The organism is Telluria antibiotica (genome assembly GCF_011682055.1).
In the GTDB taxonomy this organism is placed as follows: domain Bacteria; phylum Pseudomonadota; class Gammaproteobacteria; order Burkholderiales; family Burkholderiaceae_D; genus Telluria; species Telluria antibiotica.
The window spans coordinates 114,022-171,692 of sequence record NZ_JAAQOM010000016.1; the positions used below are offsets into that span (position 1 = coordinate 114,022).

Annotated in this window: 49 protein-coding genes and 4 pseudogenes (2 of these 53 only partly in view); 20 read left to right on the top strand and 33 right to left on the bottom strand. The window is 61.9% G+C overall.

Annotated features, from left to right (window positions below; translation table 11 throughout):
* Both HAV22_RS23920 and HAV22_RS23925 read left to right on the top strand, forming a co-directional pair.
* Nucleotides 1-33, top strand: the final stretch of a protein-coding gene (locus tag HAV22_RS23920; RefSeq protein ID WP_166862515.1) for a glutathione S-transferase family protein. The gene continues 618 nt to the left of window position 1, outside the view; 33 of the gene's 651 nt are visible here — the last part of the coding sequence; its start codon lies off the left edge, out of view; its stop codon occupies nt 31-33.
* Between the two features lie 100 nt (nt 34-133).
* Nucleotides 134-2,068: an SPFH domain-containing protein gene (locus HAV22_RS23925; RefSeq protein ID WP_166862517.1), complete on the top strand. Its 1,935-nt coding sequence runs from the start codon at nt 134-136 to the stop codon at nt 2,066-2,068.
* On the opposite strand, the gene HAV22_RS23930 is transcribed toward HAV22_RS23925, so the two are convergent.
* From HAV22_RS23930 to HAV22_RS23965, 7 genes and pseudogenes are all read right to left on the bottom strand, one after another.
* Complete coding sequence (locus tag HAV22_RS23930; protein WP_166862519.1) at nt 2,031-3,518, bottom strand: radical SAM protein; 1,488 nt, start codon at nt 3,516-3,518, stop codon at nt 2,031-2,033. The genes HAV22_RS23925 and HAV22_RS23930 overlap by 38 nt on opposite strands.
* Entirely contained in the window at nt 3,515-4,297 is a 783-nt protein-coding gene (locus HAV22_RS23935; protein ID WP_166862521.1) for a hypothetical protein, read from the bottom strand. The genes HAV22_RS23930 and HAV22_RS23935 overlap by 4 nt, the downstream gene beginning before the upstream one ends.
* Nucleotides 4,294-5,046 carry a prolipoprotein diacylglyceryl transferase gene (locus HAV22_RS23940; RefSeq protein ID WP_166862522.1) on the bottom strand — a complete coding sequence of 251 codons (753 nt, stop codon included), beginning with the start codon at nt 5,044-5,046 and terminating at the stop codon, nt 4,294-4,296. Before HAV22_RS23940 ends, HAV22_RS23935 begins: the two co-directional genes overlap by 4 nt.
* Nucleotides 5,043-5,276, bottom strand: coding sequence for a hypothetical protein (locus HAV22_RS23945; protein ID WP_166862525.1), 234 nt, complete (start codon nt 5,274-5,276; stop codon nt 5,043-5,045). The genes HAV22_RS23940 and HAV22_RS23945 overlap by 4 nt, the downstream gene beginning before the upstream one ends.
* Nucleotides 5,277-5,321: 45 nt before the next feature.
* Nucleotides 5,322-5,978 (bottom strand): orotate phosphoribosyltransferase, encoded by a 657-nt coding sequence (gene pyrE / locus HAV22_RS31360; RefSeq protein WP_166862627.1) that lies wholly within the window; start codon nt 5,976-5,978, stop codon nt 5,322-5,324.
* Between the two features lie 261 nt (nt 5,979-6,239).
* Nucleotides 6,240-7,349 (bottom strand): annotated as a pseudogene (locus tag HAV22_RS31365) (MEDS domain-containing protein); the annotation flags it as partial.
* Nucleotides 7,350-7,475: 126 nt separating this feature from the next.
* On the bottom strand, nt 7,476-10,022 hold the full coding sequence (locus HAV22_RS23965; RefSeq protein ID WP_371869723.1) for an ATP-binding protein: 2,547 nt from the start codon (nt 10,020-10,022) through the stop codon (nt 7,476-7,478).
* Between the two features lie 200 nt (nt 10,023-10,222).
* Between HAV22_RS23965 and HAV22_RS23970 the strand changes: the two genes are divergently transcribed.
* Nucleotides 10,223-10,990, top strand: a complete 768-nt coding sequence (locus HAV22_RS23970) for an exodeoxyribonuclease III (protein ID WP_166862529.1) — start codon at nt 10,223-10,225, stop codon at nt 10,988-10,990.
* 96 nt (nt 10,991-11,086) lie between these two features.
* Here HAV22_RS23970 and HAV22_RS23975 read toward each other — a convergent pair whose 3' ends face one another.
* The 8 genes from HAV22_RS23975 to gshB form a co-directional block, all read right to left on the bottom strand.
* The gene (locus HAV22_RS23975) at nt 11,087-12,028 is read right to left on the bottom strand and encodes an RluA family pseudouridine synthase (RefSeq protein ID WP_166862531.1); all 942 of its coding nucleotides are present in this window, start codon (nt 12,026-12,028) and stop codon (nt 11,087-11,089) included.
* A 10-nt stretch (nt 12,029-12,038) separates the two neighbouring features.
* Nucleotides 12,039-12,986, bottom strand: a complete 948-nt coding sequence (locus HAV22_RS23980; protein WP_166862533.1) for a M48 family metallopeptidase — start codon at nt 12,984-12,986, stop codon at nt 12,039-12,041.
* 120 nt (nt 12,987-13,106) lie between these two features.
* On the bottom strand, nt 13,107-13,727 hold the full coding sequence (gene metW, locus HAV22_RS23985) for a methionine biosynthesis protein MetW (RefSeq protein WP_166862535.1): 621 nt from the start codon (nt 13,725-13,727) through the stop codon (nt 13,107-13,109).
* Entirely contained in the window at nt 13,724-14,839 is a 1,116-nt protein-coding gene (gene metX, locus HAV22_RS23990) for a homoserine O-succinyltransferase MetX (RefSeq protein ID WP_229421397.1), read from the bottom strand. Before metX ends, metW begins: the two co-directional genes overlap by 4 nt.
* A 67-nt stretch (nt 14,840-14,906) precedes the next feature.
* Nucleotides 14,907-16,658, bottom strand: coding sequence for a phosphoenolpyruvate--protein phosphotransferase (ptsP, locus tag HAV22_RS23995; RefSeq protein ID WP_166862539.1), 1,752 nt, complete (start codon nt 16,656-16,658; stop codon nt 14,907-14,909).
* 38 nt (nt 16,659-16,696) lie between these two features.
* Entirely contained in the window at nt 16,697-16,966 is a 270-nt protein-coding gene (locus HAV22_RS24000; protein WP_166862541.1) for an HPr family phosphocarrier protein, read from the bottom strand.
* 34 nt (nt 16,967-17,000) lie between these two features.
* Nucleotides 17,001-17,405, bottom strand: coding sequence for a PTS sugar transporter subunit IIA (locus tag HAV22_RS24005; RefSeq protein WP_166862543.1), 405 nt, complete (start codon nt 17,403-17,405; stop codon nt 17,001-17,003).
* Between the two features lie 3 nt (nt 17,406-17,408).
* Complete coding sequence (gene gshB / locus HAV22_RS24010; RefSeq protein WP_166862545.1) at nt 17,409-18,356, bottom strand: glutathione synthase; 948 nt, start codon at nt 18,354-18,356, stop codon at nt 17,409-17,411.
* 191 nt (nt 18,357-18,547) lie between these two features.
* Here gshB and HAV22_RS24015 point away from each other — a divergent pair, with 191 nt between their 5' ends.
* Complete coding sequence (locus HAV22_RS24015) at nt 18,548-19,273, top strand: class I SAM-dependent methyltransferase (protein WP_229421391.1); 726 nt, start codon at nt 18,548-18,550, stop codon at nt 19,271-19,273.
* 98 nt (nt 19,274-19,371) lie between these two features.
* Here the strand turns inward: HAV22_RS24015 and gshA are convergent, their stop codons facing one another.
* From gshA to HAV22_RS24035, 4 genes are all read right to left on the bottom strand, one after another.
* Nucleotides 19,372-20,673 (bottom strand): glutamate--cysteine ligase, encoded by a 1,302-nt coding sequence (gshA, locus tag HAV22_RS24020; protein WP_025511598.1) that lies wholly within the window; start codon nt 20,671-20,673, stop codon nt 19,372-19,374.
* 192 nt (nt 20,674-20,865) lie between these two features.
* Entirely contained in the window at nt 20,866-22,419 is a 1,554-nt protein-coding gene (locus HAV22_RS24025; RefSeq protein ID WP_166862549.1) for an ammonium transporter, read from the bottom strand.
* 10 nt (nt 22,420-22,429) lie between these two features.
* The gene (locus HAV22_RS24030) at nt 22,430-22,768 is read right to left on the bottom strand and encodes a P-II family nitrogen regulator (protein ID WP_166862551.1); all 339 of its coding nucleotides are present in this window, start codon (nt 22,766-22,768) and stop codon (nt 22,430-22,432) included.
* Nucleotides 22,769-22,780: 12 nt separating this feature from the next.
* On the bottom strand, nt 22,781-23,527 hold the full coding sequence (locus HAV22_RS24035) for a TorF family putative porin (protein WP_166862553.1): 747 nt from the start codon (nt 23,525-23,527) through the stop codon (nt 22,781-22,783).
* A gap of 268 nt (nt 23,528-23,795) precedes the next feature.
* On the opposite strand from HAV22_RS24035, the gene HAV22_RS24040 reads away from it, so the two are divergent.
* Nucleotides 23,796-24,044, top strand: a complete 249-nt coding sequence (locus tag HAV22_RS24040) for an accessory factor UbiK family protein (protein WP_166862555.1) — start codon at nt 23,796-23,798, stop codon at nt 24,042-24,044.
* Nucleotides 24,045-24,163: 119 nt separating this feature from the next.
* Here the strand turns inward: HAV22_RS24040 and HAV22_RS31570 are convergent, their stop codons facing one another.
* Both HAV22_RS31570 and HAV22_RS24050 read right to left on the bottom strand, forming a co-directional pair.
* Nucleotides 24,164-24,289: a cupredoxin domain-containing protein gene (locus HAV22_RS31570; protein WP_267874845.1), complete on the bottom strand. Its 126-nt coding sequence runs from the start codon at nt 24,287-24,289 to the stop codon at nt 24,164-24,166.
* A gap of 140 nt (nt 24,290-24,429) precedes the next feature.
* Nucleotides 24,430-24,726 carry a hypothetical protein gene (locus HAV22_RS24050; RefSeq protein WP_166862557.1) on the bottom strand — a complete coding sequence of 99 codons (297 nt, stop codon included), beginning with the start codon at nt 24,724-24,726 and terminating at the stop codon, nt 24,430-24,432.
* 157 nt (nt 24,727-24,883) lie between these two features.
* Between HAV22_RS24050 and HAV22_RS24055 the strand changes: the two are divergent.
* The 5 genes and pseudogenes from HAV22_RS24055 to fliD form a co-directional block, all read left to right on the top strand.
* A pseudogene (locus HAV22_RS24055) lies at nt 24,884-25,756 on the top strand (YifB family Mg chelatase-like AAA ATPase); the annotation flags it as partial.
* A gap of 258 nt (nt 25,757-26,014) precedes the next feature.
* On the top strand, nt 26,015-26,350 hold the full coding sequence (gene tnpA, locus HAV22_RS24060) for an IS66 family insertion sequence element accessory protein TnpA (protein WP_166862561.1): 336 nt from the start codon (nt 26,015-26,017) through the stop codon (nt 26,348-26,350).
* The gene (gene tnpB, locus HAV22_RS24065) at nt 26,350-26,733 is read left to right on the top strand and encodes an IS66 family insertion sequence element accessory protein TnpB (protein WP_166862563.1); all 384 of its coding nucleotides are present in this window, start codon (nt 26,350-26,352) and stop codon (nt 26,731-26,733) included. The genes tnpA and tnpB overlap by 1 nt, the downstream gene beginning before the upstream one ends.
* A gap of 7 nt (nt 26,734-26,740) precedes the next feature.
* Nucleotides 26,741-28,360: an IS66 family transposase gene (gene tnpC, locus HAV22_RS24070; RefSeq protein WP_208296348.1), complete on the top strand. Its 1,620-nt coding sequence runs from the start codon at nt 26,741-26,743 to the stop codon at nt 28,358-28,360.
* Between the two features lie 261 nt (nt 28,361-28,621).
* Nucleotides 28,622-30,022: a flagellar filament capping protein FliD gene (fliD, locus tag HAV22_RS24075; protein WP_208296349.1), complete on the top strand. Its 1,401-nt coding sequence runs from the start codon at nt 28,622-28,624 to the stop codon at nt 30,020-30,022.
* A 1,197-nt stretch (nt 30,023-31,219) separates the two neighbouring features.
* Here fliD and HAV22_RS31855 read toward each other — a convergent pair.
* Complete coding sequence (locus HAV22_RS31855) at nt 31,220-31,678, bottom strand: response regulator (RefSeq protein WP_371869724.1); 459 nt, start codon at nt 31,676-31,678, stop codon at nt 31,220-31,222.
* A gap of 635 nt (nt 31,679-32,313) precedes the next feature.
* The gene (locus tag HAV22_RS24085) at nt 32,314-33,918 is read right to left on the bottom strand and encodes a response regulator (RefSeq protein WP_166862567.1); all 1,605 of its coding nucleotides are present in this window, start codon (nt 33,916-33,918) and stop codon (nt 32,314-32,316) included.
* 317 nt (nt 33,919-34,235) lie between these two features.
* Between HAV22_RS24085 and HAV22_RS24090 the strand changes: the two genes are divergently transcribed.
* On the top strand, nt 34,236-36,440 hold the full coding sequence (locus HAV22_RS24090) for a hybrid sensor histidine kinase/response regulator (protein WP_166862569.1): 2,205 nt from the start codon (nt 34,236-34,238) through the stop codon (nt 36,438-36,440).
* 163 nt (nt 36,441-36,603) lie between these two features.
* On the opposite strand, the gene HAV22_RS24095 is transcribed toward HAV22_RS24090, so the two are convergent.
* Nucleotides 36,604-36,843 (bottom strand): hypothetical protein, encoded by a 240-nt coding sequence (locus tag HAV22_RS24095; protein ID WP_166862571.1) that lies wholly within the window; start codon nt 36,841-36,843, stop codon nt 36,604-36,606.
* A 38-nt stretch (nt 36,844-36,881) separates the two neighbouring features.
* Here HAV22_RS24095 and HAV22_RS24100 point away from each other — a divergent pair, with 38 nt between their 5' ends.
* From HAV22_RS24100 to tcmP, 5 genes are all read left to right on the top strand, one after another.
* On the top strand, nt 36,882-37,103 hold the full coding sequence (locus HAV22_RS24100; RefSeq protein WP_166862573.1) for a hypothetical protein: 222 nt from the start codon (nt 36,882-36,884) through the stop codon (nt 37,101-37,103).
* A 746-nt stretch (nt 37,104-37,849) separates the two neighbouring features.
* Complete coding sequence (locus tag HAV22_RS24105) at nt 37,850-38,197, top strand: hypothetical protein (protein ID WP_166862574.1); 348 nt, start codon at nt 37,850-37,852, stop codon at nt 38,195-38,197.
* Between the two features lie 8 nt (nt 38,198-38,205).
* Nucleotides 38,206-41,271 (top strand): hybrid sensor histidine kinase/response regulator, encoded by a 3,066-nt coding sequence (locus HAV22_RS24110; protein WP_166862576.1) that lies wholly within the window; start codon nt 38,206-38,208, stop codon nt 41,269-41,271.
* A 508-nt stretch (nt 41,272-41,779) separates the two neighbouring features.
* Nucleotides 41,780-43,696 (top strand): hypothetical protein, encoded by a 1,917-nt coding sequence (locus HAV22_RS24115; protein ID WP_166862578.1) that lies wholly within the window; start codon nt 41,780-41,782, stop codon nt 43,694-43,696.
* Nucleotides 43,697-43,724: 28 nt separating this feature from the next.
* Complete coding sequence (gene tcmP / locus HAV22_RS24120; RefSeq protein ID WP_166862580.1) at nt 43,725-44,645, top strand: three-Cys-motif partner protein TcmP; 921 nt, start codon at nt 43,725-43,727, stop codon at nt 44,643-44,645.
* On the opposite strand, the gene HAV22_RS24125 is transcribed toward tcmP, so the two are convergent.
* The 8 genes and pseudogenes from HAV22_RS24125 to HAV22_RS24155 all read right to left on the bottom strand — a co-directional run bounded on the left by HAV22_RS24125 (nt 44,642) and on the right by HAV22_RS24155 (nt 52,860).
* A complete protein-coding gene (locus HAV22_RS24125; protein WP_166862582.1) occupies nt 44,642-45,904 on the bottom strand; it encodes a three-Cys-motif partner protein TcmP in 1,263 nt (420 codons plus the stop codon). The two genes, tcmP and HAV22_RS24125, sit on opposite strands and share 4 nt — an antisense overlap.
* Before the next feature lie 7 nt (nt 45,905-45,911).
* Nucleotides 45,912-46,649: a DUF5131 family protein gene (locus HAV22_RS24130; protein WP_166862584.1), complete on the bottom strand. Its 738-nt coding sequence runs from the start codon at nt 46,647-46,649 to the stop codon at nt 45,912-45,914.
* 186 nt (nt 46,650-46,835) lie between these two features.
* On the bottom strand, nt 46,836-47,570 hold the full coding sequence (locus tag HAV22_RS24135; protein WP_166862586.1) for a hypothetical protein: 735 nt from the start codon (nt 47,568-47,570) through the stop codon (nt 46,836-46,838).
* A gap of 737 nt (nt 47,571-48,307) precedes the next feature.
* On the bottom strand, nt 48,308-48,865 hold the full coding sequence (locus HAV22_RS31370; protein WP_229421392.1) for a hypothetical protein: 558 nt from the start codon (nt 48,863-48,865) through the stop codon (nt 48,308-48,310).
* 93 nt (nt 48,866-48,958) lie between these two features.
* Nucleotides 48,959-49,429 (bottom strand): annotated as a pseudogene (locus tag HAV22_RS31860) (TniQ family protein); the annotation flags it as partial.
* Nucleotides 49,384-50,274: a TniB family NTP-binding protein gene (locus HAV22_RS24145; protein ID WP_166862591.1), complete on the bottom strand. Its 891-nt coding sequence runs from the start codon at nt 50,272-50,274 to the stop codon at nt 49,384-49,386. The pseudogene HAV22_RS31860 and the gene HAV22_RS24145, both read right to left, overlap by 46 nt.
* Entirely contained in the window at nt 50,271-52,178 is a 1,908-nt protein-coding gene (locus HAV22_RS24150; RefSeq protein ID WP_166862593.1) for a TnsB C-terminal domain-containing protein, read from the bottom strand. Before HAV22_RS24150 ends, HAV22_RS24145 begins: the two co-directional genes overlap by 4 nt.
* Entirely contained in the window at nt 52,171-52,860 is a 690-nt protein-coding gene (locus tag HAV22_RS24155; RefSeq protein ID WP_208296351.1) for a TnsA endonuclease N-terminal domain-containing protein, read from the bottom strand. The genes HAV22_RS24150 and HAV22_RS24155 overlap by 8 nt, the downstream gene beginning before the upstream one ends.
* Nucleotides 52,861-52,910: 50 nt before the next feature.
* On the opposite strand from HAV22_RS24155, the pseudogene HAV22_RS24160 reads away from it, so the two are divergent.
* A pseudogene (locus tag HAV22_RS24160) lies at nt 52,911-53,627 on the top strand (ATP-binding protein); the annotation flags it as partial.
* Nucleotides 53,628-53,714: 87 nt separating this feature from the next.
* Here the strand turns inward: HAV22_RS24160 and HAV22_RS24165 are convergent.
* On the bottom strand, nt 53,715-54,671 hold the full coding sequence (locus HAV22_RS24165; protein ID WP_166862598.1) for a GlxA family transcriptional regulator: 957 nt from the start codon (nt 54,669-54,671) through the stop codon (nt 53,715-53,717).
* Nucleotides 54,672-54,980: 309 nt separating this feature from the next.
* Here HAV22_RS24165 and HAV22_RS24170 point away from each other — a divergent pair, with 309 nt between their 5' ends.
* The 3 genes in view from HAV22_RS24170 to HAV22_RS24180 are tightly spaced (at most 1 nt apart) and all read left to right on the top strand, a layout consistent with a single transcriptional unit that may run on beyond the window.
* Nucleotides 54,981-55,490 carry a hypothetical protein gene (locus HAV22_RS24170; protein ID WP_166862599.1) on the top strand — a complete coding sequence of 170 codons (510 nt, stop codon included), beginning with the start codon at nt 54,981-54,983 and terminating at the stop codon, nt 55,488-55,490.
* A gap of 1 nt (nt 55,491) precedes the next feature.
* Nucleotides 55,492-56,232, top strand: a complete 741-nt coding sequence (locus HAV22_RS24175) for an ABC transporter ATP-binding protein (protein ID WP_166862601.1) — start codon at nt 55,492-55,494, stop codon at nt 56,230-56,232.
* Nucleotides 56,229-57,671, top strand: the 5' portion of a protein-coding gene (locus HAV22_RS24180) for a hypothetical protein (RefSeq protein ID WP_166862603.1). 93 nt of this gene lie beyond the right edge of the window; only the first 1,443 of its 1,536 coding nucleotides appear in the window; the start codon lies at nt 56,229-56,231; its stop codon lies off the right edge, out of view. Before HAV22_RS24175 ends, HAV22_RS24180 begins: the two co-directional genes overlap by 4 nt.

The window sequence follows — 57,671 nt, forward strand, 5'->3', positions numbered from 1 at the left end:
GCGCAGTACGCGCCCGAAACCGAAGCCGCCTGAGTTTTTACGGGTTCGTTGCACGCGGGCCCGATCTGTATACACCGTTTTTACGCCCGCCCCGCTACGCTGGTCTCGTCATCATTCGTCGAAAGGACGTCATATGTTCGAGATTATTGCCGCCGCGGCCGCGGGCCTGTTCGTCATCGCCGCCCTGGTCCTCGTGCGCAGTTGCGTGGTCTACATCCCCAACGACAAGATCGGGATCGTGGAAAAGAAATGGTCGGGGCGCGGCTCAGTGCAGGCCGGGTTCATCGCGCTGCAGGGCGAAGCGGGCTTCCAGCCGGACGTGCTGCGCGGGGGCTTCCACTTCTTCGCACCGTTCCAGTACCGCGTGCACCGGCAGAACCTCGTCACCATCCAGCAGGGCACCCTCGCCTACGTGTTCGCGCGCGACGGCCTGCCGATGGCGCCGAGCCAGAACCTCGGCTGCAACAAGACAGCGAACGACTTCACCGACGTCGCCGCGTTCCTCGCGCTGGGCGGCCAGAAGGGCCTGCAGCGCAAGATCCTGCGCGAGGGCACGTATGCCATCAACGTCGCGCAATTCGTCGTGCTCGCGGAAGACCGCGTGTATGCACTGCCGCTGCCGGGCGACGCCAACGTCGACGACAAGGGCGGCGTCCTGGGCATCCTGGCCGCCGTCCACGACGACCTCGTGGCGCGCGGCGGCTTCCGCCCGCTCGTGATCCGCGAAGACAAGCTGGCCGTCGTCACGACGCACGAAGGCCAGTCGCTGCCGGAAGGGACGATCGTCGCGCCCATCGTCGGCGCCGACCCGGCCGACGCGGCACGCTACCACCACGATTACCAGAATCCGGAGACGTTCATCGACGCGGGCGGCTACAAGGGCCGCCAGCTGCAGGTGCTCGTCGAGGGCACGTACTACCTGAACGCGCGCTTCGCGTCGTGGGAAATCGTGCCGAAGACGGAGGTGCCCGTCGGCTTCGTCGGCGTCGTCGTGTCGTACACGGGCAAGGCCGGCCTCGACCTGACGGGCGACGATTACCGCCACGGTGAACTCGTGGGCCCCGACGAAAAAGGCGTGCAGGCGACGCCCCTCCTGCCCGGCAAATACGCGCTGAACCCGTACGCGAAACGCGTGATCGAAGTGCCGACGACGAACTTCATCCTGAAATGGCAGGCCGGCGCCATCGGCTCGCACGAACTGGACAAGCACCTGTCCGAAGTGTCGCTGATCACGAAGGACGCGTTCGAGCCGGACCTGCCGCTGTCCGTCGTCGTCAACATCGACTACAAGATGGCGCCGCTCGTGATCCAGCGCTTCGGCGACATCCGCAAGCTCGTCGAACAGACGCTCGATCCGATGGTGGCCGCGTATTTCAAGAACGTCGGCCAGCGCAAGACCTTGATCGAACTGTTGCAGGAACGGTCGGACATCCAGGAACGCGCGATGGCGGAAATGCGCCGCAACTTCGAAGGCTATAACCTGACGTTGAACGAAGTCCTGATCGGCACGCCGCGCGCGAAGCAAGGCGACACGCAGATCGAGACGATCCTGCGCCAGCTGCGCGAGCGCCAAGTGTCGCGCGAGCAGCTGGAGACGTACCGCACAAAGGAAGCGGCCGCGCAGCAGGAACGCGTCCTGCGCGAAGCGGAGGCGCGCGCGAAGCAGCAGACGTCGATCACGGAATCGGAACTCGCCGTGCGCATCGCGGAAAACCAGGGCAGCGCCGCCGTGCAGAAAGCGATCAAGGCGGCCGAGGAAGCGCGCCAGAACGCGGCCGGCGCGGCCGACGCCAAGCGCCGCCTGGCCGAGGCGGAAGCGTTCCAGCTGGAGGCCGTCGGCCAGGCGCAGGCCAGGGCGACGAAGCTGAACGTGGCCGCGTACGGCGGCCCGGAACTGCAGTTCCAGCAGACCGTGCTGCTGCGCTTCGCCGAAGCCATCGAGCGAGGCCAGGTGGCGCTCGTGCCGTCGATCCAGGTGGGCGGCAAGGAAGGCGGCGGCACCGCCGTCGACGCGTTCCTCGCGATGGCCGTCAAACAGATGGCGATGCCGGCACCAGCGGTATCGTAGCCCGCTCGCGCCGGCGCGCGAAGTCGGACGCGATGCCGGCGCGGATCTGTTCCAGTTTGCGGCCGTCGCGGTACAGCAGGTTGTAGCTTTCGAACGGGACGAGGCGGCCGTCCGGCAGCGCGAAGTGGATGCACGATTTCTTCAGCGCGCGCACGTCCAGCGAATACGCATCCATGAACTGCACGATCAGCACGCGGAACACGTTGTCGTAGCGGAGTGCGGACGGCGCGCTGATCAGGGGCAGGCAGCACATCAGCTCCGACAGGCAGTTGGCCTGCGATTCCGGCGAGTGGTTCGTGGAAAGCAGCTTGAATACCTTGTCCTTCACGACGTCGCGCATGCCCGAATCATTCTCAAATAAGCGCTCGAACACGATCGTGTTGCCGCTGCCTTCGACGAGCGTCTGCGGATCGAGCCAGCGCGTCAGCGGCACGGTGCCGTCCGCCGTCTTGATCGCATACGCCATCGCCAGCGTGTCGGGGTTGCAGGGTACCGGCACGACGTCTTCCAGCGTGAACAGGCGGCTCTGCTCGGCGATGCGGCGGCGGATCTCGGACACCGTCAGGCGGTGCAGGCGCGGATCGTAGTCTTCCACGCGGCCCGCGTCCTGGATCGGCTGCAACGTCACGCCGCGCACGCACGGCTGTTGCAGCGCGAAGTCGATGATCTCGCCGATCTCGCCGTCGTTCAAGCCCTTCTTCAACGTGACGACGAGCGTCGTCGACAGCCCCGCCTCGTTCAGGTTGTCGAGGGCCTGGCGGCGGATGCGCGTGAGGTCGGCGCCGCGCAATTCGCGGTGCACGTCCGCGCGCAGCGAATCGAATTGCAAATAGACCTCGATGCCGGGCGCGTAGCCGGCCAGGCGCGCGACGAACGCCTTGTCCTGCGCGAGCACGATGCCGTTCGTGTTGACCATCACGTGCTTGATGGGGCGGGCCTTGGCGGCGTCGAGGATCTCCCAGAACTGCGGGTGCAAGGTGGGCTCGCCGCCGGACAGCTGCATCACGTCGGCCTCGCCTTCGTTGGCGACGATCGCGTCAAGCATGCGGACGACGTCGGCCAGCGGGCGATGGCGCTCGCGGTGCGTGCCGCTCTCCGCATAGCACACGGGGCAGTTCAGGTTGCAGTTGTCCGTGATCTCGACGACGGACAGGCACGAGTGCTGCATGTGGTCCGGACACAGCCCGCAGTCGTACGGGCAGCCGTATTCCATCTTCGTGTTGAACTGCTGCGGCATCTCCGGATGCTTGACGAAGACTTCGCGGCACAGCCGGTAGTACGCGACGTCGTCGCTGACGAGCACGCGCTCGGTGCCGTGCGCGCCGCACCACTTGTCCATGTAGACCTTGTCGTCCTTGAAGACGATCTTCGCTTCCACCGGGTGCAGGCAGGTCGAGCAGACGGACGTCGTCGTGTCGTAGAACAGGTACGGGCGGGATTTGCGGCTCATGGTTGTTCCTTGCGCTGGGGCCCTGGGTAATCTTGCTCGGATGCCGCGATCTGGCGTTGCAGTTCGGTGGCATGGCGTTCGGCGGCGGCGAAGTCTTCCGCCGACATGGCCGCGCGCGCCTTCGCGATCGCGTCGGTATCGCGCGTCAGCAGGAGAATGGCCTGCGCCTCCGCGCGCCGGACCGGCTCGATGTGCGACCCCGTCGCTTCCCACAACAGGTATCCTGGAGACGATGTGCTGCATGCGAGGATGCCGCGTGCATGCCAGATCCGGGCCTCCTCTGACCGCCCAGCCCTGCCCAGGGCCAGGCCCGCGCGCCCTGCGGGATTGCCCACGCCGGGAAGGTCGCACCCGTGGGCAAAAGCGCGCTGCAGCAGGACGATGCCGCGTTCGCGGTCGCGCAGGCCTTGCGGCAGGGTGAAATAGGTGCCGGCCCGTCCTTCCGCGAGGATGCTGCCGAGTCGCCCCATGGCCGGGCCATTGTCTTGCGCGGCCGCCTGTTCCAGCAGGGCCAATGCACGCCGCAGCTCGGCCGGGTCCTGGCCCGAGCCGGCCAACAGCTCATCGGCGAGCGCGAGGCGCGCCTTCGCATCGCCCGCCGCGGCAGCCGGTTCCAGCGCCGCGATGCGCCGCTGGCGCGCCGCTTCCATTTCACGCAGGCTGTTCCGGTACTGGACATTGCTGACGATGGACGCCGTGATGCAGCCCGTGCTGCCGACGCATGCAAGGGCGAGCAGCAGCGCGCCCGCGCGCGGCAATCTCGAACGAAGGAATGTCACGATCGCAGATTCTCCGTGGTTTGCCGCACGACGAACGGCAGGTAGCACACAAGCGCGGCAACGCACACGAGCTGGATGCCGGACAGCCCGAACGCATACGCATACGGCACCGGCTTGATGCCGTCCACGAGCAGGCGCCAGGCCAGGTAAGCCGCGAGATACAGCTTGAATGCGAGGCCGGGCGTGCGCGCGAGCGTTCCGCGCGCGTGCCACAGCATGCTGCCCGCTGCCAGCGCGAACACCATGTCGTAGACCTGCGTGGGATGGCGCGGGATGCCGTCGCCGAAGTCGACGCCCCACGGCATGCTGGTGGCCACGCCATACGTCCCGTCGTGCAGGCCGGCGAGGAAGCAGCCGATGCGGCCGACGACGGTGCCGACGACGAGCGGCAGGAGGAACTGGTCGCCCGTCGACCCGCGGATGCCGGCCAGCTTCTTGGCGATCTCCACGCCGAGCAGGCCGCCCAACAGCCCGCCGACGATCGACTGGCCCGACGCGATCAGGCGCCAGTCCGGAACGACGCCTTGCCACAGGTGCGGCATTTCGATCCAGAACACGACCTTGTTGCCGATGGCGGCGCCGAGGATGCAGCCGACGACGACGGCGAACGACCCTGGCTGCAGCAGCGCGGGTTGGCGGGCACGCCGGCGCTGCCAGCGGTACAGTTGCACGCCGCCGGCCAGTGCCAGCCATTCGAACACGAGGTGGACCGTCTGCGCCGTCGCGGCGGGAAGGATGGGACCCTTCATTCGCCGGCGGATGGGCGCCTGCGCCACAGCCTGACAATGGCGAATCCGCACACGGAGGCGATGCCGAGCCCGATCAGGCCGAAGACGAGCGCGATCGACGAGAAATTCTCGGGCCCGGGTGAGGACAGGCCGCCTAGCCCGCTGACGGTGCCGGCGATGCCGCACACGCCAAAGCCCACGAGCACCACGCACAGGAAGGCCGTCAAGATACCGCGAGCGATGTTGTTCATGGCAGCTCCAAAAAAATTGCCGCCATTACATCACATTCCGCGGGCTCAGGCTACGCCGTATTGCTGGCGATACGCGGCCACGGCGTCCTTGTACCGGGCCAGCTCGGGATTGGATTCCAGGTAGCCGAACAAATCGGCCAGGCTGGCGATCGAGATCACGGGAATGCCATAGGTCTGGCTGACTTCCTGCACCGCGGACAGCGGCGACAGCACGCCATCCTTGCCGCCCCGTTCCATGCGGTCGAGCGCGATCAGCACGGCGGCCGGTTCGGCGCCGGCGGCGCGGATCATCGCGACGGATTCGCGCACGGACGTCCCGGCCGAGATCACGTCGTCGATGATGACGACCTTGCCCGCCAGCTTGGCGCCGACGATGGTGCCGCCCTCGCCATGGTCCTTGGCTTCCTTGCGGTTGTAGGCGAACGACGTGTTGCGGCCTTTCGCCGCCAGCGCCACGGCCGTCGCGGAGGCCAGGGTAATGCCCTTGTAGGCGGGGCCGAACAGCATGTCGAATTCGAGGCCGGAATCGAGCAGGGTCTGCGCGTAGAAGTCGGCCAGCTTGCCGAGCGTCGCGCCGTCGTGGAACAGGCCCGCATTGAAGAAGTACGGCGACTGGCGGCCGGCCTTGGTGATGAACTGGCCGAACTTCAAGACTTCGGCTTCGACTGAAAACGCAATGAACTGTTGGCGCAGATTGTCCACGACACGACCCTCGAACTGTGAAAACCGGTATTGTAATCCGCCCTGCGCGCGCCCGCGCAGCCGGACGTCCACCAGCCGCGCGATGCGCCGCAGCCGGCGGTGCGCGCGTTCGGTGGCCCTGGCGTCCAGCGCGGTGCGCAGCGTGCGGCCCACCATCGCGAGGAATTCGTCCTCGGCGCGCCCGGCGGCCTCCAATGCCGTCACCAGTTCGACGTTGCGGGCATGGGCACGCGCGATTTCCGTGAGATGGCGCACGTGCTCCGTGGCGTCGCGCGTGAAGCAGCGCGAGTAGCGCAGGCGGCCATCCTCGAAACAGGCGTTCGAGCGAATCACGACCTGCCGGATCCTGCCGTCCTTGCAGCGCAAGCGGGCCGGCTGGTCGTGCACCGGCTCGCCCGCGGCCAGCCGTGCCAGCATGCCATCGACGACGGCCGGGTCGGCGTGGAAGCGGGCCACGTGGTGCCCGACATATTCTTCCCATCGGTAGCCGAGCATTTGCAGCTCGGCCTTGTTGGCCCACAGGATCGTGCCGTCGGCGCCCATCTGGTGCACGCCGATGGCCGCGTTCTCGACGATGTCGGCGAACTCGCGCTCGCGCCTGAGCAGGTCCTTTTCCGCCTGGCGGCGGCGCGCCGCCTCGGCCTGCAGCGCGTGCACTTTCTGCTCCAGCCGGACGAGGCCGATGTCGACGGGCTCCCCGGACGGCAGCGGCGCGGCGGCGTCCGCGCACGCGTGGTCGTGCTCGGCGCACACCTGGCGGAACACGTGCGCCGCATTGGCCGACGGGAACAGGGCCCACGGGTAGGCACAGAACAGCGAGAAATCGAGCTTCTTCGCCAGTTCGTTCCACAGCCGCTCGAGGTGCAGCGCCGCGTCGTAGCGGCCGCGCGCGCACAGCAGCGCCACCATTTCGCCGAACGCATGCACGGGTGCGCCGCCCGCGCACGCTTCCGCGACGACGCGGCCGACGGCGTACTCGAAGCGCGCCCGGTCGGGCCAGCCGTCGACCATGAAGCGCGCCAGCATCGCTTCCGCATCGAGCCACGTGACGTCCCACGACGGCGGCACGGCCCGCCCTTCCGCGCGCGCCAGCTCGTCCAGGCGCCGGCGCAGCGCATCGAGGTGCGCACCGGTGGCGATCACGATGCCCCGCCCCCGCGCGCGCAATGCGCGCTCGACGAAGGAGGCGACCTCGTCGAGCAACGTTTCGCTGTCATCGTAAAAACGGACGAAATGCCCCATCTTGCCGTGCTTACCGGACAACAAATCGTCAATCTTGATCAGCACGTCGATCCCTGGTGGATGAAAGGAAGCGCATCGGAACGTTATCTGGCAACACGTTGACGACTCGCATAGCAATAAATGAAACATGTCATTTTAACTATCCGTGTGACAACATCGACGGAGGTCGAGGTGGGTTTGATGTGGATCAAATAGACCACGCCGTGGCGATCGCGGACCGGTCGACGAACCGGTCCTCGGGCACGCAGCCGCCCCTCAGCCGACGTCAGCCACCAGCCGCACCACGAGATCGGGATTGACGGGCTTGACGAGGTGCCGGTCGAATCCGGCCTCGGCACTGCGCTCGCGGTCCGCGTCCAGGCCGTAACCGGTCAAGGCGACGAGCCGGCAAGGGTGGCCATCCAGCAGCACGCGCAGGCGGCGCGCCATCTCGTAGCCGTCGAGGACGGGCAGGCCGATGTCGAGCACGGCCATATCGGGCAGGAAGGCCGGCACGGCGGCCAGCGCGGCCACCGGCTCGTGGAACACACGTACCTCGTGGCCGTGCGCGGCCAGCAGGCGCGCCAGCGTGTCGGCGCCATCGACGTTGTCGTCCACCAGCAGCACGCGACGTCGTTCCGCGGCGGACGCGGGCCGCGCCGGGGCCACGTCCGGCGCCAGGCACGCGGCCGGGGCGCGCCGCGGCAGCAGCACGACGAATTCGCTGCCCGCGCCGGGTCCGTCGCTGTGCGCTTCCACGCGGCCGCCGTGCAGCTCGACGATGTTCTTCACGAGGGCCAGCCCGATGCCCAGGCCGCCCTCGGCGCGGTCGATGTTGCGCTGCCCCTGGAAGAACAGGTCGAACACGTGGGCGCGCAGTTCCGGCGTCATGCCGATGCCGGTGTCCGTGACGCTCAGGCGCACCGACGCATCATCCTCGCCGCGGGCGCGCAGCCGGACCCTGCCGCCGGGCGGCGTATAACGCGCCGCGTTGGTGAGCAGGTTCGACACGACCTGGGCCAGGCGCATCGGATCGCCCTCCCAGACCAGCCCCGGCTCGATCTCGACGTCGAGGTGGTGGCGGTGCTGCGCCAGCAACGGCCGGGCCATCTCGACGGCCTTGCCCAAAGGCTGGGCGAGCTCGATGCGCTCGCACTTCAACTCCACCTTCCCGCGCGTGACGCGCGACACGTCCAGCAAGTCGTCGACCAGCCGCACCAGGTGCTGCACCTGGCGTTCGATGATGCCGCGCTCGCGCTCGGCCCCGGTCTCGCCACGCAGGCGGATCAGCTCCAGCGCGCTGACGATCGGCGACAGCGGGTTGCGCAGCTCGTGGCCGAGCATGGCCAGGAATTCGTCCTTCGTCCGGTTGGCGGCCGTCAGTTCGGCCAGCAGCTCGGCGCGTTCGGCATGCGCGCGCTCGATTTCCTGACGCGTGCGCACCTGCTCGGTGACATCGACGGCAACGACGATCATGCCGCGCTCCTCGCCCTCCTCGACCGCCAGGGGTTCGACGCTGAACTTGAGGAAGCGTTCGTGTTCGCCGCCGGCCGCATCGCGCCACACCACACGCAGCTCTTCCGCGCGGGCAGCGCGGCCGGTGGCGTGGACCTGTGCCAGCAGATGGTGGATCTCGCCACCGCGCCATTCCGGAAAAGCCTGCAGCAGCGGCTGTCCCTCGATACCGTCGCGGCCGACCAGGTCGCGATAGCAGCGGTTCGCCAGGCGGAAGATGAAGTCGGGTCCCATCAGCAGCGTCGCCGCCACCGGAGCACCCAAGAGCATGCGGTCGCGCTGCCTGAGCGCCAGGTCGCGTTCGCGCCGTTCGGTCGCATCGCGCGTGAAGCAGCGGGTGTAGCGCAACTGGCCCTCCTCGAAACTGCCGTTCGAGTGGATCAGCACGTGCCGGATCGAGCCGTCCTTGCAGCGCAGCCGCGCCGGATGGTCGTACAGGGTGTCGCCGCGGGACAGCCGGGCGACGATGTCGTCGATGACGGGGCGGTCGACATGGAACTCGGCGATGTTGTGGCCGACGTACTCTTCCCAGCCGTAGCCCAGCATCTGCAACTCCGCGCGGTTCGCCCACAGGATCGTGCCGTCGGCGCCGACCCGGTGCAGCCCTTCGACCGCGTTCTCGACGAAGTCCGCCAGTTCGCGCTCGCTGCGGCGCAGCGCCTTGTCGCTGTCCCGGTACCGGGCGACCTCGCTGCGCAGCGCCCGCACTTCCTGCTCGAGCCGGACCCGGTCGATGTCGACGTCGCCCGCGGCCGCCAGATCCAGCGCCGTGTCGGCACAGGCATGATCGTGCTCGGCACACACCCGGCGGAAGGCGTGGGCCAGGTCGGGCGTCGGAAACGCATTCCACGGATAGGCACAGAACAGCGAGAACGACTGCCGCTGCGCCAGGTCGTTCCACAGCGCCTCCAATCGCAGCGCCGCATCGTGGGCCCCGCGGGCGCACAGCAACGCCACCATTTCGCCGAATGCATGCACCGTGGCGCCGCCGGCGCAGGCCGCGGCCACGGCGTTACCGACCGTAGCCTCGAACCGTGCCGCGTCCGGCCAGCCATCGACCATGAACCGCGCCAGCATGGCATCGGCATCCATCCAGGCGACGCGCACGGCGGCCGTGCCAAGGCGGCGGCGCAGCACGTCGACGTGGTCCGGCGTGGCGATCACGATACCTTTGCCGCCGGTGCCCGCGGCCTGGATGAGGAAGGCCGCGACTTCGTCCATCACGATGTCGCCGTCGTCGTAAAACCTTACGAAATGTCCGCTCTTGCCGTATTTTCCCGACAGCAGATCCTCGGATCTGATCAGCACACCAACTCCTTGCGCAGGTAGATGCGCCCGCGTATCGGGCACGACGCAGCAGCTTAACATGTTGTGCGTTTCAGTTAACATTTCGATGTATTCAAGCGAATCGCACTGTTAGCCGTAACATCAGGTACGGTCGTGTTGATGCAAGTCAAAACGCGCTACACTGTTGCCCTCATTTCGGCTCATTCCCTTTCGTTTCGATCATGCCAAGAATCATTTCCGCCAACCTGAACGGCATCCGCTCCGCCCACAAGAAGGGTTTCTTCAACTGGATGGCCAACCAGGACGCCGATTTCATCTGCGTCCAGGAGCTGAAGGCCCAGCAGGCCGACATGACGGAGGAATTCCTCGCGCCGCACGGCTACCACGGCCATTTCCACTATGCCGAGAAAAAGGGCTACTCGGGCACGGGCGTGTACAGCCGCACCAAGCCGGACACCGTCAAGACGGGCTTCGGCTGCACCGAATTCGACAACGAAGGCCGCTACACGCGCGCCGACGTGGGCGACCTGACCATCATTTCCGTGTACTGCCCGTCCGGCTCGTCGTCGCCGGAGCGCCAGGAAGCCAAGTTCCGCTTCATGGAAGTGTTCCTGCCCCACTTGCAGGAATTGCGGGCCGAGGGCCGCGAGATCGTCATCTGCGGCGACTGGAACATCGCGCACAAGGAAATCGACCTCAAGAACTGGAAGGGCAACCAGAAGAATTCGGGCTTCCTGCCGGAGGAACGCGCGTGGATGACGCGCATCTTCGACGAGCTGGGTCTCGTCGACGTCCACCGCGGCATCGACCAGCGGCCGGAACAATACACGTGGTGGAGCAACCGCGGCCAGGCCTGGGCAAAGAACGTGGGGTGGCGCATCGACTATCACGTCGCCACGCCGGGCATCGCCGCCCGCGCGCACGCCGTCTCGATCTACAAGGACGAGCGCTTCTCCGATCACGCTCCGCTGATCATCGACTACGTCTAAGTAGGGTGGGCACCCCGTGCCCACGCGTAACGTTTGCGTCATGCCGACGTTCGCGTGGGCACAGGGGTGCCCACCCTACGGATAGGCGCAAATGCCTCAACGCACGGGCCAGTCGAGCTCGCGCGCGCTTTCGAAACTGCGCGCTTCGCCCGTGAGCGGATCGTCGAACGCGATCGAGCGCGCCAGCAATTGCAGCGGCGCGGAAAAATCGTCGCCCTTGCACGGCAGCGCGACGGGATAGAACGCATCGTTCAGGATCGGCACGCCCAGCGACGCCATGTGCAGGCGCAGCTGGTGCTTGCGGCCCGTGTGCGGATGCAGGCGGTAGCGCGCCACCTCGCCGCGCGTTTCCAGCAGCTCGACGAACGTCTCCGAATTCGGCTCGCCCTCCTCTTCCCGCATCACGAAGAACTTGTCGCCGTCGACCATGCGGCTCTTGTACGTGAACGGGAAATCGCGCCCATGTAGCACGGGCGCCAGCGCCTCGTACACCTTGCGGATGCTGCGCTTCTGGAACATCGACTGGTACGTGCCGCGCGTGGCCAGGTTGTGCGAGAAGATGACGACGCCGGCCGTCTCGCGGTCGAGGCGGTGGATCGGCGTCAGGTGCGGCAGATCGAACTGCTGTTTCAGTCGCACGAGCAAGGTCTCGCGCAGGAAGCGTCCCGTCGGGATCATCGGCAGGAAGTGCGGCTTGTCGACGACGAGCAGGTGCTCGTCCTGGAAGATGACGCTCTCGGCAAACGGGATCGGCGTCTCGTGTTCCAGCTCGCGGTAGTACCAGATGCGCATGCCCTGGCGCACATGGCTGTCGGCCGACAGTGGCGTGCCCACGGCGTCGACGACGTCGCCGCGCGCGAGGCGCTCGGCCCACGAGGGCCCGGCCACGTCGCCAAAGCGTTCCTCGAGAAAGGCCAGCATGCCGCCGGTGCGGGTCTCGGTGATCCACAGATAGCTGGGCGCCACGCCATCCTTCACCGGCAGCGGCACGACGGCGTTGGCCGCGGCCTGGTGGCCCTTCCTGACGAAACGAACCATCTGCCCTCGTTTAGCGCTGCGCCACGTTGCTGCGGTACGGCGGCAGCCGGTCGACGGTGGTGCCCTTGCTGCGCGCGTACAGCGGCAGCAGCACGTTCATGTGGCTCTCGATCTGCTCGATGCGTTCGCCGCCGCCCGGGTGCGTGGACAGCAGCTCGATCGGCGCGCCGCTCTGGTTCAACACGGCCATCTTGTTCCACAGGGCAATGCCGGCGCGGGGGTCGTAGCCGGAGCGGGCAGCGATGTCCAGGCCCACGAGGTCGGCCTCGCGTTCCTCGTCGCGCGAGAATTTCAGCACGAGGAGCTGGCCGGCCGCGTTCGTGGCGCCGCGCACGTCCACGCCGAGCCACGCGGACAGCGCTGCGCCGCCCAGCTGGCTGGCGAGGCCCGTGGCCGTCGCCTTGCTCTGGCGGTCGCGCCCATGCTCGCGCAGCGCGTGCGCGATCTCGTGGCCCATGACGGCCGCGATCTCGTCGTCCGTGAGGCGCAGCTTGTCGATGATCCCGGTGTAGAACGCGACGCGGCCACCCGGCATGCAGAACGCATTCACCTCGTCGGACCTGAGCAGGTTGACCTGCCATTTCCACTGCTGCGCATCCGGGTTCCAGCGCACTGTGTTCGGGATGATGCGGCGCGCGATGGCGCGCAGGCGCCGCACCTGCGGATCGGACTCCGGCACGAGGGCGCCTTCCTGCCGGGCCTTGCTCATCAGCGCCAGGTATTGCTGGGCCGATTGCTCGTTGACGACCTGCTCGGGCGCGGCGATGTCGCGCCATACGCTGCCGATCCGGTTGCGGTTGAGCGGCTTGACGGCGATGCCGTCCTGCACGACCTGGTCCTGGTTCGGACGGTCGTCCTGGGCGCGCGCGGCGTGCGTCGGGGCACAGACGGACGCGCACAGCGCCAGCACGGCGGCCGCCCGGCGGGTACGCGCCCGGGTCTTGAAGATTGGGTTCATGGTTTTCTCCTGCAGAGTTCTAACGACATCATGCCCGCAGCGGACGCGTACGTACAACACGTTACGCGAGCGTATGATGACGTGCGCGGCCCGTGCGTGCAAGCGCGGGCCGCCGGACGGTCAGGCCTGGCCGACGAGATCGCGCTTGCGCAGGCGGAACACGGCGAGGCTGCCGCGCAGGTTCGGCAGGAACGACACGGGCTTGCCTTCGGCCAGCGCCACGTATTCCAGCACTTCCAGCCCGCATTTCTCGGCCAGCTCCTTGAAGTCGTAGATCGTCGCGTAGCGCAGGTTCGGCGTGTCGAACCATTGGTACGGCAACGAGCGCGACACGGGCATGCGGCCCTTCAGCAGCGCGGCGCGGTGCGGCCAGTAGGCGAAGTTCGGGAACGACACGATCGCCTCCTTGCCGACGCGGACGATGTCGCGCAGGCGCGCCTCCACGTGCTGCATCATCTGCAGCGACGACAGGCACAGGACCATGTCGAACGCGTCGTCGGCGAACAGGTCGAGACCCTGCTCCATGTCGTGCTGGATCACGCTGATGCCGCGCTGCGTGCTTTCCAGGACCTTGTCGTCGGCGATCTCCACACCATAGCCCGTGCAGTGCTTGGCCTTTTCCAGGTAGCGCAGCATGGCGCCATCGCCGCAGCCGACGTCCAGCACGTGCGCGCGCTCGTTCACCCAGTGCGCGATGAATGCCAGGTCGGGACGGAGGGTGCTCAGGTCTTCGAATTTCATGCGGCCTCCTTCTGCTCGCCCGCGATGCGCTCGAAGTAGGCACGCACGATGTTCATGTAGCGCGCGTCCTCGAGCAGGAAGGCGTCGTGGCCGTGCGGCGCGTCGATCTCGGCATACGTGACCTTGCGGCGGTTGGCCAGCAGGGCCTCGACGATTTCGCGGCTGCGCTCCGGCGAGAAGCGCCAGTCGGTCGAGAACGACGCGACGAGGTATTGGGCGCGCGTGTTTTCCAGCGCCTTCGCCAGGTTGCCGCCGTGCTCGCGCGCCGGGTCGAAATAGTCGAGCGCCTTCGTGATCAGGAGATACGTGTTGGCGTCGAAGTATTCGGAGAACTTGTCGCCCTGGTAGCGCAGGTACGACTCGATCTCGAAGTCGATGCCGAAGTCGAACTTGTACTCGTTGTTCTCGGCCGCGTTGCGCAGCTTGCGTCCGAATTTCTCGGCCATGTCGTCGTTCGACAGGTACGTGATGTGGCCGACCATGCGCGCCACCTTCAGGCCGTTCTTCGGCACGACGCCGTGTTCGTAGAAGTCGCCGCGGCGGTAGTCCGGATCGGTGAGGATCGCCTGGCGCGCCACGTCGTTGAACGCGATGTTCTGCGCCGAGAGCTTGGGCGTCGACGCGATCACGATGCAGTGGCGCAGGCGCTCAGGGAACATGATGCTCCATGCGAGGGCCTGCATGCCGCCCAGCGAGCCGCCCATCACGGCCGCGAAGCGTTCGATGCCGAGACGGTCCGCGAGGAGCGCCTGCGCCGCCACCCAATCCTCCACCGTCACGACGGGGAATGCGGCGCCGTACGGCTTGCCGGTGGCCGGGTTCGTGTGCATGGGGCCCGTGGAACCGAAGCAGGAACCGAGGTTGTTGACGCCGATGACGAAGAAGCGGTCCGTGTCGACAGGCTTGCCCGGGCCGACCATATTGTCCCACCAGCCGGCGCTCTTCGGCTGGTCGGCGTAATGGCCCGCCACGTGGTGCGACGCGTTCAGCGCGTGGCAGATCAGCACCGCGTTCGACTTGTCGGCGTTCAGCGTGCCGTACGTTTCATACATCAGCGTGTAATCGCCGAGGGCCGCGCCGCTGCGCAGGCGTAAAGGTTCGGCGAAGTGCATCGCCTGGGGGGAGACTATTCCGATCGATCCCATGAAGACTCGTTATATTGTTTGTTGCGTGCGATGACTAGACGGACTGCAGCTGCTCCACGGCTTCGGCGATGGCCGTCGGTTCCATCGCGCGCAGGATGCGCCGCGTGCGCGGCACGAGCCGCGTCAGGTCGCTGGCCAGGATTTCCTGCTTGACGGCCAGCAGCTGGGCCGGATGCATCGAGAACTCGCGCAGGCCCATGCCCAGCAACAGGCGCGTGAGCTTGACGTCGCCCGCCATCTCGCCGCACACGGCCACGTCGATGCCGGCCTTGTGCCCGGCCTCGATCGTCATCGCGATCAGGCTCAGTACCGCCGGGTGCAGCGGATTGTACAGGTGCGCCACCTCGTAGTCGACGCGGTCGATCGCCAAGGTGTACTGGATCAGGTCGTTGGTGCCGATGGAGAGGAAGTCGAGGCGCTTGACGAACATCGGCAGCGCCAGGGCGGCGGCCGGGATCTCGATCATGGCGCCGACTTCCACCGCCTCGTCGAACTTGACGTTCTGTTCGCGCAGCTGGGCCTTGGCCTGGGCGATCATGTTCAGCGTCAGGTCGATCTCGAACGCGTGCGCCAGCATCGGGATCAGGATGCGCACTTTGCCGAACGCGGAAGCGCGCAGGATCGCGCGCAGCTGCGTGAGGAACATCTGCGGTTCCGCGAGGCAGTAGCGGATCGCGCGCAGGCCCAGCGCCGGATTCAGCGCCGTGTGCTCGGTCTGGTCGAGCGGCTTGTCGGCGCCCACGTCGAGCGTGCGGATCGTGACGGGCCGTCCCTTCATCGCCAGCACGGCCTTGCGGTACTGCTCGAACTGCTCGTCCTCGTCCGGCACGCGCAGGCCCTGCGCGCCGCGTCCCATGAACAGGAATTCGGAGCGGAACAGGCCCACGCCGACGGCGCCCGCGTCCAGCGCGGGGCCGCAATCGTCGGGCAGCTCGATGTTCGCGAGCAGCGTGATCGGCGTGCCGTCCTTCGTGACGGCCGGCGTCTTCTTCAGCTTGAGCAGGCGCTTCCTGGCCTTCAGCAGCGAGGCCTGGCGCGCGCGGTACTGCTCCATCACGAGCGCGCTCGGGTTGCAGATGACGACGCCGGCATCGCCGTCGACGATCACCCAGTCGTCCTGCTCGATCAGGCGCGACGCCTGGCTCATGCCGACGGCGGCCGGGATGTCGAGGCTGCGTGCGACGATCGCCGTGTGCGAGTTCTGGCCGCCGACGTCCGTGACGAAGCCGACGAACGAGCGGTCGCGGAACGCGAGCATGTCGGCCGGCGAGATGTCGTGCGCGACGACGATCATCTGCGGCTGGAAGTGATCTTCGCCGACCGGCGGCGGGGCCGGCAGCGCGGTCCCCATCAGCACCTTGAGCACGCGCTCGGCCACCTGCTGGATGTCCTGCTTGCGCTCGCGCAGGTACTCGTCCTCGATCTCGTCGAACTGCGCGGACAGCTCGTCGATCTGCGTGACGAGCGCCCATTCCGCGTTGTAGTGGCGACTGCGGATGATGTCGAGCGGCGCCTCCGAGATCATCGGATCGGACAGGATCAGCACGTGCACGTCGATGAACGCGCCCAGCTCCGTCGGTGCTTCCTTCGGCAGCTCGGTCCACAGTTCCTGCAGGTTGCGGTGCACTTCGGCGATCGCGTCCTGAAGGCGTTTCACTTCGGCCTCGACCTGCTCTTCCGGCACGAGGTAGTGCTTGACGTCGAGCGCGGCCGGCGTGAGCAGGTGCGCACGGCCGATCGAGATCCCGCGCGAGACGGGGATGCCGTGCAGTGTGAACGATGCCATGGAGGGTCCCGGGTGACGTCCGCCTCGTGGATCAGGCATTACTCGCCTTCGCCGAACTTGTCGTTGATCAGCGCGGTGAGCGCCGCCATGCATTCCTGTTCGTCGGGACCGTCCGCCTCGAGCGTCACCTTGGCGCCCTTGCCGGCCGCGAGCATCATGACGCCCATGATCGACTTGGCGTTGATGCGGCGCGCGTTGCGGGTGAGCCAGACGTCGCTCTGGAACTTGGCGGCCAGCTGGGTGAATTTGGCGGACGCGCGGGCATGCAGGCCCAGCTTGTTGACGATCTCGAGTTCCTGTTGAATCATGTTGTAGTTGTCGTTTCTCTCGTTGTCGGTCCGCTCAAGTGCCGAGCCGGATCCGGTTGTCTACCCTGACCGCGCCATTCTGGGCGCCGGCCAATGCCATCTCGACCACCACGTCCAGCGTATCGCGCCGGTACGTGATCGCCCGCAGCAGCATCGGCAGGCTGATGCCTGCGATGATTTCCACGCGTCCCGCCTCCGCCAGCGAATTGCAGCAGTTCGACGGCGTGCCGCCCTTGATGTCGGTGATGACCAGCACGCCGTCGCCTTCGTCCAGGCGCTGGATCGCGCTCTTGGCCAGGGCGTTGATCTCGTTCGTGTCCTGGTCCGCCGTCACGTCGATCGCTTCGAAGCGCTCCGTCGGGCCGCGGAACACGTGCGCGACCGCGGCGATGAATGCCTGGCCCAGTGGAGCGTGGGTCATCAGCAGAATACCTACCATGTGTCAGTTTCCTGTTACCCGGGCCTCGACGGCGTCGATGAACATCGCCGCGACGTCGAAACCGGTCTGGTCGGTGATCTCCTGGAAGCAGGTGGGGCTGGTGACGTTCACCTCGGTCAGGAAATCGCCGATCACATCCAATCCTACCAGCAACAGACCACGCGCGGCCAGCACCGGGCCGAGACTTTCCGCGATCTCGCGGTCGCGCTCGGACAGCGGCTGCGCGACACCGGTGCCGCCGGCGGCGAGATTGCCGCGCACTTCGCCCGCCTGCGGGATGCGCGCCAGCGCGAACGGGACCGGCTTGCCGTCGATGACGAGCACGCGCTTGTCGCCCTTGACGATGGCGGGGATGTATTTCTGCGCCATGATCGTGCGCGCACCGTTCTCCGTCAGTGTCTCGATGATGGAGCCCAGGTTCAGGCCGTCGTCGCGGACGCGGAAGATGCCGGCGCCGCCCATGCCGTCCAGCGGCTTGAAGATCACGTCGCCGTGCTCGGCGTGGAAGGCGCGCAGCCGGGTGCCGGACGACGAGACGAGCGTGGGCGACGTGAACTGGCTGAACTGGGCGATCGACAGTTTTTCGTTGTGGTCGCGGATCGCTTGAGGTTTGTTGAAGACGCGCGCGCCCTGGCGCTCGGCCATCTCCAGCAGGTAAGTGCCGTACACGTACTCCATGTCGAACGGCGGGTCCTTGCGCTGGATGACGGCGTCGAAGTCGGACAGCGGCACGGTATCGGTGTCGCCTTCGCGGTACCAGTCGTCGGCGTCGCCGGTCAGCGTGATCTCCGTGGCCTCGGCGGTCACGACGCCCTCTTCCAGCACCATGTGGCGCTGTTCGAAGGCATACAGCCGGTGGCCGCGCCGCGCCGCCTCGCGCATCATCGCGAACGTCGAGTCCTTGTAGATTTTGAAGCCGGACAGCGGATCGGCGAGAAAAGCGATTTTCATGATGGTCCCAGGGAAGGCAATGCCACGATTTTAGCCGGAAACGCGGATGTTCGCGGAAAGGCGGCCACGGCCGGGGGACGGGTTACCGGGGCAGCTTCCTCTTGGCAAAATGTCATCCATTCCTCCGACGTTTGCGTCCCCTCAAACGTGCTCCCTGCCCGATCGGGAAGATGGCATCGCAGGAGGGGAACATGAACGACGGAGCAGAACAGGAGCGGATCAACCGGATCTACCGCGCATGGCATGGGGGCGCCGCGCTGGCGAAGTACGCGTGGTACCGGCCCGACGTCGTCCGCCAGACGGCGGCGCGGTCGCGCGTGCTGGCGGCGCTGCTGCCGCTGACGGTCGGGCGCGACCTGTCCTCCGTGCGCGCGCTCGACGTCGGCTGCGGCAACGGCGGCTTCCTGCGCCAGCTGATCGACTGGGGCGCCCTGCCCGCGCATCTCGCCGGCACGGAACTCCAGCAGGACCGGCTGGACCAGGCCCGCGCCCGCACGGCGCCCGGCGTCCACTGGCACCTGGGCCACCTCGACGCCTTTCCCGACGCGAGCCTCGACCTCGTCTGCGCGCACACCGTGTTTTCCTCGATCCTCGACGACGACATGCGGCGCGGCCTGGCCGCCGACATGTGGCGCGTGCTACGCCCCGGCGGCTGGACGATGATCTTCGATTTCCGCTACAGCAATCCGCGCAATGTCCACGTGCGCAAGGTGACGGACGTCGAGCTGCTGCGCTTCTGGCCCGCGGCCAGCCGTCACTACCGCACCCTCGTGCTGCTGCCGCCGCTGGGCCGGGTGCTGGCGGCGCTGCCGTGGCTGATCCCGGAAACGCTGGCGACCTTGCTGCCGCCGCTGCGCTCGCATTTCATCTACATGGCGCAAAAGCCGGAGACGGAGCGTCAGGCGGATATGCCGTAGGGTGGGCACCCCTGTGCCCACGCGTGACGTTTGCGGTTTGTTGGCGTTCGCGTGGGCACCGGGTGCCCACCCTATGACTCGGTGCGCCAATAACGGCGTCAATAAATTTCCGGATCCGGATCCGTCCGCTCCAGCTCGAGCGACGCCGCCAGCAACGCAAGCCGCGCCACGACGCCGTACACATAAAAGCGGTTCGGCGCCGCCGTCCCCGGCTTGGCCTTCAGGTCGGGCACGGCATGCTGCTGCGCGAACGCGAGCGGCACGTATTGCGAGCCCGGCGCGTTCAGGTTCTGGTCGACGCCCCGCTCCGCGTGCACACGGTAGAAGCCGCCGACGACGTAGCGGTCGATCATGTACACGACCGGCTCCGCCACCGCGTCGTTGATCGACTCGAACGTGGGCACGCCTTCCTGGATCATCACGTCCGTGACGGTGACGCCATCCTTGATCACGGACATCTTGTTGCGCTGCTTGCGGTTCAGGTCCTTGACCTCGCTCGCATCCTTGACGGTCATGATACCCATGCCGTACGTGCCCGCATCCGGCTTGACGATGACGAAGGGTTTTTGGTCCTTCATCCCGTATTCCTTGTACTTCTTCTTGATCTTCGACAGCAGCGCCGACACGTTATCGGCCAGGCACTCCATGCCGACGTCTTCCTGGAAATTGACCTCGCCGCATTTGCTGTGCAGCGGGTTCACGAGCCATGGGTCGATGTCGATCAGCTTGCCGAACTTCTTGGCGACTTCGTCGAACGCCTTGAAGTGATTGCTCTTGCGGCGCACGGCCCAGCCGGCGTGCAGCGGCGGCAGCAGCGACTGCTCGTGCACGTTTTCCAGGATGCTGGGGATGCCGGCGGACAGGTCGTTGTTCAGCAGGATCGTGCACGGGTCGAAGTCGGCCAGGCCCACGCGACGGCCGTTCGGCGAGCGCACCAGGGGTTCCACGACCAGCATGTTCCCGTCCGGGAGGGCGAGCGGCGTCGGCTCCGTCACCTCGGGCGACAGCGAGCCCAGGCGCACGTGCAGGCCCGTCTGGCGGAAGATCTGCATCAGCCGCTGCACGTTCTGCAGATAGTACGGATTGCGCGTATGGCTTTCCGGGATCAGGAGGAGGTTGCGCGCGTCCGGGCAGTATTTGTCGATCGCGGCCATGGCGGCCTGCACCGTCAGCGGCAGCATTTCCGTCGACAGGTTGTTGAAGCCGCCCGGGAACAGGTTCGTATCCACCGGCGCCAGCTTGTAGCCCGCGTTGCGCAGGTCCACGGAGCAGTAGAACGGCGGCGTATGCTCCTGCCACTCGAGGCGGAACCAGCGTTCGATCGCGGGCGTGGCTTCGAGGATTTTCTTTTCCAGGTCCAGCAGGGGACCGGTCACGGCAGTGGCGAGGTGGGGAACCATAAAAATGACGTCCTTCGGGCTTCTTGGCGATATGGTAAGCCGAGATTGGGGTGAACCATCATTTTTTAAAGACCTATATTCGTTCAGGCAACAAAAAAGCGCCAAGAAGGCGCTTTTTTGAAAGCGCCAAGAAGGCGCTTTTTTGAAAGCGCCCAGTGGGCGCTTTTTTGAACCGAATTAACGGATTGACAATCAGGAGTGGTAAGCCTGCTCGCCGTGGCTCGTGATGTCCAGGCCTTCGCGCTCTTCCTCTTCCGGAACACGCAGGCCCACGATGACGTCGACGATCTTGTACGCGACGAACGACACGACGGCCGACCACACGATGGTGGTGCCAATGGCTTCCGCCTGCACCAGCACCTGGTGGCCGATCGAGTACGGATCGGCGGACATCTTGTTGGTGACGTAGTCGAAGATGCCCTGGCCGCCCAGCTGCGGTGCCGCGAACACGCCGGTCAGCAGCGCGCCCAGGATACCGCCCACGCCGTGCACGCCGAACACGTCCAGCGAGTCGTCGGCGCCGATCATGCGCTTCAGGCCGTTCACGCCCCACAGGCAGACGATGCCGGCGACGAGACCGATGATCAGTGCGCCCATCGGACCGACGTAGCCGCAGGCCGGGGTGATGGCGACGAGGCCGGCGACGGCACCCGAGGCACCGCCCAGCATGGACGGCTTGCCCTTGGTGATCCATTCGCCGAAGACCCACGACAAGGTGGCGGCCGCGGTGGCCAGCAGGGTGTTGACGAAGGCCAGTGCAGCCACGTCGCCCGCTTCCAGTGCCGAACCGGCGTTGAAGCCGAACCAGCCCACCCACAGCAGCGACGCGCCGATCATGGTCATCGTCAGCGAGTGCGGGGCCATCGATTCACGGCCGTAGCCGACGCGCTTGCCGATCAGGACCGCACCGACGAGGCCTGCGATGGCGGCGTTGATGTGCACCACGGTGCCGCCCGCGAAGTCGAGGGCGCCCTTCTGGAACAGCCAGCCGGCCTTGGCTGCCTCGGCATCGGCAGTGGCTGCCGTGATGGCATCCGGACCGGTCCAGAACCAGACCATGTGGGCGACCGGCAGGTAGCCGAACGTGAACCACAGCACGATGAACAGCAGCACGGCCGAGAAGCGTGCGCGCTCCGCGAAGGCGCCGATGATCAGGCCGCAGGTGATGGCCGCGAACGTGCCCTGGAACGCCACGTACACGAATTCAGGGATGACGACGCCCTTGCTGAACGTGGCGGCCGTCGAGAACGACGCCTTGACCGGATCCCAGATCCCGTTCAGGAACAAGCGGTCGAAGCCACCGATGAACGCGGTCTTCTCCGTGAACGCCAGCGAGTAGCCGTACAGGCACCACAGGACGATGATGACGGCGAAGATCATGAACACCTGCAGCAGGATCGACAGCATGTTCTTCGAACGGACCAGGCCGCCGTAGAACAGGGCCAGGCCCGGGATCGTCATCATGATCACCAGCAGCGTGGACACCATCATCCAGGCGGTGTCGCCCTTCTGCGGGGTGGGTGCGGCAGCCGGCGCTGCGGCAGGGGCCGGTGCGGCGGCAGCGGCCGCAGCGGCAGGGGCCGGCGCAGCGGCCGGAGCGGCAGCGGCGTCGGCAGCCGGTGCGCTCGCAGCCGGGGCTGCGGCTACTGCCGGTTTTGCAGCGTCCTGGGCCATGGCGGGGGCCGATGCGGCCAGCGCCAGGGCGACGGAGACGCCTGCGATCAGTTTCGTGATGGAGTGGATCATCGGATTCCCCTTACAGCGCTTCGTTGCCGGTTTCACCGGTACGGATACGAACGACTTGCTCCAGATTGGAGACGAAGATTTTGCCGTCACCGATCTTGCCGGTGCGGGCGGCGGTCTGGATGGTGTCGATCACCTGGTCGACGATCGCATCGTCCACCGCTGCCTCGATCTTGGTCTTCGGCAGGAAGTCGACGACGTATTCCGCACCGCGATACAGCTCGGTATGGCCCTTCTGGCGACCGAAACCCTTCACTTCGGTCACCGTGATGCCCTGGACATTGATTTCCGACAGGGCTTCACGCACCTCGTCCAGCTTGAAGGGTTTGATGATGGCGGTAATCATTTTCATACGATTGCCTCTTCAGAAAGTTTTTGAAACGGTGAGCAGTGCCGCGGACTTGCCCAGGTTTTCCGCGGACGGGCTCCGATAGGCACTGGTGTTGGCCTTGATATAGGCCAGGGCAACCGAGCAGCCCCCCAGATCCTTGGTCACGCCGATCTTGTAGTCCGAATAGGACAGCGCATCGTTGTGACGTACGTTCTGGTGGCCGGCGTGCAGGTTCAACGTGAAGCCGTTGGTGAGGTCGACGTTGGCGCCGACGTCCAGATAACCGCTGCCCTTGCTGTCCGCAGTGCCGAACAGGTTGGTCAGCGAATGCGAGTACTTGACGTAGGCAGGGCCGTAGCCGAGCTGGCCGTACAGTTCGAACGTGTTGGCGTTCGGATGCAGGCCATTGCTCGGGTAGAAGTAGTACAGGCCGCCAACGTCGTACGAGATGTCGGAAGTGATGTTGCCGCGCTTGCCGCCGTAGAGATCCCATTCGACGTCGCCGCTGCCGCCCGCGTCCTTGGTCCACTTGATGGTGGACAGCCAGGTGCCCGCGTACAGGCCGGTCGGGTTGTGCGTGTAATCGGCACCGCCCTGGAGCGCAGGGTCGAGACGGGACTGGGAAATGCCGCGGTAACGGTAATCGCTCGTAACGGCCAGGTTGTAGCTCACTTCGTTGTCCGGCTTCTGCTCCTCGGCGCCGGCCAGCCCGATACCGAGGCTCCACAGGCTTGCTGCCAGTACTGCGACGCGGGGCCAATTGCTGTTACGACGCTTCATAGACACTCCCTTGGTAGTTGAACATGTTATTGAGTTGCGGTTTACAATCCGAGGTTGCGACCTCGTTATGGTTGATGGTTGATTAGCAGGATGCGTGCCATCCCCATCCAAGGCGGGTGCCGGCTTGTTTTCCTGGCTAAACACCCCCACTTTTTTGGTTTCAAAAAGTAAACGAGACCAGGACGCGTGCTCCGCAACGGTGCACGCACCAATTCGGGTATGTACGCACCATCCCGGTGCGCAACGACCACTCAGGGACTAGTGTGAAATGAATAACTTTTTTAATGATTTGCAGGACAAGATCAACCAGGCATTCGAAAGCTCGCCCGCCAAGGACATCGAACGCAACGTGAAGGCGATGATGACCCAGGGCTTTTCGAAGCTGGACCTGGTGACGCGCGAGGAATTCGACGTGCAGGCCCAGGTGCTGGCGAAGACGCGCGCCAAGCTCGAGGCACTCGAGCTGCGCGTGGCGGAACTGGAAGCAAAACTGGCAGCGGCCGAGACCAAGGTCTGAGCCGGCGGGCGTCTTGCACGCCCATGTGATGGTTGATGCTGTCCGGCGTCCCAGGCGGGCGCCGTCCGGCTCCCGGACTGCCCGTGCCCCACCGCCGGGCACGCATCCGGGACTGCTCGTCAGCGGTGCGGAGGCGCCACCTCGTCCAGGTCGTCGACCCGGTCCGATATCTCGCCGATGACGTGGAACCCGGACGTGAAGTTCCGCCCGCCCACGCCAAACTCGATGCGCACCGTTTCGCCCATGTTTGCCTCCATACGGTGCGTTTTGGTCACCGCGTTGTGATGACCGTTGAACATCCTGCTCGGGCTGCGCGGCCTGGCGCTGTTCCGCCGAAACTCGTTTTCCCCGTCGAGCCGGTCGGGCCGTCCGGGCAGCCGGAGGTTCAATGCGCGCCCGCGCGCACCACCAGCCGCCAGATGCCGTACAGCGCCGCGCCGCCCAGGCTGACGGCAAACACGCTTGCCACCACATAGCCGATGGGATTGTGCAACCCCAGGCTGTCCGCGGCGAACACGAGGGCGCACGCCAGCGCCACCTGCGTGATCCATACGCCGCGCAACGGCCGGAACGCGCCCAGGTCCCCGCGCCGCCACAGGCGCAGCGCCACATAGGCCACGGGCCCGCACAGCAGGCAGAACAAGACCGCGAGGACGAGCAGGGCAAGAATCAGACGGGGCATGGTCGGTGGGATCGATGCCGGCCGGGCGGCCGGGCCCGCTACATTACCAGAGTGCGCGCCTCGTCGAAAAAGTTCGGTGCACGCGACTGTCCCCTCTCAACGGGCGTTTCTGCCGCCTGCCTAAGATGAGGCCTCGTCCAGCGCCGAAGGAATCCGATTGAGCCTCGCCGTCCTACGAAGCCGCGCCCTCGCGGGCATGGAAGCGCCTGCCGTCAGCGTGGAAGTCCACCTGGCCAACGGCTTGCCGGCCATGAACATCGTCGGCCTCGCCGATGCCGAGGTGCGCGAGTCGAAAGACCGCGTGCGCGCGGCGCTGCAGAATTCCGGCTTCGATGTGCCGAGCCGGCGCATTACCATCAACCTCGCGCCGGCCGAACTGCCGAAGGAATCGGGCCGCTTCGATTTGCCGATCGCGCTGGGCATCCTGGCCGCGTCGGACCAGATTCCCGCCGCCGCGCTGGACGGTTACGAATTCGCCGGCGAGCTGTCGCTGTCGGGCGAGCTGCGCCCGGTCCGTGGCGCGCTGGCGATGAGCTTCGCGATGCTGCGCCAGGGTGCCCACGATGGCGGGGCGGGCCGGGCGTTCGTGCTGCCGTGGGCGAACGCCGACGAAGCGGCGCTCGTGGCGGACGCCGCCATCTACCCGGCGCGCTCGCTGCTGGAGGTGTGCGCGCACTTCGCCGCCAAGGCCGACGATGCGCGGCTCGTGCGCTACCGGCCCGCGCCGTCCAACGCGCCGCCCGTGTATCCGGACTTCGCCGACGTCAAGGGCCAGCCGCAGGTCAAGCGCGCGCTCGAGGTCGCGGCCGCGGGCCTGCATTCCGTGCTGTTGATCGGGCCGCCGGGTGCCGGCAAGAGCATGCTGGCGTCGCGCTTTCCCGGCCTGCTGCCACCCATGCGCGAGCAGGAAGCGCTGGAGACGGCCGCGCTGCAGTCGCTGGCCGGCAGCTTCGCCATCGAGCGCTGGCGCCGGCGGCCGTTCCGCAACCCGCACCATACGAGTTCCGGCGTCGCCCTCGTCGGGGGCGGATGTCAATTCCAGCAATTAACGCGACTACACATTTAAAAAACGACTGGCGAAACGGCCATGATGAGTAGTTTTTATAGCAGGGCAATACCTCGAGTGGACAATCAAACCTCCCGATGCAGCAAGCACGTACGGTTATACCGCACGATACTCAGCTACTTGGTTGGCTTCTTGGGAGTAAGCGGTTCCTGAGCGGCGTTGTATCTTTCGATTCGTCAGGCCGGCACAATTCCTTCCGAGTTCAACAACACGGAGCCGGACATGGACAAGCTTCAATCTTACACCTCGAAGGAATCCGCCTGGCGAAGCCGTTTGCTTCGGCATGCACAAAGCGGAAAGAGCATTGCTGCCTTCTGCCGCGACGAATCGGTGTCGACGGCCAGCTTCCATATTTGGCGCGCCAAGCTGGCCGCCGGCAGTGATCACACGGCCAAGGCAACCCAGCCGGCGGCATTCATCGATCTCGGCGCCATCAAGGATACGGGCGGCGTGACTTCGATGGCGCATTCGCCGCCATCGACGCCGGTGTCGTCTCCCGAGATCGACATTCGGATCGATCTCGGCGGCGGCATTGTCCTAGCGATCACGAGGCGCTGATGTTCTTCCCTGAAGGCCAGGTACGCGTGTTCCTGTACGGGCAGCCGGTCAACATGCGTCTGTCGTTCGACGGTCTCTACGCGCTGGCCAAGCACGTCATGCACCAGGACCCGCTGTCTGGAAACCTGTTCGCGTTCATTAACCGCCGGGCGACCCAGATCCGCGTCCTGTACTTCGATCGCAGCGGCCTGTGCGTGTGGGCCAAACGTCTCGAGCAAGGTCGGTTCGTCAGCAATTGGGCCAATGTCGCAAGCCGTGAAATGGACTGGACGGGTCTGAAACTGCTGCTCGAAGGGATCGAACCGAAGCAGGTGCGCAAGCGCTACAAAAAACCTGTCGTCGGCATCCAAAATGCGCCTGTTCCCGCAGCGAAAACTTTATAATATTGGCATGCCTTCCGATCCCCGTTCCGCTCCCGAAACCGCCAGTCCGGCAGTGGGATTGACCGCGCCGGAGATGAGCGCTCTACTCGACGCGAAGGACCGCGAAATCATCCGGCTGCGCCGTCAGGTAGCGTGGTTCCAGCGGCAGATCTTTGGACAGAAGAGCGAGCGTCGGATGCCTGAACCGGACGGTGTCCAAGGCACGCTGGGCGAGGCGTTCGACGTTGTTCCCGATGACGTGGCGCCAGCCAAGGCGACCAGGATCGCGGCGCACGAGCGCGCACCCAAGAACAAAAGCAAGCATCTTATCGATGGCAACGATGACGCGGCCCTGTTCTTTGACGAGTCCAAGGTGCCGGTCGAGGTCATTGCCGTTGTCAATGACGCGGCAGCAGGACTGGATCCGGCGGACTTCGAGGTGATCGGAGAAAAAGTCAGCTATCGGCTGGCACAGCGTCCCGGCAGCTATGTCATCCTGAAGTACGTCCGTCCTGTCATCAAGCTGCGTGTGGAGCAAACCTTGTCGTGCCCGCCTGCGCCGGTGAGCGTGCTGGACGGTTGCCGCGCCGATGTCAGCTTCATCGCGGGCATGATCATCGACAAGTTCGCCTACCACCAGCCCTTGTACCGGCAGCATGTCAAGCTGCAGGATTCCGGTATCAATGTCAGCCGCGCCTGGCTCACCAAGCTGATGCCGGCCGCGGTATCGCTGCTCGAGCCGATCTTCAACGCCCAACTGGAGTCAGTGCGGCGTTCCCGGGTGATCGCGATGGACGAAACACCGATCAAGGCAGGCCGTGCCGGCCCAGGCAAGATGAAGGCGGCGTATTTCTGGCCGGTCGTGGGCGAGCAGGATGAAATATGCTTCCTGTACTATCCCAGCCGCGCGGCGAAGCACGTCGAGACCGCGCTGGGTCTGCAGCGGCCCAATGGCGCCGTCTTGCAGAGCGACGGCTACAGCGCTTATGAACACTACGCGAAGAAGACCGGGATCACGCATGCGCAGTGCTGGGCACACGCACGCCGTAAAATCTTTGACGCCAGGGACATCGAGCCAGCGCAAGCCGATCAGGCACTCCATGCGATCGCCGCTCTGTACAGGGTCGAGCAGCAGATCCGCGACGATGGTCTGATGGGACAAGCCAAGCTCGCACGCCGGCAAACGCAATCGAGACCTGTGCTCGAACGTTTCTTCGCCTGGATCGACGAGCAGTTCGACAAACAAGGATTCCTGCCGAGCAGCCCCTTTCTTGCTGCGCTGGCGTACATCCGTGAGCGGCGGGTCGGCCTGTCGGTCTACCTGGATGACCCGGAGGTATCGATCGACACGAACCACCTCGAGCGCGCCCTGCGCGTGATCCCGATGGGGAAGAAAAACTGGCTGTTCAACTGGACCGAACTGGGCGCGAAGCACGTGGGCATCGTGCAGAGTCTGCTGGCCACCTGCCGGCTGCACGATATCAATCCGTACGACTACTTCGTGGACGTGCTGCAGCGTGTGGGTCAGCATCCTGCGCCACTGGTGCATCAGCTCACGCCACGGATCTGGACGGAGATGTTCGCCCAGAATCCGCTACGGTCGGACCTGCATGACCTTAGCGGGCAGCATGTTCACACCGCCGCGTGATCGCTTACAGCGATGCATCCATTCCAGTAAAGCCAGCCAAATCCTCCCTTACTCGCAGTTTACCCCGGAGCCCTCTTAACAACTCGGCTTGAACGGTCGCCTTTATAAGAATGAAACCTGGATTGCAAGTTCCTTGAACAATGCTTGGTTCGCATTAGTCACTCCACAGGAATTCAGACAAACGCGGAAACGTAGTGTTACCCAGCTTTCATTAGCCCAGCAGTTTATGGCAGCGTAGTACAAAATCCTCGAGGAGCAATCATGTCGAGCATCACCGCACCAGCCTATGACCCGACCACTACTGCCGCCGCAATGGCCCAGAAATTCGTCGCCGGAACCCAGCAACAGATCAACAGCCAGACCGCCGTGGCAAACGCCACGTCGAGTGGATTGTCGGCACTCAGCTCCGCGATCTCGGCCTTTCAGACGAGCCTGAGCTCGCTGACCGGCCTCAACAGTTCAATGCTGGCTCAGGCCGCCGCTTTCTCCGATACCACGATCGGCAGTGCCACCGCGAAGCCGCTGGCCGCCGCCGGCACCTATAGCCTGTTCGTGCAGCAGCTGGCCACGGCAAGTCAGGTCTCGTACAACGGCCTCTCCGACGGCAGGACGCCGGGGGGGACGCTGACGGTGAAACTGTCCAACGAGACCACCGCGACTGCCACGGCATCGTTCAACGTCGACCTGTCGGCCGCGTCCGCCGATACGAATAAGGACGGCGTGCTGAGCATCAGCGAGGTGGCGGCCGCGATCAACCGTGCTTCCGGCAATAACGGTCTGGTCTCGGCCGGCGTGGTGACCATCGGCACCGACACGCGGCTGGTGCTGACCTCGAAGAACACGGGCGCAGCCAATACGGTTTCGCTTGATCCTTCTCTCGTGACCGACGCGACGTTAAAAGCTGGTCTGGGCACCCGTAACATCATGACCGCGGCCCAGGATGCAATCGTCCTGTTCGGCGGCAAGACCGGCACGCCGATACAGCAGGCGTCTAATACTTTTACGAACATCAACGGCGTGACGGCGACCTTCACCCGCGCACAAAGCTCGACCGAGAATCCGGTCACGCTGACGGTGAGCAGCGATACCGCCGGCACGATCAAGAATGTTCAGTCGTTTGTCGACACGTATAACAAGCTCAAGAGTGCGGTCGACGGCCTGGTCTATGCGGGCAATGCGAGCAGCAACAAGGCAGCGGGCGCTTTCGTCAACGATTCAGGGGTCAAGGCACTGCAAAGGCGCCTGGTCGACCTGGTGCGCCCGACCGGCAGCCTGTCGCTGGCCGCTTATGGCATCACCGCGAACCGCGATGGCAGCCTCGCGCTCGACTCGACGCGCCTGACCAAGCAGCTGGCCGTCAATCCGAACGGTCTGGACCAGTTGATCGGCTCGAGCAACATCGGCAGTCCGAGTGGTATCGCGGGCAATTTGAACACATACCTGAATACGTGGAGCAATAGCGCTACTGGTCAAATCCAGCAGCGCACCAATGCTAACACTAAATTGCAGTCCGACCTGACGAAGCGCCAGGCCGATCTGAGCACGCAATATGACACCGCCTATCAGCGTTACCTGAAGCAATTTACTAATCTGCAAGCCCTGCAGTCGACCATGAACAGCAACCTGTCCATGTTCGATGCCATGTTCGGCAGTAAGTCTTGAAGGGGACGCAGCCTCCTGGAACACCGGATAATGCCGACGCAAGTGGCTTCGCCAGGTGTAAGCGGCTAAGCCAGGTATCTTCCCCGAGGTGTAACGTTCCTGCTTGTCCGTGCCCGACTCCATCTTGTTGACATCGGACGGGATTGTGCAGGCCTGCGAAACCGAAAAATATAACGCCGCTCAGGAACCGGTTACTCTTGGGAGGAACAACCGAGGGATCGACGGACTTTCCTGCACGACGACTACGTGCCTCGGCGATCAACTTTTTGGTGAATTCGCGATGACGTCGTATCGCCTCTTCGAGCTCAACTGACGTCATGTACTGCGGAGATTTCTCTTTGGATACCATGCAAAGAGTTTAAATTAGAGTTGCCACTGTTTTTGCCGAATTCGAAGTGAAAATCTACCAGATCGCTCACTGAGGCCTATGCACTGCCCCGTTTTCGCCACTTGCGCACTTTCGATCAATTACGGTGTCAATACCAATGCTTGTAGAAGGGGTATTGCAAATATGCAACGAGCCCGTACTCAACGTCGTAGCCGCTCGACCGGGGAACTGACCACCTGGTGAATAAGGGACGCTTTAACACCCATCGACATAAGGAATACGCGGGCAGCCTGCTGGCCGAACGATCGGCGTATCGCCAAAGCTTTGTATACGATGCGAGCCGTTCGTTCATCTCTTCTGGAATACGCTAGCGGGATCGTCGGGGTCTCGAAATCAAATCTCGAAGCCCGTGCTCGGATTACTGAGGTATCTATACTCATGAATGGGCTCCATCGTTGCGGTTCGATGTCCGTGCTTGCCAAGTCCGCTCCCGCGACTGTTTGCCGGTAACGGATCAGGTAGCGCAACCAAGCTTTCGAACGTGTTGATGATTTCGGGGCGGTTCCAATGTCCGACGCCAGCCGATCGAGCAGGTACTTGCACGGCATCCCGGACGATGGCACACAATAGCCTACTGTCAGATTTACGGCCGCACCGTGCGACACGTCACACAAGTGATGAGCAACGCATTGGGCTTCGCGTCGATTATCCCCTGCACGTGTCGTCGTATGGTTTCTGACGGTTCGGCAGTCCTGCGCCGGATCGCATCCGCATTTGCCGACATCGGTAGAGATCGGAACTACTCATTTCATCAGCCGAAAGCCAAATTGACGCCACTGGACTGGGACCACGTCGTTGGCACAGATCGGTCAGCACTCTGACGACTCTAGCGTCCGGCCTCGACTCTCTGCTATGGGACCTAGAACATCAAGGATCCGTTCGCACGGCAAAGGCTTCACTAACAAGCGTGCAAAACCGGCTCGCACGGCGTCGGATCGAGTGTTTTCCTTACAGAGGCTGACCAGTGCAATTAGGACGACATGCTCAGTATTGGGAAGCGCCCGTATGTACCTAGCCAGTTCGAAGCCGTTGACGTCACTGAGAGTTAGCTCGGATAGAACGACGTCAGCTGCAAATGCCTTGATGCTCGCCAACGCGTCGGCTCCGTTCGCAGCGGCCCTGACATTGCAGCCGACCAACCGAAGCAAGGTCGACATCACGTAGCGCAGATCGTCGTCAGGCTCAACAAAAAGTACTCGTAACCCATTATGAGGCGGCATCGGAGATTGGCAGCGCAAGGGCATGTGGATCCTCATTCTAGCTTGCATCTTGTGCTCATGCGCGATAGAAACATTACTAAACGCAACAAATTCTCAACCTCGACCTCTGAAATCCAAACAGGCCTTATTGTGCACCTAATCTACCTTTGTCCCGTTCCATCCCGTACTGCCCCTCCGTCGAACAATGCGACATCGCGTGGCCTCATCGCAGCCTTGGTACCCCCGACGAACGCACAAATATACAAGATGCGCTTCCAGAAAAAAAACTGCTGAATCTGGACGGATGTAACAATGCCAACACTGTCCTTCTCGACGAGGGAGGTCTTCTTTGTTGTGACGACGAAAGTGCCTACCGCGAAAAGTGGCTGTTTCACTGATCGTGCCCCAAGTTCATTGATCGAGAAGACCGTAAGACAGTATGCACTTCGTTGAGCGGTAACCGTCAAGCTTCCTTGCCTCTACAGCCCTAGCTCGACGGCTTTCGATTGATGACGTGCGTTCGCCGTACAGGTGTGTCAATCGCGTCAAGTCGAGCTGCAGGCTCGAGCGCACAGCCCGGCATAACGTAGTTGGCGCGGTGCCGACAGCCAACTGCGAGACAATCGCCGATATTCCGCAGTGAGCACGAACTTGCAGCCTGCAATTTGTGCCGCCGCTTCGTGGGCCAGCCGCCGGCAATTCCTCTACGGACAGAACTCGCCGAGTAGGCTGACAAGCTTGTCGATATCGACAGGCTTGACCAGATGGATGTCAAAGCCGGCCTCCATGGCTCGTGCCTGATCCTTGGCCAATCCGTAGCCGGTCAATGCAACGAGCCGCACTCCCCGGGTGGCAGGACTCTGCCGAAGACGCCGCGCGACTTCGTAGCCATCGATATCAGGTAAGCCAATGTCGACAATGGCCACGTCCGGCCGGCAGCTGTTGGCAATGTCAATTCCACTCGCACCACCGGCGGCCTGATAAACGAGGTTTCCGTGCGCGTCCAGGGCCATGGCAAGCATCTCCCGACCGTCGTCGTTATCATCAACCACGAGCACGGTGCCCCGACGTTGAGGAAGGCCGACCTTACGTTGCGGCAGACCTGTTTCGACAGGTTGAACACGGTGCAAACGAACGGTAAACGTACTACCTAGACCGGGCCCAGCACTACGAACGTCAACGGTTCCGCCATGCAGGTCGGCCAGGCGCCGCACCAGCGACAAGCCGATGCCGAGCCCGCCCCGCGCGCGGTCGAGCGAACTAGGTTCCTGTACAAAGAGATCAAAGATCGTTGGCAACAGATCCGCACCAATGCCGATTCCGTTGTCAGATACCGTCAACGCACCTTCGCCCCGCTCACTTGTTACTGCCACGTGGATTTTCCCGCCGGGTGGCGTGTACTTGATCGCGTTATCTATCAGATTCGATGCGATCTGCTCCAGACGAGTCGGATCGCCATCCACCCAGCATGGCGCCAAATCCCGCGTTAGCCGATGGGCTTCCAGGCGCCCAGCAGCCATGAAAGTCTCGATGCAAGTTGCTACCACTTCAGCGAGATCAAGCGGACGTCGCGCCAGCACGATCTTGCCCGACATCGCACGCGTAAGGTCGAGCAGATCGTCGACAATGGAACTCAATTGCCGGGTCTGCCTGTCAATGATGCCCTGGGCACGACGCTTAAGCTCGGCGGTAATGGCGGGCATGCCGAGCAAGGACGCCGCGCTGCCAATTGCCGAGAGAGGGTTGCGCAGCTCATGGCCAAGCATGGCCAGGAACTCATCCTTGGCATGGTTCGCCCGCTCGGCCGCTTGACGCTCCGCGATTTCGCGCTGCAGATGCTCGTTCGTTTCCATGAGCGCGTGGGTGCGCAAGCTAAGCATTGCCGCCTGCTGTTGTAGCTCCTCGTTTTTTCGCCTCAGCGTGATGAACACCGAAACCTTGGCACGCAAGATCTGAGGTATGACGGGCGTGAACAAAAAATCGGCTGCACCCTGCTGATATGCCTTTAGACGATCGATCTCATCGGCTTGGTAGGCCGTGATAAAAATGATGGGCACGTCGGCCGAGCGTGGATGTTGACGGATCGCGTCTGCCGTCTCGAACCCACTCATGCCAGGCATATTTACGTCAAGAAGGATGACAGCAAAGTCGTGCATGAGCACCTGACGCAGGGCTTCGTATCCCGAGGACACACCCACGAGTTCGTAACCCAGTTCTTCGGTCCAAGCGTCGAGCAAACTGGTCAAGGCCAACAGACTTGCAGTGTCATCATTAACGACGAGAACCTTGGCTCGCGCGGATGTTTGCACTCTACCTCCTTGACGTATGCATGAGCGAGCCGGTGAGCATAACAATATCCAGAGTAAATTCTGTTTATATTAAGGAAATTATTTTCTTTTAATCATATTCCGTAACAACTTTTACATCATATGACCTATAAATGTTGTTTCTGCGTCTTTTAAGCCATGACGTTTACAGTGGAAGTCCAAAGCTGGGGAAGGTCCATCGAACCCTTGCATTGATGTTAAGTAATTAACTCCGCGTTTTTGGATCTGCCGGTAGACTTCGTCTGTGCATCAATGACTAATGCAACATGCGAAATTTTGTTGCACATATGAAAACTTTCATGATGACCATTGCAAAAGACGCGAGTTTTCACCGGCTCGGCGTGATCAGCTCACTCATCGTTACGATCTTGCTCATCATTCTTAGCGGTGTGCTCGGCTATATCAATTCGGTCGCGCAAGAACGTACGGCCGGCGTCGTGATACGAACGCACAATGTATTGGACACACTTGTTCAGATCGAAACGACGATGATCGACGCCGAGACGGGGCAGCGCGGGTACTTGTTGAGCGGCGACAAGGAATTCCTGGAGCCATATTATTCGGCCGTTGGCCACGGATCAGTACCATTCATCCGGCGGCCCCCGATCGCCGAGTTGCTCAGGTCGATCCGTATGTCGATTTCGCGTAACAGCACAGAGAAGGTGCTCCTGGACCGCGTGGACGTACTTGTACGGGACAAATTGGACGAGCTACAAAAGACCATCTCGTTACATGATGAAGGCAAGGCCGAGCAGGCATTGGCGATCGTTCGGGAGGGCCGGGGTAAGCGGCTCATGGATGCTCTTCGGATGACGGTTTCGAATTTGCGCGCCGAAGAACGTCGCCAACTCGAACAGAGCGAGATTGCGCGTAACCGCGCCGCACGCCACGCTCACGTTTCCGCTATCGTTGCCTGCGGTGTTTCCCTGTTGGCGATTGGCATCCTTGTTGCCACTGTTCGACGGCGCGACCAGGATCTGACACAGGAGAAAGAGCGTTTTGAAATGCTGGCCGACCACATCAGCCAGCATGCCTGGACGCTCGACGCGAATGGCCATTTTGAGTGGTTCAACTTGCGGTGGAAGGAATATACCGGTCTGACTGGCGACGATCTCGACGGGCAATGGCGCACGGTATCCGATCATCCGGCACATCGCGACCGGATCCAGCAGGGCCTGCGTCATGCTGTCGAGGCCGGCGAGGCCTGGCAAGACATTTTCCCCCTTCGTGCACGGGAGGGCACTTGGCATTGGTTCCTCGTGTGCGCGGTGCCGATCCGGGACAAGGAAGGTAACGTCAAGCGGTGGTTTGGTACCTGTACAAACATCGACGATCGCTGGCAGCTCGAACAAGAGCTGAAGGACGGCAATCGCCGGCGGGACGAATTCATTGCGACCTTGGCGCATGAGCTGCGTAACCCCCTCGCCCCCGTCCAGGCTGGCTTGGAACTCATGCGCATCAATCCTTCGTTTCCAGCACAGCTGAACAACACACGCGAGATCATGGCCCGCCAGCTGAAGCATCTCGTGCGCCTGATCGACGACTTGCTGGATGTTTCGCGAATCACCACCGGCAAGCTGCAGTTGGTACGGCAAACGATCCTGGTGCGCACCGTCGTCGACAACGCTATGGACGTGAGCCGGCTGCATATTGAAGCGTCAGGTCATACGCTTGACGTGTGTATGCCAGCCGAGCCTTTGATGGTGAACGCGGATCCTGTCCGCCTGGCCCAAGTCCTCAGTAATCTCTTGAACAATGCTGCCAAGTACACTCCCGACGGCGGGCTGATTCAATTGGTGGTCCAGCGCGACACGAACGAAGTATCGATATGCGTCATCGATAACGGCATCGGCATCGATCCGGGCGTGCTGCCGGATATCTTTGATCTGTTTTCTCAGGCGCCAGCAGGTAGCGAGCGCCGCCAGGGAGGCATAGGCATCGGTCTGTCGATCGCACGCAAGCTTGTCGAGATGCATGGCGGCGCGCTGATTGCGAAGAGCGCCGGCCTGGGGCATGGCAGCTGCTTTATCGTTCGCTTGCCGCTCGTACATATTGACGTGCCGGTCACGGTTCCTCAGGTATCGGCGCCAAGCCCTGCTTCAGAGGCGTCGGGGCGGCGTATTTTGATCCTTGACGATAACGTCGACGCGGCCGACACATTAGGAGCATTGCTAAGTCTCCTGGGCCATACGGTCGAAATTGCGCATACAGGCCGCGACGCTGTGACGCTCGCACGGCGATTTTTGCCCCAGGTCGCCTTTCTGGACATCGGGCTGCCCGACATCAGCGGCTACGATGTAGCGCGACAACTGCGCAAGGAGCCCGAATTACAAGGCATCCATCTGATCGCCCTCACCGGCTGGGGTGCCGCTGAGGACCGAGCCAATAGTGCCGACGCCGGATTCGATCTCCACCTGACGAAGCCAGTATCGCTGGATGCCCTTAAAGAAGCGTTTCCAGACGTGTTCAGCTCGCCGAACGAAAATACGGAAGCAGATCATTGATCAAGTCTGTGCTGTCGGATAAACCGTCGCCTGGTCATTGCTCTTTGCTACTTCTCTGCCATGGAGGCAAGCTAAGTAAGTACTCACCCAAAATCTACGGTGAATTCCGTGCCGAAACGCTATAGTTGCAGATATTAAATTTAAGAAAACAGGGCCGCAGTCATCACTTATCAAATTCACTTTGAATAACTTCCGGCAAAGGGGCATCGAAGTCGTCAGCGATTTTGATTGTGCCTTTCATTGCACCAGGTTCACGAATCGAATGTTGACCGGCGATGCTTCCAAACTCTCTCCCAACTGGGGGAGCCTCCAGCCAAGCTAGGTCGTCGGCAGTGAGTTTCAAACGAAAAGACATACTGGCACGCTGGGCCTGTAGCTGCTTTTTTCGAGTCCGGTTCTTCATGGTTCTTACCTTCGCGCGAGGGCCGCGAGCACATCGGCATGAGTAGCCATCACGCGGCGGGCAGCGTCAAGCACACGCCGGCGGCCTCCCACGCCGGCCAGGTCGAGTGGCACTGGCCGCACGGGCTTGCGGTTCAGATTAATTTGCATACGGCAGCGGGCTTCGAAGTTCATTTGCTGATGATAGCCCACTCTATCATCCAGCTAGCGTTCACGCCGGAGATAGCAGGAGATGAAGCGATGAAACTGCTGGAACTGTAGAAAGACGGACGACGGACGCCACGGGAGATGGGGATTTTTCACGCACCCGCGTACGCGGATGCGGGAGCAGGGAATATTGCGGTTGAGCCAGGGGCTGACTTTACAGCAGACTTGCGGACGAGTTCATGGTGCATTTGAATAGCGTCGAACAGTGGCGGCAGCGCTGGAACAAGTTCGGGCTGGCCTGACTGTACGAAGGGCGTCACACCGGCTACCAAAGAAATGGACGTTCGAGCAGCGGCAAGCTTTGGGCGAGTTGGCGCAGCCCGAAGGCGGGACGGTGGTCGCGCTACTGCGCCACATCGGGCAACAGAAGGAACGCGCACCGATCAGTGAGAACACATATCGTGCGCTGTGTTTCGATCGCGCAAATTATTATCCAAACACCTAATGTTCCGGAATCGGGTCTATGACGCAGAACGCTTGGTTCGGGGGGGCCAATGCGGCATCGGCAGGTCCAGTTCGTTAGCGTAGAAGTGTGTTGTTGTGCCCTTGAGAACCAAGCTTCAAGGTGGAACACGAAGCGGCAACCAGCAGCGCTGTTACATCATGTTGCACTCATGACGCCATGCAAGGGTTGCAATCCAAGGGCATGCACTCGATTTATCCTGTATATCCATGGCTGGATATGTTTGCCGCCGGGTGCCCTAGGGTGACGGCGGCATTTTTATTGGCGTAGAGGAATTCGACTGTCGTACTTACAGGTGGGTTGAATTCCTGCTTTGAGTACCACATATGCATGTGACATGAACGCAGTTTTGTGCGAACTGCGCCGCAGTTGTAACGACTTCGTGTTTATGAACGCTATCAATCTTGACGTGGCACGGCATCTGGTCGTCTCTGGCGCCGTAAGCGCGGCAGCCATCGAATGTGTGAATGGTCACAAGTGGGCCATCACATTTGTTGGGAAAGTCAAATATATCCTGAAGAGTGAACGGCAGAGTCCGCGGCTGTACGGGACGCTCGAAACAGCGATAGCGGAAATCAAGGAACTTGGCCTCACGCGCTGCGAGATCCACTTCGGGCGTTGGACCGGAAAACGAAACCGCCTCCGGACGGAGGAAATTATGAGCGACGCAGCACCGATACCGTGAGGCCATCAGTGACGATACTGAATCACATCTCGTTTGAAGAGCGGTTGAATCTGGTTGCGCGGCAGGCTAAATCTCTTATCCTGATTACGCTGACGCCCACCGGCACAGTCGTCGACTGGAGTGCCGGCGCGCAGGCGATGTTCGGCTGGGCCGCGCCGGAAATCGTCGGCAAGCCAATTGCCGCCATCTTTTCAAAGGAGGACGTCGCGGATGGAATACCTGCAAAGGAGTTGGAGCAAGCAAAGGTAAATGGGGCGGCGCCCGACACGCGCTGGCTCGTCAGGAAGGACGGGTCGAAGGTTTTTGTCGATGGCGAGGTAACGGCCTTGCGACTTCCGGACGGAACCTTCATCGGTTTCGTCAAGACGTTGCGCGATGCGACAGCGATCCTGCACTTCCAGCAGAGCGACGCAACCCTGCGCGCCATTATCAACGCAACGCCGCACATGGTTTGGTCCGCGGACAGCGAAGGCCGCGGCGATTACTTCAACGAACGGATGCTGGAGTTCACAGGCCTGCCCATCGAGTCGTTGGTCGGCCATGGCTGGACGAGTGCCGTGCATCCCGATGACAGGAGCGCCGTTCGGTACGCATGGGAAAACGCGAAGAGAGCCTGGACCCGGCTATCAGTTGACATGCGCTTTCTCCACCACTCGGGGGAATATCGATGGGTGCTTTGCCGTGGTGAGCCGGTTTTCGACCAGGCGAGCGGCGAGCTCGTCCGTTGGATGGGCACGAACACCGATATCCATGAACAGAAGGTGTCGAACGAAGCCTTGCGCGATGCTCGACATCGTCTGGACGCGGCGCTCAGCGCAGGCAATATCGGAACGTGGAACTGGGACCCCACCGCGAACGTCTTGTACGCTGACGAACACATGCGGCGCTTGTTCGGGATAAAGGCGGAGGAAGAAAACGGCGTATCTCCCAAGCTCTTTTTCGCAGCAATTCATCCTAGTGATGTAGGCTTCGTTCGTGCCAGCGTCAAAGAAGCGCTTGCTACGGGCGGCACGTTTTCCGCGACCTTTCGGATCTTCTTGCCGAGCGGCGCAATTCGCCACGTGCATGCTCGGGGTAAGGTGGAGTTCGCCGATAACGGCACGCCACTCTGCATGCCTGGGGGCGTGATCGACGTGACCGAGCTGAGGACATCCCAGGAAGAGCTGCGCGTGCGTGAGGAACGCTATCGCACCCTGCTCAATTCCATCGATGAGGGGGTTGCAATTGTCGAGGCCGACTTAGATGCGCAGGGCAGAAGCCTAGGACACCGTGTGATGGAAACCAATCCGGCGATGTCGGCCATCACCGGCATGTCCAGCTTCTGCGGAAGATCATTCGCTGACGTCGTTCAGGATAGCCCGTTCGATTGGAATGAAGTGCTCACGCAAGTGTTGCATACCGGAGAGACGGTGCAGCACACGGCCGAGATCGAACAAGGACAGCGCTGGATCGACATTTCGGTGTCCCGGATTGGCGGCGGTGGTGCAACCCAGGCTGCGATCCTCCTGCGAGATATCACCGAACGCACGCGGCGCGAAGCCGAGTTGCGGCTTCGCGATGAGCGATACCGCGCGCTCTTTGACTCGATGGCAGAAGGCTTCGCCGTCATCGAGCTCGAATTCGATGAAGCCGGTCAACCGGTCGATTACCGATTCCTTGAAGTCAACCCGGCGCTCAAACGTCTGACCGGGTTGCGCAACGTGACCGGAAAGACTTTGCGGGAGGTCGTGGATAAGCCAAATCTCGATTGGGTGGGCCAGTATGCCGAAGCGCTTCGCACCGGGGAACCCGTGCGCATTACTGATTATTCATCCGCGCTCGGCGCATGGTTCGATATCTCGGTGGTCCGCCTCGGCGGCGTCGGAAGCCGTCAGCTTGCTCTGCTGTTCGACGACGTTACCGATCGGAGGAAGAATGACGAAGCCTTGCGTCAGCTCGCTGCCGACCTTGCACAGGCAAACCTGAGACAGCACGAATTCCTCGCTACGCTGGCCCATGAGTTGCGCAATCCCCTGGCGCCCATCCGGGCCAGCCTCGACGTCATGCGCATGGCGCCCGCCGGGAGCGCGACAACGACCAGGGCACGCGACATCATGGTTCGACAAGTCGATCACCTTGTGCACCTGGTCGACGATTTGCTGGACCTGGCAAGGGTTACGTCTGGGAAGATCGAATTGAAGAAGGCGCCCGTGCAACTGGACGATATCCTCGCCCTGGCAATCGAGGCAACGGCGCCGATGATCAACGAAAAACATCATCGATTTGTTCGGGAAATTAAAAAAACACCGCTATGTATCGATGCCGACAAAAATCGTATGGTCCAGGTGGTCAGTAACCTGCTGACCAATGCGGTGAAGTACACCCCGGACCATGGGATCATCTCCTTGTCGGCGGGCCGAGACGGCGATAACGCCGTCATCAAGGTAGCGGACAACGGCATCGGTATTCCAGCGTCGGCCCAACCCTACCTGTTCGACATGTTCAGTCAAGTCCATACCGGCAGCGAACTGGCGCACGGCGGTCTCGGAATTGGTCTCAATCTCGTCAAGCGGCTTATGGAGAAGCATGGGGGATCGATCCACGTGTGCAGTGCCGGCGAGGGGAAAGGCTCGGAATTTACGTTGCGCCTCCCTTTGATCGAATGCCCCGCCGGCCAAATTACCCAGAACACTTCTGCCGTCCCCGATGCTGCATGTTGTCAACGCGCGCTACGTATCCTGGTTGTCGACGACAATGTCGATGCCGCTGACATGCTGGGACAAGTGCTGCAGGTCGACGGGCATGAAGTCGATCTGGCTTACGACGCGCAGAACGCATTGGTCAAGGCCAAACAGATCAACCCAGACCTTGCCGTGCTCGACATTGGCATGCACGGGATGGACGGATTGGACCTGGCGCGGGCCATACGCAGCGATGCTGGCCTCGCGCACATCAAGCTCATTGCCGTTACTGGATGGGGAACAGAACAGGACCGGGAAAATACACGCAAAGCCGGGTTTGATGCACACTTGACCAAGCCGGTTGAGATCGATGCATTGAGAGCACGCATTGCCGAGCTATGTACTCGTCCATGATTTTGCGTGACGAGACGGCGAATGCGCTAACCCGCCCTGAGCTCCTACGAGAGCGCTTCTACGCAGGCGTACACGCGTACGCGGTGTCCGTATCCCGGCCACCATGCCCCAGGCGGATGCCCATCTGAGGGCGCGGTCTGTCTCCGCCCCCAATGGCCGGGCCGCTGCTGCTCGTTGAAGCGCTACCGACATACGCTTCATTGCATACAGCCGCTTTCCTATCAATGTAAATCTCGCCATTTCCTGATGGTCGAGGAGTATGCCAAATCTGACTGTGCGCCGGCTAACGCAAGCGTCAGGAGGACAATGGCGACGAGGACGCACCGAGCCAACTCAAAAGTCACTTGATGTACAGCGATTCACTGTGTCGGAATCGACAGCAGCCTAAACATGACAACCAACTTTTATGCGTGTACGTTTGCTCCTCGCGAAGTGCGTTCAAAAAATTCCTACACGTAAACTTGCGACTGAAGTACAGTACGGTTGTTAATGTTGCCATGCGACAATCATGCAGAGTACGCAAGCGAAATTTAGTTTTCCGCAAGACGATCAGTTCTGGGCAGTCAAATACATCGACCAGTTCAACTTGGCTCACGCCAGGACACGCACTGCATCGGTACAGGTCATGTTGCAGCGCCTTCCAATAAGCGCCAAGAATGAACTCTCAAGACTCTCTCCTGACGCCACAAAGCAGCTGCTGGGAACCCGCCCTCGCGGGCCGAAGCCTGAGTTCGATTTCGTCTCGATACTTGCAGGGCAACTGCCGGCAATTCGTATCGGTGACGTTTTTCATAACCGTGAAAAGGTAGGCGAGCTTCCAAGCATAGTGCGCAGGTTGACGCTCGGGACCGGTGAAACAGACTCGACGGAAGTACGGGCAGGTGAAACCATAGAAGCCGTGCCTGGATGGGCGCCAAGCCTTCCATATCGCATTCTTAATGCCTTTGAATACTCAGGCGTGACCGACCATTTCCAACCGAATGTGCGCTTTAGCCGAAGCCGCCTGGTGTTCTTCAAACGGTTTCGCAAGGAAGGAGGAAGTGACACCTACGTCCTGCCGCGCATGACGATCTTCAAAACGTTTTACGCAATGCACAATCTGCTCGCCAATGCTTTCTGTTCCGGCCCGTGGTCAAAAGAGGTTGAGAAGGTCGTTTCCTTCAACGAAACCTACGGTGGCTTACAGACTGGGATTGCCGATGGAGGCCGACAGTGGAACATTGTCCTGCAGACTCTTATACCCGACGAGTACGCGGGCCTAATCGCTGTGCTCCATTTCGATGACTATGCCCGGGCTCGTGCCGAATCCATCTTTGCGAAAGCGCTCCAAGACCGCGGCGCAAATCCAAGAGCACCTTGGTTCGCCAGTGCCGAGATCCCCTTACAGGCAAAAACCGGCAAACTCGACCTCGCCGTCAAATGCTTGGAACTTCGCGGCTGGACCGAAAAAACGGCGGACAACCGCCAGCTGGCGCATCAGAAATTTCTCATCACCGACATATGTGGATCCACTTGGCCATCCCATTACCCCATCATCGGCCATTCCCGTACTAACGCTGGAGACGGTGGAGCACAATCAAACCCTGTTGCATTTCCCAAGCCTTACGGGGGGACTCCCCCATCCAAGGAGGCTAATGAGGATACGGTCGTGCGCTCCGATCTCGATGGCCACTCAGGCAGCTCGACCACAACGGTCAAAGGCAACCAGTGGAGTTGGCTAGACGCGGGCCCCCAATATCGGCGACTGGAAAAGGAGCAAAGCCAGCGGTATCAGGGCGGGTTGCCGGGCATCGACAACGATGGAACCGACGTGTCGGCGGGTGCACACACCTTCGAAAAAGACGCTTTGCCCAAGGCCGAGGTGAAAACCGTCGTGCGGGCGCCAAACGCGTGCTTCGATCACATGTACCAAGCCTTGTGCGCACTCGCACAACGCCAGGTGATCGCGGACCTCACTGTCATCCCGGCGCGGCGGCCAGAACAGCGTTCCGAGCGAAGTGGCTACATGTGTTGGACGTTCATCGACGACGAATCCCTTCGCAGAAAGCTCAAGCCATATGGCGGTTTTAGAACCATCTACGACATTCCCCATGACCGCCGTAGCGCCCATTGGCGTACTGCCTTGGCCTTACGCTTCGAATACCGCGGCCGGCTCCACCATTGGGTCGAAATAGAACGTAATCGTAGCAACTCGTTCAGGTCATTATTGCTGACCATCGACAACCAATTAGACGCCAATGACGTGATCGAGGCCGTACTCAATGTCATCGCAGAGGCGCGAGGTGTTGGAATCGACAAAGCAGCCCGGGCAATATTCCAGCATGTACAGATGGGCATATTTGCTTATACTCATTTCTACAATAATGACGGTACGCTCAGGGAAGATCTACTTGAGAGTTTCCTCAAGCGCAGCGTAACGCTCTGATTCGGCACCTTTCGATGAAAGCGATCTGATGAAGCACAGTTTTGGTGGTCCATGGACTCAAATCAAGCTGGACCTCCTCGGCCGGTACTTGGCTGCGTTCAACCTGGCTCTACAGAACAGCCCTTCCGCGAGCCGCCCCTTCACGCGCGTCTACATCGACGCGTTTGCCGGCACTGGTGAATGCGAGATCAAGACGGATGAACAAACGGTCGAGACAATTGCTGGCTCAGCGAAAATCGCACTCGAAACTGCTCCGGCCTTCGACCAGGTACATTTGATTGACCTGAACCGGGCACACGCTGACGAGTTGACCAAGCTGGCGGCGGGATATGGCGATCGTGTCCGGGTGCACAATGACGATGCGAATGTTGCCATCAACAAGTTACTTGGCACACTCAACTGGAATCGCTGCCGTGGGGTCCTATTCCTTGACCCATATGGCATGACGGTCCCCTGGGCGACCCTTGAGAAAATAGCGGCGACCAAGGCGATCGACGTCTGGTATCTGTTCCCCTTGAGCGGCGTCTATCGACAGGCTGCGCATAACTTCGACAAGATCGACCAATCCAAGTCAGACTCGCTCGACGATGTACTAGGTACTCCAACGTGGCGCGATCACTTCTACAAGTCGGACGGCCAGACAGGCTTGCTCGGTGAGCAGGAAAGCAAGAAGCGGGTTTCGACGCCTGAAGACATCACGACATTTGTGCAAGCGCGATTGGCTGGCGTCTTCACTGGTTGGGTGAGCGAGCCGCTGTACCTGCGGTCGGCTACAGGAGCGCCCTTGTTTGCGCTGTTTTGCTGTATCTCAAACCCGGCGCCGAAGGCGGTTGGCCTTGCCAAGAAAATTGCGTCGCACATCCTTGGGAAATTCGGAACTGTGCCGAAACGAAAACTGGCAAAACCGAGTGCGCCGGACCAAAATTTCTCGCTATTCGACCCGAACTAGAGGGAAAATAACGGCCGCTGTGGCGGCGGAATAATGCGGTCAGTCGGCTTGATCTGTCGGGCGGAGCGTCGATGTTCTCCACCTGGACCCACAACAGCCGCAGCGCCGTGTGCGATCAACTGCGAAAGCGCATCCTGATAGATTTCCGATGTCGCTGGCGACTCGTTGCACGTGGAAACGTAGAGCGACTCGTAAGTCAAGCCATCGTCGTGCGCATAGATGATTTTCGGGATCTGTTCCATAAGCGCGCCGACACTCTTCTCACGAGCCGGCATGTCGAATTCGAACCCCAGCAGGCCTTGTCCCAAGTGATCATGATCGAACCGCGGGTCATAACCGAGCATGTTGAACATGTCGAGGCCTGCGCCAGCGTAGTGAATGAAATGATTGTGGTTCTGCCAGTGAACGGTCGTCATCACATCGCGCGCTTTATGGTGCTGCGACAGGTGGATGAGCCAATAGTCACCATGGCCGTGCTTGTTGCGAATGAAGAACGGGGTGAAATGCTTCGCGCCGCAACTACGGACGAGCGACTGGTACAGAGTCGACTGGATGAAAAGCCTCCAGTCACGGTCGGACTGCTTGATGTCTCGGATCGACTTGCCCGCCAGTAGCGCGGGCATGCCGAGCTTGCTCAGCCCGTTGGCCAGGACAGTTTCATTCGCGAAGTTCAGTAAAGAGTCGACGCCGAACGTAAGGATCACCTCGGCCCCAGGCAGGGTATCCAGAATTTCGCGAATGATCGTCGTCGGTACCGCGTTGTAGCCGAACTGGTCGAGCACAAAGATCGACCGACCGTTGCGCGGGCTTTTCTTTGCAATGAACTGGATGATCGGCCTGGCTTGGTCGAGGAAGTTCGCATGCCTGACGAAGATGTCGTCTTCCAGCCGTCCACTATGACCTTCCTCGTCGAGCACCTTCAGGAGGTGCTGGTATGCTTCTTTTCTCGCTTCGATAAAGAAGTACGACAGGTCAAAGCGTACTGGATGGGTTCGTTCACGATTAACCTGGAACTCCGCCTCCCTCGCGACGTCCAAGAGGATGAGTGGCGAGCCACGCACGGGTACCCGCGTATCCTCATGAAAGTATCTTCCGCCGCCAGCAAACCCGTCCACCAGAGTGAGCTTGAACTCATCCCGGCGCCCACCCATTAGCACCTTGAAGTACTCGGACAGATAGGCTTGCAAAATGCGGTGCTTTGCGATGCTGTGCTGTGCGATCGCCTCAAGTCCATGCTTCCAGGTGTACTGACTGAGCATAGGATTCCTATATCGCTGCGGGCATCTCGTCGTATGTGCGCCCATTGATGAGGCGGCCGTTCGACTTCTTGGCGCGGCGCTTGCCATCGGCGCCCCAGCCACCCCACTGTTTGAAGAAGAACGCCGCGGCCTGCGCTTCACATTGCACCTGAATCGACTCGACCCATTCTTGCTTCATTGGCCGTGCCTTTGGTCCCGACTCGCCACCCACGATAACCCAGTGGATATCGGTCAGGTTTATTTTTCCCAAGTCTTCCAGCAGAGGTTCGATCGACAGGAACCGGACGGTCGCTTTCACAGTACGCAGGTAGTCGATCCGTGGTATGCCGTACTTTCTGTCTTCGACCGACACGCCCAGCCAGGCATTGGTCGGCGCGATACGAGTCCCGAAATACTCGGAGAGTCTGTCGGCACGCTTGGTCAAAATCTGGAAAGTGTGCCAATGCGCTTTTTTGATCACCTCAAAAACGCTGTCGATATAGTCGAAAGGCACGTCTTCGTGGAACAGGTCGGACATCGAATTGACGAAGTAGACCGTAGGCTTCTTTCGACGCAGTGGATCATCAAGCCGATTGGGCAGCAGCGTCAACGTGAAGCCATTTTCATAACCTGGCGTCGACATCGCCATCAAGCGCTCAGCCATTTTCTCGGCGTAGCAATTTTTGCAACCAGGAGAAATCTTCGTACAACCCACCGTCGGGTTCCACGTCATTTCAGTCCATTCGATGTTTGTGCCCGTTGTCATGCGTCCTCCGGTTTCCGACAATGTTTCATCTCTAGTTCTACCAAATCAGTCAGCGTCCGACCTTCTATCAACGCATATTGTCCAACACGGAATCACCGGAGCAAGTGGCCAAATCGTAATGATATCTTACCTAAAACCGCCTAACGGTTGAGGTGTTGAGCAGACTGGCAAAGCGCAACAACGTTGTTATTTGATGGTCATTTCAGCAAAACGCCTTGCGTACGGCTCCAACTCGTTCGGGATAAGGATCTTCTCGCTACCGCGGCAAAATGTAACGGTGTCGGGCGTGACCTGAAAGTCTGCCGTTGATGACATCACGGTCGATTTAGGCAGACCGAGTGATACAGATAAAATCGCACCCAACACGTCCCGTGGCGCATTCTGTAGTCCGGTAGCCTCAACTTTCTGGAGTAGTTCTCGCAACGTCCTGGCCGAGCGAACCGGATCGGGCAGTGGCTGTACGGCGGCCCCTTTGGCAGGCATTTGGACATCCCATCCGCGCGAGCTCTTGCAGAATGAGACAAAGCGCGAAAGATTGTTCTTTGCACCTGGTTTGTCATTGAGGTACCGCTCAAGGGCACCATGACTCCATGCGTTCATACCGACGTCTGCGTGAGCGCAGAACGCCGCAGCGGTGGCAAGATACATCCTGATGCTCCGCGGTGCCAAAGGGCTGTCAAGAAGCACTTGATGGTAGGCGTGAATGAGCTCGTTCCAAGAGCTATGTTTTGCAGCGATCAACGTTTCATTGATGCGATCGATTTCAGACGCGTCGCTCTTAGCCTCGCTATGCACGTGTATGTCAAGCTGCTCAGCGAGGAATTGGACTGGAAGCAAGTGACGACGGAGTGCCGCCGTCCCGAACACACGTAGCAACGCGGAACCTGTCAGATCCAGAGCGGATTCGAAGGCAGCGTCCACACGCTCGAAGAACCCTTGATGAGACCGTACTATATCGAGAACCTTCGGGTTGCCCGGTGACCGGCCGTAGACCCAGTCCGCAAAACGAGACCATAGGACGGCGACCCATTCGTGCTCGAAAATCGTTGTCGTCAGCCTGACTTCCCGATCAACCGCAGCCCGGTTCAGGCACGCGCGACAACGCGATGTGCCTTTGCCAGGCATCTCGACGCTGCAACCTGGACAGGCGTGCGTCACGCCCTCATTGCGAACACAGTCCGTGCAAATGGGTTCCGCGCCTTCGCCGCGACGCCCTACCTTGCGGTATTTGCGACAAAGGCTGCATGTTGCGTGCGTGTGCCTGTTCCTGCACGAATCGCAGATTCTTTCGAAGACGCCGGCAGAAGGCATGGTCGACAGGCGAGGCGTGACCCGATCACATCTTGCGCACTTTTCCGGCTCCTTAAAGTATGGAACGCACGACGGACATACTGCTCGGCCATCAACCAGCAAACCAGCTCGCGGCACGGGCTTCTCGCATCGAAGGCAAGTCCGTGTCGCTGTCGTGCAGGCCGAGCAAACGGGTTCCATGTCGTTCTTGTGAGCGACAGTTTTGCCTGCGCAAAGCACACATGATGCGGCTCTAAAGAATCGCTTGTAGCAGCCGCCGCAATACTCATTGCCAAGGTGGAGCTTGTGCGCAGTCTCCATCAGACGGCCACAACCATCGCAGTAGCGCCCAAATTTTGAATCTACACTCATGACCACTTCCTCGCCGCGGCCATCAGTTCACGTGCGCGCCTCTCCCGACAACGCGCACCTCCATCCTCTTCGATTTGCCGTACTCGTTTGACGAGCGTAGCACCACGATAGGTGTAGCGCGGACGCAGCCTTTCCGGCAGCAGCTTGATCTGATCGGCCAGCCAGGGCGGCGCGCTTCCGTAGTGTGCGAAAGCGGCTTGGGTCATGCATGTTGCAGTTGCTATGCGCAAGAATTCATCGGGCCATCGCTCAATGATATCCAGCGTTCTGGTGAACAGGCGCAGTCGAACGGCAGTGTTGGACAAGCGTAGCGCTTCGTGGCTGTCCAGGACGGCTCGATCCTCGGCATCGAATACGCCCTGACGTGAATGCATTTTTTCTCTCAAAATCGTCAACAACAATCCGACCCCTGCAAAAAAATCAGGCGTATCGACCAAAGTGTCGGCAACCAGGATCTTGTCTCGCTCGCAAAAGCACAAAAATTTATCCTGAACTTTTAACGCGTCATCCACCACTGAACTGGAGCGGCTCTCAGAAGAACCGCCGAGCAGCATGCCACACCGATGACAGATCGACGAGACACTTCGTGCCCGGTGTGGGACGACCGGCGCGCCACACGTGGAGCAGTGATCCTCAAGCATACGATGATGAATACGGCAGGCAAACGTAAAAGTCAGGCGCCAAGGGCGAAGAAAAGCGTTATCAGCTCGTAGGCACGCTGGACAGTAGCGCAGCCCGAATCGCGTACGCGAGCGTCCATGCATGCCGACCGAGGTAACCCACTTCGATTGACCACAGCACGCGTGATGTTCGCCAGATCTTGCCGGGATAAGATCGGCAAGCGTCATCGACCTGAGCGTGCCTAGCGATAGGTTCGCAGCTTGAGCGATCGTTTTCAGCACTGGCGCCTGTACATGGAGATCAATATCGCGGGTCCATACTTGGGCGCCCGGAAAATGCAATGAAGTAAAGCGCATCGGATGCATCCCGTGCGCATGTGCCGAGCGTACGAGATATGAACTCAAGAGCTCGTCTGGCAGCGCACTAAGATGGATTGTCCAAGAGCGTGGTTCTACACGCGCTTGGCAATGTCCTCCCACTCGTCCGGGCGCGTCCATGTCATCTTCGTGAGCACTTGTTCGTCAATTCGTTCCTTACCCGAACTGATCGCAAAGCTCGCCGCTCCCTTCAATAGCTTGACTGTCGAACCGAGGGTCTCGCCGGCCATCGAATACAGCTTAGGCGCCAACTCGCGCGAAGCCAAGTTGGAAGGCTCAGCCAGCGGAAGCAGCCGCTCATAACTTGCCAGGAAACGCAGATATTCGGTGTCGAGCCTCCATCGATCCAACGCCGCAGGCTCGAAGCGAGACTTCATCTGCGGCTCAAGGTTGAGCGCATTGATCGCGGCCTGAGTGCCAGCGGCAATCACTGAAATTTTCAGGTCGTTACTTAGACCTTTGATCGCCGCAAGAAGGTCCCCGGCCTTTTTACCTGCAGTAGTGAGGTTGTTGAACTCGTCGATGACAAGCACCCGAATCCCTGCGTAACTCAAGATCGATTTTGCTTGGCGTTTTTTGGCTGCTGCGGAATCACGGTCGCCGTGGGAAATACCCATCGACCAGAGAATCTCGGACCAGAACTCCGACTCGTCCGGTGTCTCAGGCATCGAGATGAGCAGGACGTGCGCGATGGGACTGCCTGTACTCGTGATCTGCACGGGGTGACGGTGTGCAAAGCGCTCAAGTATCGAACTCTTCCCGTTTCCGCTTCGCCCCACGATAAGTAGGTTGGGCATGCGAAGCGATTTCGGATAGACCAGCAACTGGTCCAGCTGCTGCATGATCTGCACGGCCCGCGTGTATCCAATCCAATGATCAGACTTGCAGTGCTCGATCCTCTCATCCGCAGGTAACTGAAGCAATGGCAGGACATCGCTATTGAGGTGAGAAAGAGCGTCGATCATCGTGATACCGCCACATCGTCAAACGGTTGAATTGGCTGCGCGAATGGATCGTCCTCGATCACCGGTACAGGTCGCACTACGAAATCGGTATCGGTCAACGGCTTTTCCTTGACCATGGCCTTCGGTGGCGTCCGTGTCGCCTGGCGGCGCGCAGCCTTGGTTTTATGGACGGATTGCTCTACGACGCTTCGCATGCGTCCCAAAGCGTCAAAAATCGCGTGCTCATCGATATTGCTACGACCTTCCTCCTTGAGCTTGCGCTGGACTTCCTTCAGCTCCCATGCGCTCATCGCAGGATGGCCCATGTCCCGATATGGAATGGGATAGTAGGACTTGGCGATAGGATCGAAGAAGTACACCTTGCTGATATCCCGGGGATTACGCCTGATGAGGAACGACCGGCGCATTTTTGGATTGTCTGGATCGGTCGAGTTGATGTAGGGGTCGAGCACCGGATCGTAATAGTTGATGCATTCGATCTGGATGCCATACTGCTGGACTGAGCGCTCGTAAAAAGGCATAAAGTCCAGCTGCAAACGCGCAGGGTCGCCGGGGACCGGAGGGATACCAACGCCGGGCTTCGTTGCATCGCCAAGAATGCCGAGCTCCCATTTTTTGCGTGGCGGCATACCGAGCTCGCTATGGTTACGCTGGTGATAAACGTTGACGACAAACTCGACAACCAAGTACTCGAATTCGCGTAACGTAAGCGCGGACTCGGCTTCGGAATCGTAACCCTTGCGCTGGGTGGTGTTTGAAAACGTCGTGCCAGGCCACTTGCGGATCTGGTTAGCCATGGTGCCCATGTAGCGTTCGATGTGACCGCCATAATGCGGACGAAGTGGCGGCCGCCACTGCAGGTCGATCGCATACTCCTTGCAGGCGCGCTCCAGAACAATCCCTCGAAACTCCTTCGCGTTATCACAGTGGATTACGTTCATGGTGCCCCAAACCGGCCACTCGCCGCTGACTCCAAGTTCGGCCAAGTATTCGCGCTTGGGACAGATCGCCTGGGAGATGCACATCGCAACCGACGTGGAGCTTGGCTTCTCGAACGTGATGTGGATGCCTACGATCATGCGGCTATACACGTCGATAGCGAACGTGAGCCACGGCCGTCCAATAGGCTGCCTGTGCACATCGTCGACAAGAATGATGTCCGCCGGCGTATGGTCGATCTGAACGACGGCCAAAGGAAAGTCCGCGCCAGGGAACTCACCTCGAATCGGATCGTATTTGTTTCGCGCCAATTCCCTGTGCCCGCGGCGCCGGAGCGTTTCGGCGGCAGGCAACATCTTGATGCGCTTGCGAATCGTGTTGGGATGGGGCGCTTCGATCTTCGCCAAGCGGGCCCGGCGCATGACTTCGTCAATGACATCCTGAGGCTTCATACGCTGTCTGGTCAGGAACTCGTCATCGATGACGGTAGCAATCAGTTTTTCCTGCTCACCCTGCAGCATCTTGGTGCCTGCCCGACGGCCTCGCTTCGTCGGCACCAGGGCGGAAACATGACCGGCTTCCTGGTATGCCTTCAGCCACTTGTAAAGCGTTGCCGTGTGCACGTCGTATTGCTGCGCAATCTGCTCCGCATCCGCTCGGGTACGCAAGGGATTATCCAGCAACAGCTTGATGGCCTGGAACCGCCTCTGCGCTTCCTGCCAGTCCTTTTCGCTGTAGAGAAGCAGATCGCGGTCCATACCTGACGTCTGGTCAGTCGCCTGCGCTTCCTCATCCACCGGCTCGAGCGAATCAATCCGCAGGCGCGTACTTTCGTTTGTCTGGATATCGACAGCAAACACGCTATCGATCGAAACCAGGTGCGTGATCCGATACACGCGATTTGCCGACCTGACCACTTGGCCCGGCTCCGCCGCGAAAAACGCTTGAGGAAGACGGTTACTCATGCTGGATCCCCAGCCAGATGGTCGAGTGCATGGTAAGAGGCTTATTGAGCTCGGTACTGACTTCGCGTCGCGCCACCATGCGCCAAAGCTCGGGCAAGGCCGCCATACGTTTTTCGACATGAAGGTAAGCCATCGCGAGCAAGGCCTGAGGTGTCGTTGGCCCGAGGGCTCTCAGGCTATACAGTAGTTGCTCCCTATAGAGCTCCTGTGTCGCTAGTCTGCGGTACTTGCGCAGGAACTTTGCATTGTCGAGATAGGGTGTACGAATATCACGCTCGGTGACGATCTTGAAGCGCCAATCGCGCTCGCGGCAGTACCTGATCATCTGCTTAAAGCGCTGGCGATACTTGGCGAAGTCAAGACGAACCTCGTCATAAGGCTTGACCTCGAATACCACAATGGGAATCCGTCCGTCACGTTCCCGGTATTGAGCCAACACATCAGGCGTGTACCGCAGCTCACGCCCATCGAGTTGATAGTTGAGCGAAAAGGGCTGCTCGAGGATCGCCTCAACATCTGGATCGAAGTCCAGACAGATGAGCCAGTCCCGCTCGAGCGAAGACTCAAAGCCGGCTGAATGGCCAGAATTTAGAACGACCTTTCCGGTCAGCGACCGGTAGCTCATCCCGATGGACCGAACTGGCGACATTAAATCCAGTCGCTTTTTTTCGCAGATTTTCATGTTCAGTCGCCAGATCAGATGTTTTCAGTCGCAAGATTAAACGTAATATGCCCGAGTTGCTTCCCCTGTGTCAAGCAATCTCAGTCGCGAATTCTGGAGGAATTGACAGCGGACCGGTGCCGCGGCCGGGCGAGATCTCGCTGGCGCACCACGGCGTGCTGTTCCTCGACGAGTTGCCGGAATTCGACCGCAAGGTACTGGAAGTGCTGCGCGAACCGCTGGAAACAGGAGAAATCACGATCTCACGCGCGGCGCGCCAGGCAGACTTTCCCGCCAATTTCCAGCTGATCGCGGCGATGAACCCATGCCCATGCGGCTGGCTCGGCCACCCGTCCGGCAAATGCCGCTGCACGCCGGAAGCCGTGCAGCGCTACCAGGACCGCATTTCCGGTCCCCTGCTCGACCGCATCGACATCCAGGTCCCGGTGACGGCAATGACGCCGGACGCGATGGCGCAGCTGGCCGACGGCGAGCCGAGCGCCGCCGTGGCGGCCCGCGTCGCGCACGCGCACGCGCACCAGCTGGAACGCCAGGGCAAGGCCAACCGCAAGCTGACGACGCGCGAGATCGACCTGCACTGCCGTCTCGACGGTAGCGCCACGCGGCTGCTGGGCGACGCGATGCAGCACCTGCACTGGTCCGCCCGCGCATACCACCGCGTGCTGAAAGTGGCGCGTACGATCGCCGACCTGGCCGGCGCGGATGGCGTGGGCGCCGGCCACGTGGCCGAAGCGATCCAGTACCGGCGCGGGCTGCGCGATCAATAGGAGGGAGACGTGACAGGCATCACGGCGGCACGACGCGACACACGCCCCCGCCAGCCGCAGGGCCGGGCATCAGGTGTCGCGCAGAAATCAGAGCCCTGTCGACGCCTGCTCGCGCGCCGCGCGCTTGATGGCCTGCGGCGGCTGGCCGAACGCGCGCAGGAAAGCGCGGCGCATGCGCTCCGGGTCGGAAAAGCCCGTCTCGCGCGCCACGACGTCGATCGAATGATTGCTGCCCTCGATCATTGCACGCGCCGCTTCCACTCGCAGCACCTCGATCGCGCGCGCCGGCGACTGTCCCGTCTCGATGCGGAACGTACGGCTGAACTGGCGCGTGCTCAGGTTGGCCGCCTCCGCGAGCTCGTCGACGGACAGCGGCTTGCGCAGGTGACGCTTCGCGTACGACAGCGCCTGCTGGATACGGTCCGATTTCGGCTCGAGTTCGAGCAGCGCCGAGAACTGCGACTGCCCCCCGCTGCGGCGGTGGTAGACGACCAGCTTGCGGGCGATATTGCGCGACAGTTCGATGCCGTGGTCGCTCTCGACGAGCGCCAGGCACAGGTCCGCACATGCGGTCATGCCGGCCGACGTCCAGACGTTGCCTTCGTTGATGAAGATGCGGTCTTCCTCGACGCGGACCTTCGGATACATGCGCTGCAGGTCGCGCGCCACCGACCAGTGCGTCGTAGCACGCTTGCCGTCCAGCAGACCGGCCTCTGCCAGCAGGAAGGCGCCCGTGCAAATGCTGCCCACACGGCGCGATTGCACGCCGGCCTGGCGCAGGATCTCGACGAAACCCGGCGACGACGGCCGGCGCGGCACCATCTGCCCGGCCACCAGCAGCGTGTCGTAGTCGTAACGCGTGACGGCCTCCGTCAACACGTTGATGCCCGAAGAGCTGGTCATGGCGCCCCCATGTTCGGACAGGATCGAGACTTCGTAGCAAGGTTCGTCGCACAGCACGTTGGCAAATTCATAAACCGTCGTCGCCATGAGATCCAATGCCTGGAAGCCGGGGGGCAGCAAGAGTCCGATTCTGCGTTTCATGGTGTCCTCAGTATTCATTTGGCTTGCCGAGTGGCTCAGTCCACAGCGTGTGCTGCAGTGCATGATGATAATCATACGACACCCGCGCGCTCCCGGCCAAAAGCAACTGACAAAGTAGATAGGCATTTAACGACGTGTGCGTACGCACGAATGGGCTGCAACAGAGGGATGGTTGCTATTTGAGACAAAACCATTTGTTCGACGATCGATCTAAAATTTAAGGCAATGTGCCATTGCGGGCGCGCCGGCCGGCAAAAGATCGCAAGCGACCCCGTTTCGCCGCCGGGCAAGCCCTGTTACCATGCCGTCATGACAACACGACTCTTTGCCGCCGCCGCGCTGTGCCTGCTGTTCGCGGGCTGTTCCCCCAAGTACAACTGGCGCGACTATGCGAGCCCGACCGCGTCCTACCACGTCACCTTCCCCGCGAAGCCGAGTACGGTGACGCGCACCATCGACCTGGACGGCATGCAGGTGTCCCTGACGATGACCGCGGCCGAGGTCGATGGCGCGACGTTCGCCGTCGGCTCGGCCGAGGCGCCGGATGCCGCGCACGCCCAGGCCGCGCTGGAAGCGATGCAGGCCGCGCTGGTGCGCAACATCAACGCCACCGTCACGCACGAGAAGGCCACTGCCAGCGACGAGCGTGCCACGCGCGACGTCGACGCGAACGGGACCGACCACGGCAGGCCCGTGCGGCTCGTCGGCCATTTTGAATCGCGCGGCAAGCAGTTCTACCAGGTGATCGTGCTCGGCAGACCAAAGTCGCTGCCCGACGAGCAGGTCGAACAATTCCTCACGTCCTTCAAACTGCCCTGACATGCTTACCGACTCTCCCGCGCTGCGCATCGCCGCGCTGCGTAAATCGTTTGGCCGCCCGGCCGTCGACGGACTCGACCTCACGGTCCGGCGCGGCGAACTGTATGCGTTGCTGGGCCCGAACGGCGCCGGCAAGACGACGACCTTGCGCATGGTAACGGGCCTGCTGGCACCGGACACGGGCACCGTCGAAGTGCTCGGCATCGACATCGCGCGCGACCCTGCCGGCGCCAAGCGCGGCATGGCCTACCTGCCGGATGACCCGCTGCTGTACGGGAAGCTGAAGCCCACCGAATACCTGGAATTCGTCGCAGGCCTGTGGGGCATCCGCGCCGAGGACGCCGAGCCGCGCGCGCGCCATCTGCTCGACTGGCTCGACCTGGCACCGCATGCGCACGAGCTGACCGAAGGTTTTTCGCGCGGGATGAAGCAGAAGCTGGCGCTGGCCGGCGCGCTGATCCACGAGCCCGAGCTCTTGATCCTGGACGAACCGCTGACCGGCCTGGACGCTGCCGCCGCGCGCCAGGTGAAGGATCTGCTGGTGTCACACGTCGAAAAAGGCGGCACGGTGATTTTGACCACGCACATCCTCGAGGTGGCGGAACGGCTGGCCCAGCGCATCGGCATCATCCGCCAGGGTCGCCTGATCGCCGAAGGCACGCTGGCCGAGCTGCGCGCACGCACGCACGGCGGTAGCCTGGAAGACGTGTTCCTGCACCTCACGGAAGGACAGGCCGGATGAGTGCCGCGCCGGGAAGCACACTCTGGCTGCTGCGTCACGAATTACGGCTCGCCTGGCATGGCGCGGCACTGAACAAGAACCGCACGCGCCGTCCGGGCGGAGCAACCATCGCCATCTGGGTCGTGGGCTGGCTCGCGTTGCACGTCGTCGCCTTCCTGTTGATGCGCGAGCTGGATCGCGACGGCATGGACGCTGCGCACCTCGCCATCCCGCTCACGGTCATGGTCATCACATGCGCGACCTTCATGCTGTCCAGCGCGTTGCGAAGCGCCGTGCTCTCCCTGTTCGAACGCGGCGACCTCGACCTGTTGCTGTCGTCGCCGCTACCCTCGCGCAGCATCTTCGCGGTGCGCCTGCTCGGCATCGCGGCCGCAGTCGCGACGCCTTATGTGTTCCTGGCCGGCCCGTTCGCCACCGCCGCGCTGCTGGTCGGTCATCCGGGCTGGCTGGGCCTGTACGTGATGATCGGCACCTCCGCGATGGTGATGGCCTGCGCGGGCATGCTGCTGACGCTGGCCCTCGTGCGCGTGCTGGGTGCGCGCCGTACGCGCGTCGTGGCGCAGGTCGTGGCGGCCGTCGCGGGCGCGCTGCTGTTCCTGCTGTCGCAAGCGTATAACCTCACGCGCCACGACGACAGCGCCGGCCCCGGCCTCCTGGCCTTCCTCGCCAGCCACCGCGCGTTCGGCACGGACAGCGCGTTGTGGCTGCCCGGCCATGCCGTCCTCGGCGCCCCGCTGCCGCTGCTGGCCGCCGTACTGCTCGCAGGGCTCGCCTTCGCGCTGACGGTGCACCGCACGCACGGCTTCTTCGTCCACGGGCTGCAGCAGGCCGCCGGCACCGGACGCGCCCGCACCCGTCCGGCCGGCGCATTGCGCTTCCGTTTCCGCCGCAGCCTGTTCGACACGATCGTCATCAAGGAATGGCGGCTGATCGCCCGCGACCCGAACCTGATCGCGCAGGTGCTGCTGCAGCTGATCTATCTCGTGCCCTTGCTGTTACCTGTGCTGCGCGACGGCAAGACGGGCCCCTCGATCGGCGCCGCCCTTACGCTGCTGTGCAGCTCGCTGGCGGGCAGTCTCACATGGATCGTCGTCCTCGCCGAAGATGCGTCCGACCTGCTGCTGTCGGCGCCGGCGCCGCGGCGCACGATACAACTCGCGAAGCTGGCCGCGGCCACGATGCCGCCGCTGCTGCTCGTCGCACTGCCGCTGTGCTGGCTGATCGCGCATGCGCCACTGACGGGCCTGCTGTTCGCGTTCACCGTCTGCGCGGCCGTGTTGAGCGCGGGTCTCATCGTGCTGTGGACCGGACGGCCGGCGCCGCGCAGCGATTTCAAGACGCGCGGCAAGGAAAACTTCCTGTGCTCGGTGCTGGAAATGATCGGCAGCTTGTGCTGGGCCGGACTCGGCTGGCTGCTCACCGCCCTGGCCACGCAAGGC

What these genes read in the sequence shown, in the direction of transcription:
- HAV22_RS23925 (WP_166862517.1), top strand. Translation starts at nt 134, where the DNA reads ATGTTCGAGATTATTGCCGCCGCGGCCGCGGGCCTGTTCGTCATCGCC.
- HAV22_RS23930 (WP_166862519.1), bottom strand. Translation starts at nt 3,518, where the DNA reads ATGAGCCGCAAATCCCGCCCGTACCTGTTCTACGACACGACGACGTCC.
- HAV22_RS23940 (WP_166862522.1), bottom strand. Translation starts at nt 5,046, where the DNA reads ATGAAGGGTCCCATCCTTCCCGCCGCGACGGCGCAGACGGTCCACCTC.
- HAV22_RS23945 (WP_166862525.1), bottom strand. Translation starts at nt 5,276, where the DNA reads ATGAACAACATCGCTCGCGGTATCTTGACGGCCTTCCTGTGCGTGGTG.
- HAV22_RS23970 (WP_166862529.1), top strand. Translation starts at nt 10,223, where the DNA reads ATGCCAAGAATCATTTCCGCCAACCTGAACGGCATCCGCTCCGCCCAC.
- HAV22_RS23975 (WP_166862531.1), bottom strand. Translation starts at nt 12,028, where the DNA reads ATGGTTCGTTTCGTCAGGAAGGGCCACCAGGCCGCGGCCAACGCCGTC.
- HAV22_RS23980 (WP_166862533.1), bottom strand. Translation starts at nt 12,986, where the DNA reads ATGAACCCAATCTTCAAGACCCGGGCGCGTACCCGCCGGGCGGCCGCC.
- metW (WP_166862535.1), bottom strand. Translation starts at nt 13,727, where the DNA reads ATGAAATTCGAAGACCTGAGCACCCTCCGTCCCGACCTGGCATTCATC.
- metX (WP_229421397.1), bottom strand. Translation starts at nt 14,839, where the DNA reads ATGCACTTCGCCGAACCTTTACGCCTGCGCAGCGGCGCGGCCCTCGGC.
- ptsP (WP_166862539.1), bottom strand. Translation starts at nt 16,658, where the DNA reads ATGGCATCGTTCACACTGCACGGCATCCCCGTCTCGCGCGGGATCTCG.
- HAV22_RS24000 (WP_166862541.1), bottom strand. Translation starts at nt 16,966, where the DNA reads ATGATTCAACAGGAACTCGAGATCGTCAACAAGCTGGGCCTGCATGCC.
- HAV22_RS24005 (WP_166862543.1), bottom strand. Translation starts at nt 17,405, where the DNA reads ATGGTAGGTATTCTGCTGATGACCCACGCTCCACTGGGCCAGGCATTC.
- gshB (WP_166862545.1), bottom strand. Translation starts at nt 18,356, where the DNA reads ATGAAAATCGCTTTTCTCGCCGATCCGCTGTCCGGCTTCAAAATCTAC.
- HAV22_RS24015 (WP_229421391.1), top strand. Translation starts at nt 18,548, where the DNA reads ATGAACGACGGAGCAGAACAGGAGCGGATCAACCGGATCTACCGCGCA.
- gshA (WP_025511598.1), bottom strand. Translation starts at nt 20,673, where the DNA reads ATGGTTCCCCACCTCGCCACTGCCGTGACCGGTCCCCTGCTGGACCTG.
- HAV22_RS24025 (WP_166862549.1), bottom strand. Translation starts at nt 22,419, where the DNA reads ATGATCCACTCCATCACGAAACTGATCGCAGGCGTCTCCGTCGCCCTG.
- HAV22_RS24030 (WP_166862551.1), bottom strand. Translation starts at nt 22,768, where the DNA reads ATGAAAATGATTACCGCCATCATCAAACCCTTCAAGCTGGACGAGGTG.
- HAV22_RS24035 (WP_166862553.1), bottom strand. Translation starts at nt 23,527, where the DNA reads ATGAAGCGTCGTAACAGCAATTGGCCCCGCGTCGCAGTACTGGCAGCA.
- HAV22_RS24040 (WP_166862555.1), top strand. Translation starts at nt 23,796, where the DNA reads ATGAATAACTTTTTTAATGATTTGCAGGACAAGATCAACCAGGCATTC.
- HAV22_RS31570 (WP_267874845.1), bottom strand. Translation starts at nt 24,289, where the DNA reads ATGGGCGAAACGGTGCGCATCGAGTTTGGCGTGGGCGGGCGGAACTTC.
- HAV22_RS24050 (WP_166862557.1), bottom strand. Translation starts at nt 24,726, where the DNA reads ATGCCCCGTCTGATTCTTGCCCTGCTCGTCCTCGCGGTCTTGTTCTGC.
- tnpA (WP_166862561.1), top strand. Translation starts at nt 26,015, where the DNA reads ATGGACAAGCTTCAATCTTACACCTCGAAGGAATCCGCCTGGCGAAGC.
- tnpB (WP_166862563.1), top strand. Translation starts at nt 26,350, where the DNA reads ATGTTCTTCCCTGAAGGCCAGGTACGCGTGTTCCTGTACGGGCAGCCG.
- tnpC (WP_208296348.1), top strand. Translation starts at nt 26,741, where the DNA reads ATGCCTTCCGATCCCCGTTCCGCTCCCGAAACCGCCAGTCCGGCAGTG.
- fliD (WP_208296349.1), top strand. Translation starts at nt 28,622, where the DNA reads ATGTCGAGCATCACCGCACCAGCCTATGACCCGACCACTACTGCCGCC.
- HAV22_RS31855 (WP_371869724.1), bottom strand. Translation starts at nt 31,678, where the DNA reads ATGCAAGCTAGAATGAGGATCCACATGCCCTTGCGCTGCCAATCTCCG.
- HAV22_RS24090 (WP_166862569.1), top strand. Translation starts at nt 34,236, where the DNA reads ATGATGACCATTGCAAAAGACGCGAGTTTTCACCGGCTCGGCGTGATC.
- HAV22_RS24095 (WP_166862571.1), bottom strand. Translation starts at nt 36,843, where the DNA reads ATGAAGAACCGGACTCGAAAAAAGCAGCTACAGGCCCAGCGTGCCAGT.
- HAV22_RS24100 (WP_166862573.1), top strand. Translation starts at nt 36,882, where the DNA reads ATGAGTAGCCATCACGCGGCGGGCAGCGTCAAGCACACGCCGGCGGCC.
- HAV22_RS24105 (WP_166862574.1), top strand. Translation starts at nt 37,850, where the DNA reads ATGAACGCAGTTTTGTGCGAACTGCGCCGCAGTTGTAACGACTTCGTG.
- HAV22_RS24115 (WP_166862578.1), top strand. Translation starts at nt 41,780, where the DNA reads ATGCAGAGTACGCAAGCGAAATTTAGTTTTCCGCAAGACGATCAGTTC.
- tcmP (WP_166862580.1), top strand. Translation starts at nt 43,725, where the DNA reads ATGAAGCACAGTTTTGGTGGTCCATGGACTCAAATCAAGCTGGACCTC.
- HAV22_RS24125 (WP_166862582.1), bottom strand. Translation starts at nt 45,904, where the DNA reads ATGCTCAGTCAGTACACCTGGAAGCATGGACTTGAGGCGATCGCACAG.
- HAV22_RS24130 (WP_166862584.1), bottom strand. Translation starts at nt 46,649, where the DNA reads ATGACAACGGGCACAAACATCGAATGGACTGAAATGACGTGGAACCCG.
- HAV22_RS31370 (WP_229421392.1), bottom strand. Translation starts at nt 48,865, where the DNA reads ATGCTGCTCGGCGGTTCTTCTGAGAGCCGCTCCAGTTCAGTGGTGGAT.
- HAV22_RS24145 (WP_166862591.1), bottom strand. Translation starts at nt 50,274, where the DNA reads ATGATCGACGCTCTTTCTCACCTCAATAGCGATGTCCTGCCATTGCTT.
- HAV22_RS24150 (WP_166862593.1), bottom strand. Translation starts at nt 52,178, where the DNA reads ATGAGTAACCGTCTTCCTCAAGCGTTTTTCGCGGCGGAGCCGGGCCAA.
- HAV22_RS24155 (WP_208296351.1), bottom strand. Translation starts at nt 52,860, where the DNA reads ATGAAAATCTGCGAAAAAAAGCGACTGGATTTAATGTCGCCAGTTCGG.
- HAV22_RS24165 (WP_166862598.1), bottom strand. Translation starts at nt 54,671, where the DNA reads ATGAAACGCAGAATCGGACTCTTGCTGCCCCCCGGCTTCCAGGCATTG.
- HAV22_RS24170 (WP_166862599.1), top strand. Translation starts at nt 54,981, where the DNA reads ATGACAACACGACTCTTTGCCGCCGCCGCGCTGTGCCTGCTGTTCGCG.
- HAV22_RS24175 (WP_166862601.1), top strand. Translation starts at nt 55,492, where the DNA reads ATGCTTACCGACTCTCCCGCGCTGCGCATCGCCGCGCTGCGTAAATCG.